Annotated in this window: 49 protein-coding genes and 4 pseudogenes (1 of these 53 only partly in view); 34 read left to right on the forward strand and 19 right to left on the reverse strand. The window is 43.7% G+C overall.

All coding sequences use genetic code 11. The features are described 5' to 3' along the window. Window positions 1-582 precede the first annotated feature (582 nt). Together LYNGBM3L_RS35465 and LYNGBM3L_RS50485 are read left to right on the forward strand one after the other, a co-directional pair. Window positions 583-1,128, forward strand: a pseudogene (locus tag LYNGBM3L_RS35465) (RpnC/YadD family protein); the annotation flags it as partial. Window positions 1,129-1,284: 156 nt separating this feature from the next. After that, window positions 1,285-1,635 (forward strand): annotated as a pseudogene (locus tag LYNGBM3L_RS50485) (DUF4351 domain-containing protein); the annotation flags it as partial. Window positions 1,636-1,878: 243 nt separating this feature from the next. Here the strand turns inward: LYNGBM3L_RS50485 and LYNGBM3L_RS20975 are convergent. Further along, entirely contained in the window at window positions 1,879-2,865 is a 987-nt protein-coding gene (locus LYNGBM3L_RS20975) for a DUF1822 family protein (protein ID WP_008187601.1), read from the reverse strand. Beyond that, a complete protein-coding gene (locus LYNGBM3L_RS20980; RefSeq protein ID WP_008187603.1) occupies window positions 2,862-3,737 on the reverse strand; it encodes a hypothetical protein in 876 nt (291 codons plus the stop codon). Before LYNGBM3L_RS20980 ends, LYNGBM3L_RS20975 begins: the two co-directional genes overlap by 4 nt. A gap of 817 nt (window positions 3,738-4,554) precedes the next feature. On the opposite strand from LYNGBM3L_RS20980, the gene LYNGBM3L_RS20990 reads away from it, so the two are divergent. Further along, complete coding sequence (locus LYNGBM3L_RS20990) at window positions 4,555-4,917, forward strand: response regulator transcription factor (protein ID WP_008187608.1); 363 nt, start codon at window positions 4,555-4,557, stop codon at window positions 4,915-4,917. A gap of 106 nt (window positions 4,918-5,023) precedes the next feature. On the opposite strand, the gene LYNGBM3L_RS20995 is transcribed toward LYNGBM3L_RS20990, so the two are convergent. Beyond that, window positions 5,024-6,367: a response regulator gene (locus tag LYNGBM3L_RS20995; RefSeq protein ID WP_008187610.1), complete on the reverse strand. Its 1,344-nt coding sequence runs from the start codon at window positions 6,365-6,367 to the stop codon at window positions 5,024-5,026. Window positions 6,368-6,507: 140 nt separating this feature from the next. Between LYNGBM3L_RS20995 and LYNGBM3L_RS38695 the strand changes: the two genes are divergently transcribed. The 5 genes from LYNGBM3L_RS38695 to LYNGBM3L_RS21020 all read left to right on the forward strand — a co-directional run bounded on the left by LYNGBM3L_RS38695 (window position 6,508) and on the right by LYNGBM3L_RS21020 (window position 15,954). Further along, complete coding sequence (locus LYNGBM3L_RS38695) at window positions 6,508-7,452, forward strand: chemotaxis protein CheW (RefSeq protein WP_008187613.1); 945 nt, start codon at window positions 6,508-6,510, stop codon at window positions 7,450-7,452. A 23-nt stretch (window positions 7,453-7,475) separates the two neighbouring features. Then, window positions 7,476-10,580 (forward strand): GAF domain-containing protein, encoded by a 3,105-nt coding sequence (locus LYNGBM3L_RS21005; RefSeq protein ID WP_008187615.1) that lies wholly within the window; start codon window positions 7,476-7,478, stop codon window positions 10,578-10,580. Between the two features lie 88 nt (window positions 10,581-10,668). Then, the gene (locus tag LYNGBM3L_RS38700; RefSeq protein WP_048815291.1) at window positions 10,669-14,964 is read left to right on the forward strand and encodes a response regulator; all 4,296 of its coding nucleotides are present in this window, start codon (window positions 10,669-10,671) and stop codon (window positions 14,962-14,964) included. 53 nt (window positions 14,965-15,017) lie between these two features. Further along, the gene (locus LYNGBM3L_RS45980; RefSeq protein WP_081473260.1) at window positions 15,018-15,242 is read left to right on the forward strand and encodes a hypothetical protein; all 225 of its coding nucleotides are present in this window, start codon (window positions 15,018-15,020) and stop codon (window positions 15,240-15,242) included. Between the two features lie 166 nt (window positions 15,243-15,408). Then, window positions 15,409-15,954 (forward strand): hypothetical protein, encoded by a 546-nt coding sequence (locus LYNGBM3L_RS21020; protein WP_154659870.1) that lies wholly within the window; start codon window positions 15,409-15,411, stop codon window positions 15,952-15,954. Window positions 15,955-15,959: 5 nt separating this feature from the next. Here LYNGBM3L_RS21020 and LYNGBM3L_RS44035 read toward each other — a convergent pair whose 3' ends face one another. Continuing rightward, a complete protein-coding gene (locus LYNGBM3L_RS44035) occupies window positions 15,960-16,103 on the reverse strand; it encodes a hypothetical protein (RefSeq protein WP_154659871.1) in 144 nt (47 codons plus the stop codon). A 342-nt stretch (window positions 16,104-16,445) separates the two neighbouring features. On the opposite strand from LYNGBM3L_RS44035, the gene LYNGBM3L_RS49925 reads away from it, so the two are divergent. Further along, window positions 16,446-16,571, forward strand: coding sequence for a Uma2 family endonuclease (locus tag LYNGBM3L_RS49925; RefSeq protein ID WP_353814930.1), 126 nt, complete (start codon window positions 16,446-16,448; stop codon window positions 16,569-16,571). Between the two features lie 609 nt (window positions 16,572-17,180). Here the strand turns inward: LYNGBM3L_RS49925 and LYNGBM3L_RS21025 are convergent. Together LYNGBM3L_RS21025 and LYNGBM3L_RS21030 are read right to left on the reverse strand one after the other, a co-directional pair. Beyond that, entirely contained in the window at window positions 17,181-17,492 is a 312-nt protein-coding gene (locus LYNGBM3L_RS21025; RefSeq protein WP_008187623.1) for a hypothetical protein, read from the reverse strand. Window positions 17,493-17,763: 271 nt separating this feature from the next. After that, on the reverse strand, window positions 17,764-19,506 hold the full coding sequence (locus tag LYNGBM3L_RS21030) for a GMC family oxidoreductase N-terminal domain-containing protein (RefSeq protein WP_044494138.1): 1,743 nt from the start codon (window positions 19,504-19,506) through the stop codon (window positions 17,764-17,766). 169 nt (window positions 19,507-19,675) lie between these two features. Here LYNGBM3L_RS21030 and LYNGBM3L_RS21035 point away from each other — a divergent pair, with 169 nt between their 5' ends. Next, the gene (locus tag LYNGBM3L_RS21035) at window positions 19,676-20,005 is read left to right on the forward strand and encodes a hypothetical protein (RefSeq protein WP_131827052.1); all 330 of its coding nucleotides are present in this window, start codon (window positions 19,676-19,678) and stop codon (window positions 20,003-20,005) included. Here LYNGBM3L_RS21035 and LYNGBM3L_RS50490 read toward each other — a convergent pair. Then, window positions 19,993-20,076 (reverse strand): annotated as a pseudogene (locus LYNGBM3L_RS50490) (Uma2 family endonuclease); the annotation flags it as partial. The gene LYNGBM3L_RS21035 and the pseudogene LYNGBM3L_RS50490 overlap by 13 nt on opposite strands. A 181-nt stretch (window positions 20,077-20,257) precedes the next feature. Continuing rightward, a complete protein-coding gene (locus LYNGBM3L_RS21040; RefSeq protein WP_008187629.1) occupies window positions 20,258-21,514 on the reverse strand; it encodes a glycosyltransferase family 4 protein in 1,257 nt (418 codons plus the stop codon). A gap of 1,592 nt (window positions 21,515-23,106) precedes the next feature. Here LYNGBM3L_RS21040 and LYNGBM3L_RS50495 point away from each other — a divergent pair. The 4 genes and pseudogenes from LYNGBM3L_RS50495 to LYNGBM3L_RS21060 all read left to right on the forward strand — a co-directional run. Continuing rightward, window positions 23,107-23,256, forward strand: a pseudogene (locus LYNGBM3L_RS50495) (IS1 family transposase); the annotation flags it as partial. Between the two features lie 107 nt (window positions 23,257-23,363). Further along, window positions 23,364-23,594 (forward strand): hypothetical protein, encoded by a 231-nt coding sequence (locus LYNGBM3L_RS45985; protein WP_131827051.1) that lies wholly within the window; start codon window positions 23,364-23,366, stop codon window positions 23,592-23,594. Between the two features lie 253 nt (window positions 23,595-23,847). After that, entirely contained in the window at window positions 23,848-24,357 is a 510-nt protein-coding gene (locus LYNGBM3L_RS21055) for a hypothetical protein (RefSeq protein ID WP_008187636.1), read from the forward strand. 217 nt (window positions 24,358-24,574) lie between these two features. Further along, window positions 24,575-25,462: a hypothetical protein gene (locus tag LYNGBM3L_RS21060; protein WP_008187638.1), complete on the forward strand. Its 888-nt coding sequence runs from the start codon at window positions 24,575-24,577 to the stop codon at window positions 25,460-25,462. Here the strand turns inward: LYNGBM3L_RS21060 and LYNGBM3L_RS21065 are convergent. Then, entirely contained in the window at window positions 25,459-25,929 is a 471-nt protein-coding gene (locus tag LYNGBM3L_RS21065; protein WP_324293497.1) for an ATP-binding protein, read from the reverse strand. The genes LYNGBM3L_RS21060 and LYNGBM3L_RS21065 overlap by 4 nt on opposite strands. A 390-nt stretch (window positions 25,930-26,319) precedes the next feature. Then, on the reverse strand, window positions 26,320-27,309 hold the full coding sequence (locus LYNGBM3L_RS21070) for a sugar transferase (protein WP_044494201.1): 990 nt from the start codon (window positions 27,307-27,309) through the stop codon (window positions 26,320-26,322). A gap of 114 nt (window positions 27,310-27,423) precedes the next feature. Here LYNGBM3L_RS21070 and LYNGBM3L_RS21075 point away from each other — a divergent pair, with 114 nt between their 5' ends. Further along, on the forward strand, window positions 27,424-28,203 hold the full coding sequence (locus LYNGBM3L_RS21075) for a 7-carboxy-7-deazaguanine synthase QueE (protein ID WP_008187645.1): 780 nt from the start codon (window positions 27,424-27,426) through the stop codon (window positions 28,201-28,203). On the opposite strand, the gene LYNGBM3L_RS21080 is transcribed toward LYNGBM3L_RS21075, so the two are convergent. Then, window positions 28,187-28,525: a pentapeptide repeat-containing protein gene (locus tag LYNGBM3L_RS21080; RefSeq protein WP_008187649.1), complete on the reverse strand. Its 339-nt coding sequence runs from the start codon at window positions 28,523-28,525 to the stop codon at window positions 28,187-28,189. The genes LYNGBM3L_RS21075 and LYNGBM3L_RS21080 overlap by 17 nt on opposite strands. A 385-nt stretch (window positions 28,526-28,910) precedes the next feature. Continuing rightward, window positions 28,911-29,558 (reverse strand): DUF3318 domain-containing protein, encoded by a 648-nt coding sequence (locus LYNGBM3L_RS21085; protein WP_008187651.1) that lies wholly within the window; start codon window positions 29,556-29,558, stop codon window positions 28,911-28,913. A 592-nt stretch (window positions 29,559-30,150) separates the two neighbouring features. On the opposite strand from LYNGBM3L_RS21085, the gene LYNGBM3L_RS41355 reads away from it, so the two are divergent. Further along, window positions 30,151-30,357, forward strand: a complete 207-nt coding sequence (locus LYNGBM3L_RS41355; RefSeq protein ID WP_131827050.1) for a hypothetical protein — start codon at window positions 30,151-30,153, stop codon at window positions 30,355-30,357. A 236-nt stretch (window positions 30,358-30,593) separates the two neighbouring features. After that, window positions 30,594-37,364: a translocation/assembly module TamB domain-containing protein gene (locus LYNGBM3L_RS21090; RefSeq protein ID WP_008187654.1), complete on the forward strand. Its 6,771-nt coding sequence runs from the start codon at window positions 30,594-30,596 to the stop codon at window positions 37,362-37,364. A 238-nt stretch (window positions 37,365-37,602) separates the two neighbouring features. Here the strand turns inward: LYNGBM3L_RS21090 and LYNGBM3L_RS21095 are convergent, their stop codons facing one another. Next, window positions 37,603-38,058 (reverse strand): hypothetical protein, encoded by a 456-nt coding sequence (locus LYNGBM3L_RS21095; protein ID WP_324293498.1) that lies wholly within the window; start codon window positions 38,056-38,058, stop codon window positions 37,603-37,605. 746 nt (window positions 38,059-38,804) lie between these two features. Beyond that, window positions 38,805-39,059, reverse strand: coding sequence for a hypothetical protein (locus LYNGBM3L_RS21100; RefSeq protein WP_008187661.1), 255 nt, complete (start codon window positions 39,057-39,059; stop codon window positions 38,805-38,807). Window positions 39,060-39,343: 284 nt separating this feature from the next. Here LYNGBM3L_RS21100 and LYNGBM3L_RS21105 point away from each other — a divergent pair, with 284 nt between their 5' ends. The 4 genes from LYNGBM3L_RS21105 to LYNGBM3L_RS21120 all read left to right on the forward strand — a co-directional run bounded on the left by LYNGBM3L_RS21105 (window position 39,344) and on the right by LYNGBM3L_RS21120 (window position 42,099). Then, a complete protein-coding gene (locus LYNGBM3L_RS21105) occupies window positions 39,344-39,730 on the forward strand; it encodes an esterase/lipase family protein (protein WP_008187662.1) in 387 nt (128 codons plus the stop codon). A 50-nt stretch (window positions 39,731-39,780) separates the two neighbouring features. After that, window positions 39,781-41,082, forward strand: a complete 1,302-nt coding sequence (locus tag LYNGBM3L_RS45990) for a tetratricopeptide repeat protein (RefSeq protein WP_008187663.1) — start codon at window positions 39,781-39,783, stop codon at window positions 41,080-41,082. A gap of 250 nt (window positions 41,083-41,332) precedes the next feature. Beyond that, a complete protein-coding gene (locus tag LYNGBM3L_RS21115) occupies window positions 41,333-41,707 on the forward strand; it encodes a DUF433 domain-containing protein (protein ID WP_008187664.1) in 375 nt (124 codons plus the stop codon). After that, window positions 41,704-42,099 carry a DUF5615 family PIN-like protein gene (locus tag LYNGBM3L_RS21120; protein ID WP_008187665.1) on the forward strand — a complete coding sequence of 132 codons (396 nt, stop codon included), beginning with the start codon at window positions 41,704-41,706 and terminating at the stop codon, window positions 42,097-42,099. The genes LYNGBM3L_RS21115 and LYNGBM3L_RS21120 overlap by 4 nt, the downstream gene beginning before the upstream one ends. A 48-nt stretch (window positions 42,100-42,147) precedes the next feature. On the opposite strand, the gene LYNGBM3L_RS44040 is transcribed toward LYNGBM3L_RS21120, so the two are convergent. Beyond that, complete coding sequence (locus LYNGBM3L_RS44040) at window positions 42,148-42,300, reverse strand: hypothetical protein (RefSeq protein ID WP_154659873.1); 153 nt, start codon at window positions 42,298-42,300, stop codon at window positions 42,148-42,150. Window positions 42,301-42,395: 95 nt separating this feature from the next. Between LYNGBM3L_RS44040 and proX the strand changes: the two genes are divergently transcribed. Both proX and LYNGBM3L_RS45995 read left to right on the forward strand, forming a co-directional pair. Next, window positions 42,396-43,436, forward strand: a complete 1,041-nt coding sequence (gene proX, locus LYNGBM3L_RS21125) for a glycine betaine/L-proline ABC transporter substrate-binding protein ProX (protein WP_008187666.1) — start codon at window positions 42,396-42,398, stop codon at window positions 43,434-43,436. Window positions 43,437-43,465: 29 nt separating this feature from the next. Then, window positions 43,466-43,642, forward strand: coding sequence for a hypothetical protein (locus tag LYNGBM3L_RS45995; protein ID WP_154659874.1), 177 nt, complete (start codon window positions 43,466-43,468; stop codon window positions 43,640-43,642). Here LYNGBM3L_RS45995 and proB read toward each other — a convergent pair. Then, on the reverse strand, window positions 43,578-44,693 hold the full coding sequence (gene proB, locus LYNGBM3L_RS21130) for a glutamate 5-kinase (protein ID WP_008187667.1): 1,116 nt from the start codon (window positions 44,691-44,693) through the stop codon (window positions 43,578-43,580). The two genes, LYNGBM3L_RS45995 and proB, sit on opposite strands and share 65 nt — an antisense overlap. A 531-nt stretch (window positions 44,694-45,224) precedes the next feature. Here proB and LYNGBM3L_RS21135 point away from each other — a divergent pair. Beyond that, the gene (locus LYNGBM3L_RS21135; protein ID WP_008187668.1) at window positions 45,225-46,133 is read left to right on the forward strand and encodes an MBL fold metallo-hydrolase; all 909 of its coding nucleotides are present in this window, start codon (window positions 45,225-45,227) and stop codon (window positions 46,131-46,133) included. 34 nt (window positions 46,134-46,167) lie between these two features. Here the strand turns inward: LYNGBM3L_RS21135 and LYNGBM3L_RS48860 are convergent, their stop codons facing one another. Together LYNGBM3L_RS48860 and LYNGBM3L_RS21145 are read right to left on the reverse strand one after the other, a co-directional pair. Further along, complete coding sequence (locus tag LYNGBM3L_RS48860) at window positions 46,168-46,290, reverse strand: hypothetical protein (protein ID WP_267872071.1); 123 nt, start codon at window positions 46,288-46,290, stop codon at window positions 46,168-46,170. A 385-nt stretch (window positions 46,291-46,675) separates the two neighbouring features. Continuing rightward, window positions 46,676-47,506 (reverse strand): hypothetical protein, encoded by an 831-nt coding sequence (locus LYNGBM3L_RS21145; protein ID WP_044494144.1) that lies wholly within the window; start codon window positions 47,504-47,506, stop codon window positions 46,676-46,678. A gap of 384 nt (window positions 47,507-47,890) precedes the next feature. Here LYNGBM3L_RS21145 and LYNGBM3L_RS44050 point away from each other — a divergent pair, with 384 nt between their 5' ends. From LYNGBM3L_RS44050 to LYNGBM3L_RS21160, 4 genes are all read left to right on the forward strand, one after another. Beyond that, window positions 47,891-48,061, forward strand: coding sequence for a hypothetical protein (locus LYNGBM3L_RS44050; RefSeq protein WP_008187672.1), 171 nt, complete (start codon window positions 47,891-47,893; stop codon window positions 48,059-48,061). A 52-nt stretch (window positions 48,062-48,113) separates the two neighbouring features. Beyond that, entirely contained in the window at window positions 48,114-49,379 is a 1,266-nt protein-coding gene (locus LYNGBM3L_RS21150) for an ABC transporter substrate-binding protein (RefSeq protein ID WP_008187673.1), read from the forward strand. A 354-nt stretch (window positions 49,380-49,733) separates the two neighbouring features. Continuing rightward, the gene (locus LYNGBM3L_RS21155) at window positions 49,734-50,615 is read left to right on the forward strand and encodes a carbohydrate ABC transporter permease (protein ID WP_008187674.1); all 882 of its coding nucleotides are present in this window, start codon (window positions 49,734-49,736) and stop codon (window positions 50,613-50,615) included. Window positions 50,616-50,739: 124 nt separating this feature from the next. Continuing rightward, window positions 50,740-51,609, forward strand: coding sequence for a carbohydrate ABC transporter permease (locus LYNGBM3L_RS21160; protein WP_008187675.1), 870 nt, complete (start codon window positions 50,740-50,742; stop codon window positions 51,607-51,609). Here LYNGBM3L_RS21160 and LYNGBM3L_RS48865 read toward each other — a convergent pair. Beyond that, on the reverse strand, window positions 51,583-51,951 hold the full coding sequence (locus LYNGBM3L_RS48865) for a hypothetical protein (RefSeq protein ID WP_165691807.1): 369 nt from the start codon (window positions 51,949-51,951) through the stop codon (window positions 51,583-51,585). The genes LYNGBM3L_RS21160 and LYNGBM3L_RS48865 overlap by 27 nt on opposite strands. 2 nt (window positions 51,952-51,953) lie before the next feature. Here LYNGBM3L_RS48865 and LYNGBM3L_RS21170 point away from each other — a divergent pair, with 2 nt between their 5' ends. The 6 genes from LYNGBM3L_RS21170 to LYNGBM3L_RS21190 form a co-directional block, all read left to right on the forward strand. Beyond that, entirely contained in the window at window positions 51,954-52,304 is a 351-nt protein-coding gene (locus tag LYNGBM3L_RS21170) for a four helix bundle protein (protein ID WP_202799230.1), read from the forward strand. A gap of 142 nt (window positions 52,305-52,446) precedes the next feature. Continuing rightward, the gene (locus LYNGBM3L_RS46005) at window positions 52,447-52,617 is read left to right on the forward strand and encodes a hypothetical protein (RefSeq protein WP_165691841.1); all 171 of its coding nucleotides are present in this window, start codon (window positions 52,447-52,449) and stop codon (window positions 52,615-52,617) included. 43 nt (window positions 52,618-52,660) lie between these two features. Continuing rightward, window positions 52,661-53,743 carry an ABC transporter ATP-binding protein gene (locus tag LYNGBM3L_RS21175; RefSeq protein WP_008187679.1) on the forward strand — a complete coding sequence of 361 codons (1,083 nt, stop codon included), beginning with the start codon at window positions 52,661-52,663 and terminating at the stop codon, window positions 53,741-53,743. A 391-nt stretch (window positions 53,744-54,134) separates the two neighbouring features. Next, window positions 54,135-55,343 carry a hypothetical protein gene (locus tag LYNGBM3L_RS21180; RefSeq protein ID WP_044494152.1) on the forward strand — a complete coding sequence of 403 codons (1,209 nt, stop codon included), beginning with the start codon at window positions 54,135-54,137 and terminating at the stop codon, window positions 55,341-55,343. Between the two features lie 121 nt (window positions 55,344-55,464). After that, window positions 55,465-56,931, forward strand: a complete 1,467-nt coding sequence (locus LYNGBM3L_RS21185) for a Dyp-type peroxidase (RefSeq protein ID WP_008187681.1) — start codon at window positions 55,465-55,467, stop codon at window positions 56,929-56,931. Window positions 56,932-57,133: 202 nt separating this feature from the next. Then, window positions 57,134-57,671: the 5' portion of a hypothetical protein gene (locus LYNGBM3L_RS21190; RefSeq protein WP_008187682.1), read on the forward strand. It continues 242 nt past the right edge of the window; the window shows 538 of its 780 coding nt (coding positions 1-538); its start codon is at window positions 57,134-57,136; the stop codon falls past the right edge of the window.

A 57,671-nucleotide genomic window follows, 5' to 3' on the forward strand; every position in this document is an offset into this window, starting at 1 on the left:
CTCTACTCTACGTACGTACGTACGTTACGTTACGTTACGTTACGTTACGTTACGTTACGTTACGTTACGTTACGTTACGTTACGTTACGTTACGTTACGTACGTACGTACGTACGTACGTACGTACGTTACGTACGTACGTACGTACGTACGTACGTACGTCGTACGTACGTACTACGTACGTACGTACGNCTNTCTCGTCTCGTCCGTCGTCGTTGTACGGTACGTACGAACGTACGTACGACGACGTAGAACGTACGTAACGAGAACGTAGAAGTAAGAGTAACGTAGTAGTATAGTAGTAGTAGTAGTAGTAGTAGTAGTAGTAGTACGTATTACTACTACTTACGTACTACGTACTACGTACTACCTACCGTACGTACGTTACGTTACGGTTACGTTACGTTACGTTACGTTACGGTTACGGTTCGTGAGATATATGTACCTAATTACAAAGTTGACATGCTCCCTCTGAAAAGCCCAGCTCTTCAGTAATCAAATTTTAGTTGAACCCCAGAAATAGCTCTGCAAACTGGGGTGCGTGTAACTCAATAATTAATCTTGATTCGATCAATTGTATTGTATGGCAAAACGTGCAGATATTGGTAGCAAACGCCTCATCAGTCTCGCTCCTAATGCTTGGGTGCAATGGGTAACCGGTAATCCCCAAGTGCGGGCATCTCAGTTACTTGATGCTGAGTTTCAATGGATTAGTCGCGAAAGCGATGTAATTGTAAAAGCGTCTAGTCCTGAACACTCCGAATTTCTGATTCTCAATGAATTACAACTACGCTATGACCAGAACATGCCTCAGCGAATGCGCAATTATGTGGCTTTAGCTGAGGAAAAATACAACCTATCCGCAAATCCTGTATTAATTAATATCTTGCCGCCCCCAGGCACAGTCACCATTGAAAATTGCTACGACAAGGAATTCATGGGATTAAAGGCGCGTCAAGATTATCGGGTAATTAATCTGTGGGAAGTAGAGGCTGAATTAGTATTAGAACAACCTTTACCTCCCCTATTTCCATTTGTCCCGATCTTAAAAGGAGGTGGTAGCGAATCAAAATTGCGGTCAGCAGTGCAGGCGCTACGAGCGGATCAAACCCTAAATCAACTAGAACCGCTCTTAGAGGTTGTCTGAGAAGTCTCATTTGCTACATCCAAGCCCCCGTTGGTCCCCCAATTTTGGGGGACTTTTAGAAGCAAATTGACTCTTGTTCCCCCCAAAGTTGGGGGGCTAGGGGGGCAAAATTCAGTATCAAAAAACTTGGGAGATCTCCTCTTAGCTTTCTTTGCTAGCTTTGTGTTAGAGATACCCTTAATTCAACAAATCATGAGGTGGGATATGACAGTATTACGAGAATCACTTAGGTGCGCTTTCCGCATTAAGAATTAAATTCGCCACGGGTCGCACCTCTGGTATCAAGAGATTTTACAAGAGGGTCTTGCTCAAGGGATTCAACAAGGAATCAAACAAGAACGTCGAGGCAGTTTAGAGCGCATCCTTAAACTGCGATTTTCCGAGATTCCTGTCGAGATATCCGTCAGAAATCAAGCCTTAAATCTTGAACAATTAGAAGAGTTGATGGCCACAGCATTAACGGTTAACTCCCTAGATGAGAAAGCGTGAACATTTGCCGAATTAATTAAATAAGGCCACAGCCCACCTCGACCGTGGGGTGGGTTTTCCTCTTGATTTTACAACTCCGATCAGTGACAGAACAGAGATATTCGCGCATCACCTCAAGTAGCACCATCTGTAGCGCATTAGCTGATAGCTGATAGCTGTTCGCACCTCAAGCAGCGTGGCCTTTGGCCAAGCGTGCGCGTAGCGCATTAGCTGATAGCTGATAGCTGATAGCTGATAGCTTACCTAAATTATAAATTTTTCCGTGATACTTATATCTCCCAATTTTAATCTGACACTGAATCGTTCCTCTGGTTGGCAACTGAAATCAATTTGGATCTTGTCGTTAGTTTTTCCAGCTTGAGCTTTCATACAAGAATTTCCCGATTCATCGAGTAAATTTACCTGCAAATCTGGTGGTAAATACATTGAATCACCCGCAGGATATAGCCGCATAAAAATATCAATATCTTCAGTATCAGGAGGTTGGAAATTCACTTGCAGCAGCAGGACTACCCCTTGACCAGCTAAGTCCATTAGCTTGGCTCGCATTGTTGATCTGTCATTACCTCTTAAAGCCTGTATGCTCGGTTCTTGCTTGGAGCGCCGCTTGATACCTAACTCCGATCCTCTGAAGGCAGTAACCGTTTTGAAACTAGACCTGTACCTATACTCAGGTAAAAGTGATGGTGGTGGTTGCCAATCTGCCTGAAATATTTCTTCAAACCATTGGGTTACCCTCACCGATTTCTTAATCCAATCAATCTTGTCAATTAGTGTATCGAGAGATTCAAGCTTTTCTAGGGGTAAAGGGTCTAGGGATTTAGCGATCGCATGATACGGAGCAAATCCCAATAACTCTACCTGGTCTAATTGCTCACTGAACTGCACTGCCACATAACCAATCCGGTCTTCGGTCACTTCTAGTGGCACGTTCAAGGCTGACTGACCTGGTAGCACTGGACGACATTCCAATTTACCAATGTTGGGCAAAACCAAATCAGCTACATCCAACAATACTCTTAAACCCGGATTCCAACAATCACTTTGAGCAAGATTAGTTGGAATCTTGAGCCATTTAAGATAGTTTTTAACAGCATAAACTGCTAAAGTATTGAGATAGACGTGTTTTCCCTTCCTAGGGGTGGCTTGTTCAGCAGCAAACTGTGCTGCATAACTATGAGCGTATGGGCTAATAGAAACCTTAATGTTAGTTGATTCTGTAATAGTCATGGTTGATATCCAAACGTTTTACCAATATCTTGCAGCTTCGGCAGGCATTTTTTCTTCCAGTGAGAGTAGAGAGTTTGTTGGTTAGCGTTAAATTCTCTAGCAATGTCAGCAATTCTCTGGGGTGGTTCTTGTACTAGCAACCGCATTGCTAATAACTGACAATTACATTTGGGATATTTGCGGGGATGACAACCGATTAGTTTCCCATCTGGATCGTTTTTAATTTCTTCGAGAATCCCTTGACTTAGACGCTGGCGTTCAGCTGTCTGGATTGCTTCAATGTAATCATCCAGTCTACTCAAGGAAGGTCTAGGGTCTGGCAACCGGTCTTCTAGAGTCCTTGAATCCTCGTCACTGTTACCGATCGGTTGATTAGTGCTAATCCTTGGATATTTACTATCTGAGATATATAAATCTCGGATGCGCCAGCGTAAATATCCGTTGATCCAGGTAACTAAGCTTTTTTCAACGGAGGTTGAACTTGGCTCAAACTGGTACAGATTGCGGATGACCCATTCCCAGGTTCGATTTAACGCCTCTAGATAGTCTACGTGGGAAGATTTGTAAATGCCAGGTAGATTTTGAATAACGCTCAGGAGACGATTCAAGGCTTTCTGCCGCTCAGGACTTCGGTCTGGGTAGCGGGATACTGCTTCAATTAGGTTTCTTAGGATTTGATCCACAGGAGTCTTTTTCCCCAGCTGCCCTGCCTTTGGCTGCCATAGTTGAGCAACACCAATGGAGCGGTCGCAAACCAGGATACGAGAGTCTACATGGGTGAATTTTAACTGACTTTTAACTAACCAATTAAACTCCCAGTAGCTGGTATGACTGCTGATAGGCTGGATGCACCCTGATACATTAACCACCATTGTTAATCCTCTCGATTGCTTACCCGTAGTTGTTCTACCAAGCCTAGATAACTCAGAGGCTGGCTTTGGGTCATTGACCAGTGGGGAAGTTGGTAATGGTGGTTCACTATCATGACTAGTACTGTTTTGAACTCTCTATGTACTTATCAGCCCTAGCTGAGCATTTTATGAATCCGATTTTTGGAACCCGAGCCGGTTGACTGAAAAAACTCTCCTGTGTGTTACTGCTATGTAAACAGCCCAAGAAGCCTTCTTGACTCAGCCTTCTCAAGATTAGGCTGAGTTTGTGATAATATTGTGAGGTCTCTACAGTCAAGTCTCTACCGTCTTGTTTCTACTGAGATTTAGGAAGCTAGCTTCACAGAGTATAATTTTTTGTTTTTACCTGAATTCCCCATAAGCAACTCTCCTATGATTGAGTATTTGTATTCTAGGAAATAGTTTAGTAAAAAAATAACACTTTTTTGCTAGATGATATATACCTTGTGGCCAACTTAATTTTTAAGTCTTTAAAATTCTTGATTGCTGACCTTGAAAAATCTTTTAATTTAGTCCTGTCTTCCCGATTCCTTATTTCCTACTCCCTACTCCGAAGCTCCGAAACTCGGAATCTCCCCTGCTTTGGAAGCTCCCCTGCTTTGGAAGCTCCCTTGCTCCCCGTGCTCTAGTCACCAGGGATTTGATATAACCCCCTTGGGTGGAAGAGCTGAGTTCACCCTGATGGGAAAGAATAGCGCTAGATAAAAACCATGATTTTATCAGCAATTTTGCCCTTGCCATTAACAAATTTTCTGTATAAGGTGCTATACTTTAATATATGAAAACTGTTTTGGTGGTAGAAGATAGCGTAACAGAAAGACAGTACCTAACTCGCTGTTTGCAACAAGCGGGTTTGGGGGTTACTGGCGTGGCTAGTGTAGAGGAGGCTCGGGAAAAATTATCTCACCATACACCAGATTTAGTGGTTTTAGATGTAATTTTGCCTGGTCAAAGTGGTTTTGAGTTTTGTCGAGCCCTGAAAGTTAATCCTCACACTAGCCAGATTCCTGTGGTGATTTGCTCCACCAAAGGTACTGAGGTGGACAAAATTTGGGGAAAGATGCTGGGGGCTGATGCCTACTTAGCTAAACCAGTGACTCCAGAAGAACTGCTGTGTACCCTAGAGGAGCTGATTCAATAGTTAGGGTTTGTTGACTGTTAACCGTTGACCGTTAAGTGTTAACCTAGGACAATTCTGGATTCCCCCCACCTCCAGACTCTTCCTTCACTTACGGACTCTTCTCTTTTTAAACTGGATCGGTCTTGCAAGGCGAGGTTGTATGATACTTGCGCACCGTTGCCACTACTTTTTGATTGTCGATTGGTTTGCTAAGGAAATCAGTGGCCCCAACGATTCTGGCTCTTACCCGGTCTACAATACCATCTTTAGCAGTCAGAATAATCACTGGTGTATTGGCAAACATTGACACCCGGCGGATCTGGGCGCACATTTCGTAGCCATTAACAATCGGCATCACCAAATCCAAGAATATTAAATCTGGCTTATGCTTGAGTAGCAAAGGTAGAGCTTGGATAGAGTCTTGGATTCCTAAAAATCGATAACCTGCTGATTGAATCACTTCCTTCATAATTTTACAGGTTTGGGGGTGATCATCAATACAGACTATTAATGCCTGATCAGACTTCTTCTGGGATTTTGGGGTTTGGGATTTTGGGGTTTGGGATTTTGGGGTTTGGGATTTTGGGGTTTGGGATTTTTGGCTACTAATGCCTGCCTTGGCGGGGATATCTACAAATTTGGGAGCGCTCAAGTCAGGCACTTCTACTAGTTCAATCAGTTGTTTCTTAATATAAGGATAAAGCGATCGCATCAGCAGTAACAGATCTCGTTTGAGCAGGGCTGCTATATCTCGCAGGGTGCGCTTACCGTTGATTAACGTTACCAGATTTTTGTAGGTAGCCACTGAGGTTTGCTGTTGCAAAACCGACTTTTGCAACAGCACCGGTGCATAGTCAGGAGAAACACCCTCCCAACCCATTTCTGACCACTGCTGCCAGACCTGTTGAACTTGCTTGATAGTTGGTTCTAGCTCTAACATCCACGTTTGTGGCAAAATCCCCTGCATAGAGGGACGTATTCCCAACTGGGCATTGAGCAAGAAATTGTCAGGCTTCTTTACCCTAGTTTCAATCGCGTTTGAGGACACAGAACCATTACTGGGTTGAATAAGGGTTTGGTCCGGAGAAACTAAGGTTAGGCTCTGGAGGATATCAAACAATATTTCTGCCACAATGCCTTGAATTACAACCACCGTCTGTTGAGGGTTGATCATTCGCTTCCGTGCTAACAGCACCATCAACTGGTAGTCCCAACAGGACCCTGGCTCTATCTTTTTCAGGGCAATCCGATTAGGATTAACCTCAGGACAATGATAGATTATCTGCCGACGCCAACGCCTAGTGGGATGAACACTGCCAGATGCCCATACCAAACGCCCATAGCTCAAGTAGAGGCTCCATTGCTGAGCAGTTGACACCTTCAGATCCAGTCGGCCAGTAAATTTTTCGTGACCGTAGCGTACTAGCTTAGAACTCAAGCTATTAAAGGTAGATTCAACCCTGGTTTTCATTGGCCCATAAATTCACGCAATTCTAAAAACGTGAGCATTCACTCTAACCAAAATTAAAAATTATTACAAATCAAGTGATTAAATACCAAGTAATTGTATTTATCATAAATTTTTGATCATTTCGATAGTAACTTGGTGTGATGAGCAAAGAGCAGATTTCCAAGACAAGCAAAATTTTACAATTAGCTAAACAAGGAAACCCAAAAGTCATCGCTGCCATGCTGAATCATAAACTTCAGCACGAAGGTATTATAGCTAAAGTTAAACTATACGATAGCTGTTTATTGGTTTTACTGGAAGCAGACCCCGCTCCTAAGCCAGGAGCCGTGGTAAGATTTATCTACCACACAATCAGCAAGCTAAAACCAAACTCAATTGATACCGTCAAAATTTTGGGGCGTAGCCTAACCGAGAAACAACCAGCATGGCGCAAACAAATTAAACTAGAAAGCATTCCGGTGGTGCTCGACTTATCTACTTGGCTAGAGTCAGGCTCAACGGTGAGAACTAATCAAGTTCATTATCCTGTCTCCTGGCAGAAAAATGAACATAATTTCCAGGGGAATCAAGCTCAATTACCTCTGGCTACCTCCGTTAAGGTCAGTGTTGATGCCCAACTTCCCCCCCAGGAGAAATTTTTGCGCTTCCAGGTAGGGTCTGGCAATGGGGCTTTGTTACAGGTAAACTACATCCAAGCAATTCTGAATGTGTCGGTTGCTGAAATTTTGCCAATTCCCCATACTGCCGATAGTGTGATTGGGATTTACAACTGGCGTAGTGAAATGCTGTGGTTGTTAGATCTAAACTATCTGCTAGGATTTCCTGCTGTTTGGCAACCCAAGTACATCTCCAGGACAAAAATCATGGTGATTGTACTTCAAGTCAACAGCAAACTGCTGGGACTGGTGGTTTCACAAGTGGAAGAAATAGAACAGCACCATTGGGAAAACTTACAACCCCCTGATCGATTATTGCCCCTCAGATTTGGACACTTTGTCAAAGCCTATCTTCCCGAAGCTAGTAGTATTATCTTAGATGCCCAACGAATTGTCCAAGCAGCAGTTGATATAAAGTATGAAGTATAAGTAAAATTTACGACTCTAGACAGATGTCAGAAGCACAATGGGATGATAATGATTCAGAACTGCTATTAGAAAATCACAATCTCCTCAAGGAGAATACTCCGCAATTTTTTAACTCTGCTCGCCCTAACCTAGAGGGATTTAAGGTTAACCTAGACAGGCTAAAAACTGATCTAGAGCAACGCCGAAGGGTAGATAAGTTAGACCTGAAAAAAAATTTGGAGCAATTTGAATCCTTTGGTCAGGAGGTTGAGCAGTTTACGGCAGGGGTGAATCTGGAAATTCAGCAATTGAAGCTTAGCTACGAAGAGGCACTCCAACAACAGTTCCAAGCCCAGCATGAAAAATTGTTAGAGCTGAGCAGATTAATGAGTGAAGCTGGGGACTGGGAAACCTTACTAAACAATACAGTCAATGGGGTTCAACATCTAAGCCTTGCCGAGCGGGTGTTAATTTATCGCTTCAATTCTGCTCGCACCGGAATAGTTTTGGCAGAAGCCGTAGAACGGGGGTGGACTCCTGCGGTCGGGGAAACCCTAGATGCTACTGCTTTTGGGGCTGACTTGTCCACAGAGTATTTGCAGCAGTCAAGGGTAATTATCGATCACGTCAGCAATGATTCGGTCACTCCCTACCAACTCCAGCTGCTGGATAAATTTCAAGTTCAATCGAGTCTCAGCTTATGCTTGCCCGTATCGGGGAAAGCTTGGGGTTTGTTGGTCCTGCAGCAATGCCTGGTACAGACAAACCAAGACAGGTCGGTTCCATCCTGGACTCCACAACAGATTAATTCCTTTCAAACTATTGCCACAGAACTATCCCTTCACCTAACTACCCACGAGTTACGCACTCAGTTGCAACAGCAGCAGGCGCGGGAGGCAACTGTGGCGAAAGTCATTAACAAAATCCGCCGTTCTCTGGATATCAAGACTATTTTCCAGACCACTACTCAAGAAGTGCGACAGCTGCTCAACACTGACCGAGCCGTTATCTATCGCTTTAATCCCGATTGGAGTGGTGAATTTGTAGCAGAGTCTGTGGCTGGAGGCTGGATTTCTTTGCTTCAGAGCCAGACTCATAGTCCAACCCTAAGGGCTGATATCAGCGCATGCAGCATCCAACAATTGGCTACTCAACCAATTAATCAGGTCGATACTTATCTTCAAGAAACCCAGGGGGGTTCCTATAGTAGGGGGGAAACCTACCGGGTGGTGGAGGATATCTACAATCAGGAGTTCACCCCTTGTTATCTTCAAGTGCTAGAAAGTTATCAGGTCAGAGCTTATGTGATTGTAGCTATTTACCAGAATGAAAAACTCTGGGGATTATTGGCTACCTATCAAAACTCTGATCTCAGGCAATGGCAGGAGTCAGAGGTTAGCTGGATGCTAGAGATTGCAGCTGAGTTAGAAGTAGCATTGCAACACTCTGAGCTACTGGAGGCACAACGGTTAAAGTCTGAGGAATTACATCAAGCAGCAGAACGGGAAAGAGTATTGACTAAGGTCACGGATAAAATTCAACAATCCCAAGACCTACGCACTATTTTTAATGTTACCACCAACGAAGTTCGTAAACTCTTAGGGGTTGACCGTGTTACGATATATCGCTTCAATTCTGATTGGAGTGGCTCCTTTGTTGCTGAGTCGGTGGCTAGTGGCTGGAGCTCTCTAATCCAGGAACAGACTAATAATCCCCTCATCAACAAAAATATTAGTGAATGTATCGTGAAAACGGTGGCTGGAAATACCCCTGAGCAGTTTAGCCAGCAAGCCCCAACCATCCGAGATACCTATCTGCAAACCATCCAAGGCAATCTCTCTAGCCAAGACAAACCCTTCTGGGTGGTTAGTGATATCTACGAAGGGGATTTTTCAAGTTGTTATATCGAGCAGCTAGAGCGATATCAGGCCAGAGCCTATACTATTGTGCCAATTTTCCAAGGGGATAAGCTGTGGGGTTTACTGGCTGCTTATCAAAATTCTGAGCCTAGGGATTGGCAAGGGGAAGAGATTAATTGGATGGTTCAGATTGCGGCTCAGATCAGTATACCCTTGCAGCGAGCTGAGTATTTGGAACAATTGCGGACGCAATCCCAAAAACTAGCAGAATTAGCATCACAGGAAAAGGAGGCTAGGGAATTATTCCAACAGCGTGCTATTGATTTGCTTACAGCTGTCCGACCTGCTCTAGACGGTGACTTGACCGTTAGAGCTCCGATTACCAATGATGAACTTGGGACTATTGCAGATGCTTACAACAACACCATCCAGAGTTTACGGGAAATTGTGATCCAGGTACTCTCAGCTTCTGTCAAAGTCGCTGAAACTGCTACACAGAGTGAAGCAGCAATTACTAAAGTTTCCCAAGAAGCCCAGCATCAGTGTCAGGAGTTGACCCAAGGGATTGATCAAATCCAGAGCATGGTTAACTCTACCCAAGCCGTAACCGCTAGCGCCCAATCCATCGACCGAGCTGTGCAAGAGGCAAACCAAAAAGTAGCATCGGGGGAGACAGCTATGAACCGCACAGTGGAGGGAATTCTAGGAATTCGGGACAGTGTGGAGGAAGCCAGCCACCAAATTAGACAGTTAAGTCAATACTCCCAAAATGTTGACCGGGTATTGAATTTGATTAGTGATTTTGCCACCCAAACCCAGCTACTCTCCCTCAATGCTGCTCTCGAAGCCACCAGGGCTGGGGAGTATGGTAAAGGATTTGCGGTAGTAGCTGATGAGGTGCGCTCCTTAGCTCGACAGTCGGCCAAGGCAACTACGGAAATTTCTAATTTAGTTGCTGAAATCCGCACTCAGACCCGAGAGGTGATTAAAGTGACCGAAGTGGCGATCGCTCAGGTTAATACTGGCACGGAATTGGTAGAAGAAAGCAAGGGCAATCTAAATGCGATCGCATCAGCTACTGGTGAGATTAGCCAGTTAGTTGCAGGCATTACCCAGGCAACCCTAGCCCAACTGGAACAATCACAATCGGTCACCCAAACCATGAAAGAAGTTGCCACCATATCCACCAATACTTCTGAAGACTCTACCGAGCTTTGGGAGTCCTTCAAGGAATCCCTCACCACCATCAAAAATCTACAGGCAGCTGTTGAGCGGTTTACCGTGAACTAGTTATAGTGCTACGGGTGGGGAGTGTCGGGAGTGTGAGGAGTGTGGGGCGGCGGCGCGGGGAGTGTTAAAAGCCTGATCAGCTACTGGCGTGGTTTTCGCCACCAGCAACTATAAGGTAAATTCAAGTTTTTTACCCCGACTCCCGACTCCCGATTCCCGACTCCCGACTCCCGATCCCCTACTCCCTAAAAAAATGTCAACTATTGATCCAGAAACCTATCAATACTTTCTAGGCGAAGCCCAGGACTTGCTGCAAGTTATTGAACAAAATTTGCTGGCTTTGACACCGAACAAGCCAAAAAACCAACTTTATGACTTAATGCGAGCCACTCATACCCTGAAAGGCGCAGCTGCTAATGTCCGGCAAGACACCATAAAGAGTGTAGCACATTATCTCGAAGATGTCTTCCGGGCAATGTTAGCCCCTGAGGCAACCATTGATACAGAGCTAGAAACACTACTGTTTGAAGGATATCAGTGCCTGAGGATGGCACTGACCGCTGAAATGACCGGGGAGTTGAGCAAGAATACTGAGATTATCAACCGAGCTGCAGGGGTGTTTGCTAAACTGCAAGCTAAATTAGGAGATTGCTTTGACTATCAAGCCTCTCTACCCACATCAGCAGAACTTGGGTTTGATATTGTCCAATCTATCTTTGAAGTAGGAGTCAAGCAACGCATTGATCACCTAGCTTCCTTGTTGAAGGTTGGAAGTTCTGAAGGGTTACAGGTTGGCAGGTTGGATGTTGAAAGTTCTGAAGGGTTACAGGTTGGCAGGTTGGATGTTGAAAGTTCTCAAGGGTCACAGGTTGACAGGTTGCATGTTGAAAGTTCTCAAGGGTTACAGGTTGGCAGGTTGCATGTTGAAAGTTCTCAAGGGTTACAGGTTGGCAGGTTGCATGTTGAAAGTTTTCCAGACAACCTTGAACCTTCAACCGAAACTAACCTTGAACCTTCAACCGAAACTAACCTTGAACCTTCAACCGAAACTAACCTTCAACCTTCAACCGAAACTAACCTTCAACCTTCAACCGAAACTAACCTTCAACCTTCAACCCCCGATTATGATAAGGCTACGTTGATAGAGATTGCTGAGACCTTGCGAGAACAAGGTGAAATATTTGTAGGGTTGGGGGAATCCTTGAGCTTACCAGGGTTTAAAGCTATTGCCGAAAACACCCTCAAAGCCCTTGACGCTTACCCTGAACAGGTGATGGAAATTGCCAAGATTGCCTTAACGAATTTCCAGGAAGCTCATACTGCTGTCTTAGGAGGCGATCGCACTCGTGGAGGAAACCCCAGCCGAGGCCTTCAACAATTAGCTGGATCACAAGAAGAGTTACAGGTTGTTCGCGAAGCGTGGCCAAAAGGCCAAGGTTGGAAGGTTGAAGGTTCACAATCGTTGAAGGTTGAAGGTTCACAATCGTTGAAGGTTGAAGGTTCACAATCGTTGAAGGTTGAAGGTTCACAATCGTTAAATGTTGAAGGTTGGAACGTTGAAGGTTTTCCAGACAAACTTCAACCTTCAACCAACACTAACCTTCAACCTTCAACCAACACTAATCTTCAACCTTCAACCAACACTAACCTTCAACCTTCAACCAACACTAACCTTCAACCTTCAACCAACACTAACCTTCAACCTTCAACCAACACTAACCTTCAACCTGCTAACCTTCAACCTGCTAACCTTAAATCGGCAACAGCCCTTGATGAATTACTTGAGGAAACCTTTGGTAATATTCCTCTCGCGCAACAGCAAACTAATCAAGTGTTTCCTGAAGAGGAATCTCTTGAGGGAGATAGTATACTTCCAGATAGTATATTTCCAGATACTATATTTCTGGATGAATCTTCAGAAACCGTAGCAACAGACAATCTTAACCAAGCTCAGACTGACTCTAAGCAAGAGTCGGAGTTAGCGGTTAACTCTGAATCAGGAAAAGAAGTAAACCAAATATCAATGTCTCCTCCCGATCGGGAGTCTGGAGAGGCTGGTGTGCCTTCATTAGCAGAGGGCTCGATCAAGACATCGGCCACAGTGCGCGTTGATTTAGACAGTCTTAAACATCTATCTCACCTAGTTGGGGAACTACTGATTAACCAAAACCAGTTAGGATGGCAGGATGAAAACTGTCAAGGGGTAGTTGAAAAACTCTCCAATTGGCTCAAGCAACACCGCCACACCCTGACTCAACTGCGCACTCAGCTCAAGAAGCATTCCTCTAATCAGCAAATTTCTAAGCTCTGGGATTCGGCATGGGAAGAAACCCTGCAACTGACTCAAGCTACAGAAGACCTGAGCTTGTTAGCCACTACGGCTGCTGCTAGTGTGGAACGAGAACAGCGTCTATCAACTCAGCTGAGGGATACTCTTCAATCGGCTCGGACTATACCTCTGGAACATCTGCTTAAATCCTTTCCCTCCATGGTGCAGCAGTTGTCTAATGTCCATCACAAGTCAGCGGAATTGACCCTCAGTGTTAGTAATGTCCTAGTTGATAAAACCATTGCTGATTATCTCTATGATGCTTTACTGCATCTAGTCCGCAATGGTTTCGACCATGGTATTGAATCTTCCGAGGTTCGCCAACAAAGGGGTAAACCTGCTATCGGTAAGATTGAAATTCGTGCCTTCTATCAAGGAAATCGCACCATCATTGAAGTCACAGATGATGGTCAGGGACTGGACTTGGAAAAGATTTATAATCGTGCCGTGGAAACCAACCTGCTCAGTGTTGAGCACTTGGAAGCCCTGGGCGAATCACCGGAGCCAAATCAGCTATTAGACTTACTTTGTCAGCCAGGATTTTCCACTGTTTCTCAAATTAACGAACTTTCTGGACGAGGTATTGGCCTAGATGTGGTGCGCTCCCAACTGCAACGGATTAACGGTCGGGTAAAGGTTCGCTTCCAGCAGGGTCTTGGCACAACCTTTTGCTTGCAGATCCAAGAGGCCCTCAGAAATGCCAGGGTGCTAGTGGTTCAAGCTAGTCAGGGAGTGTATGGGTTTGTGGGTAATGACATTGAACAGATAGTGTTGCCAGCATCTGAGCACATCCAGATGGTGAATGATCAAAAAATCCTGAATTGGCATCACAGGGGGAATGAGTATAGCACTCCCGTTTACCAACTCTCATGCTTACTGGAATACTCATCCCAACAGGTATCGACACTACCAGCTTGGAATCCCTTGCTCACTAAACCCCAAGAGATTAATCCGATCCTATTGATGGCTAGCGGTGACGGATGGGTAGGACTAGAAGTGGAACAAGTACTCGAAGAGCAAGAACTGGTGATCAAGCAGCTGTCTAATGCGATCGCATATCCTCCCTATGTTTATGGTTGCAGTATTTTGGCCGATGGTCGTTTGACCCTGGTAATTGACGGTACAGGGTTACTTAACTATGTACAGCAGCTCCCTCAATCTCAGCCATCCTTGTTGAAGGTTGGCAGTTATCAAGAGTTGAAAGTTGGGAGGTTGAAGGTTGTTCGCGAAGCGTGGCCTATTGGCCAAGGTTCTGAAGAGTTGAAGGTTAGCAGGTTGAAGGTTGTTCGCGAAGCGTGGCCTATTGGCCAAGGTTCTGAAGAGTTGAAGGTTAGCAGGTTGAAGGTTGTTCGCGAAGCGTGGCCTATTGGCCAAGGTTCTGAAGAGTTGAAGGTTAGCAGGTTGAACGTTGTTCGCGAAGCGTGGCCTTTTGGCCAAGGTTTTCCAGACAAGCTTCAACCTGATCATAGACAACCTGATAACCTTCAACCAGCTAACCTACCCTTCTCGAACGCCAAAGGCGAACAACCTGCCAACCTTCAACCTGCCAACCTTCAACCTGCTAACCTACCCTACTCGAACGCCAAAGGCGAACAACCTGCTAACCTTCAACCTGCTAACCTTCAACCTGCTAACCTTCAACCTGCTAACCTTCAACCTGCTAACCTTCAACCTGCCAACCTTCAACCTGCCAACCTTCAACCTGCCAAGCTTTCTAAAACCTTTTTAGTTGTCGATGATTCCATTACTGAGCGACAAAATTTAAGCCTAATTCTAGAACGAAATGGTAACCATGTGGTGCAAGCTAAAGATGGTTGGGAGGCTATAGAACTATTGCGCAGAAGTAGTGGTATTGATCTGATTATCTGTGATTTAGAAATGCCACGGTTAAACGGTCTTGAGTTTTTGAGTCTTAGTCATCAAGAGCCAGCTTTAGCTGATATTCCTATTATTATGCTCACCTCCCGTAGTCAGGATAAATACAAAAAACTTGCTACCGAACTCGGAGCTATAGCTTATTTGACTAAACCGTATTTAGACGAAGATATTTTAGCAACAATTAATAAAGCCGTCAGCGGTCAGCGGTCAGCGGTCAGTGGTCAGCCTAATGCTTAAAATAAACCTCAGCATTCAGTAGTCAGCGGTCAGCGGTCAGTGGTCAGCGGTCAGTGGTCAGCGGTCAGCGGTCAGTGGTCAGCCTAATGCTTAAAATAAACTTCATTTGGGATAATTTAATAGTAAGCGGTCAGCGGTCAGCCGTCAGGGGTCAGCGGTCAGCTTTCCGTAACTCTGATCAAACGAATGCTTACCTGTTTTATTCAAAATCACCTCAAGTAGCGTGGCACAGGCTTCTAGCCTGTGACCTAACCCATAAGCTGAAAGCTGAAACCTGATAACTGATAGCTGATAACTGATAACTGATAGCTGATAACTGATAAATAATAACTGATAGCTGATAACTGATAAATAATAACTGATAGCTGATAACTGATAACTGATAAATAATAACTGATAGCTGATAACTGATAGCTGATAGCTGATAGCTTACGGAGTAGGGATATGAAAAAAATTAGAGTTATTGTCTTTAAAATCGCTAAGTATTGGTTAGCATTACCAATGACAGTGGTCTTAAACGTTAGGGATTTTCCCAGCAACATTAGGGAGAGTAGCAGGGATAACAGACTAATTCATCTAGACAATCGAACCTTGACGCTGCTGCCTTTAAAACCAATACTGGTCAAACCTACCAAAGCTAAGCTACCGATAAGTCAAGGTTTAGGGGAAACCGCTGCTGTCACAAAATCCCCTATTGATTTATCAAATGTTGGCGAATTTTTGATCATCGTTAAAACTCCCGGGGGAGACGCCTGCGCCATTCCGGTTGAGCGGCTACCCACTATGATCGATTTGCCCTTATCAACGATTCGGAAATTGCCAGACTATTACAGTGAAACCTATCTCCTTGGTATGGCTAATTATGTCGCGGTGTGGCAATACGAAGCAGAAAAGTTAACGATTTTTTTGCTGGATTTAGAACGAGCATTGAGTGTTGCTATAGGTTATAGTTCAGGGAGTAGGGAGCGGTGCGACCCGTGGCGAATTTAATTCGCCTACGGAAAGCGCACCGAGGGAGTAGGGAGCGGTGCGACCCGTGGCGAATTTAATTCGCCTACGGAAAGCGCACCGAGGGAGTCGGGAGCAGGAATAAGGGAGCAGGGAATAGGTAATAAGGAGAAAAAATCTCTGTACATCATAGCTATGATAAACGCTATATATCAATCTCCTAACCTTAATGTATAGTGCTAGTATTCAGAAATAACCATAAAAATCTCCCCATTTCGCCATCGGAGTGTGGGAATTTTAACTGAAATTTTTACCTAATTGTAAACGTGAGATGCACCCCTCCCCATGCTACTGGAATTCGGATCACTTGCCGATTGTTGGATAATCGTTTATGAGAGCAAGGGTTAGCTCAAACACAATTACCAATTCAGTTAAGTAATTACTCCGAACTCCAACCAGATATAGCCGTAGTTATACCAGATGAACTGCAATACCTAGACCATGATCCCACACCATCATAAATTTATTTAATTATTGAAGTTGCCGATACTAACTTGAGGAGGGATTGTGAACTGAAAGCTAACCATTATGCAGAGGCGGAGATTGCTGATTATTGGGTAATTTATTTAACTAATCGTCAATTGCATGTTTTTCGATAACCGACTGAGCAAGGGTATCAAAGTCAGGTAATTATGGCAGAGGATAATATAATTTTACCGTTACAGTTTCCAGATTGTTTATTAACTGTATCTTAAATGTTGCCACCAGTGATTCCGGAGTTTCTTGAGGGTTGAGGGTTTACTGTTTACTGTCAATGGTTATCTAAGCACCTAAACAAAATTAATTTCCTACTACCAATCTCTGTAAGCCTTACAGTGTAAGGCTTTGTTTTTTTAAAATGGGTAATTAATTTTGTGCACCTGCTTATTCAGAAAAACGTGGAATAGTTATTAGGCGATGGGAGTGTTGAATTGCTGACTCCAATGCTAGCTAATTCAAATTTATTTATCTAGATTATGTATTTTTAAGCATCGGATAGGTATAAAATAAGTAACTACCATAGCCCTAATAAAGATGTGAGAACCATAAATTTCGTGGATCTATAATTCCTATGTGAAAACGACTCTTTCGTACCTGTTATGCTAAATTTATTCATACTAAATAATGCCCAAAACCCTTGCTAGGAAAAATTTTGGACATTATTTCTAGTTAAGTTAGTTTATTTGAGGTATGAACTCTAGGTATAGCTATCTTTGAAGTTTTTGTGACTAACAGTTTTGCATTCTAAGTCTAGAAGAAGCTTCTAAACCTGGTGGCATACTCCCTGGATCTGGACCTACCTCATCTATTCCTTCTTTATCAGTGCCAGTCTTTGTTATTTGTTGATTAAATTTGGAAGTTCCAGTGTCAGTTTCTAGATTCTGAGCATTAATTTTTTGATACCCATCACCAAATGACCCAATAGATTTATAATCCTGAGCAGAAACATCACTACCAAGAGCATACCTTACTTCTTTAACTTGTTCTATTGCTGCATTAAGAACTTTAATTAGCATATCTATAAATTGAGAATTATTCATTATTAGTTATTGATTTAAAGGAAACAATGACTTGGCTACTCAGGATTATTAGCAATTTTTATAGACAATAAGAGATTAGCTGGCATCCTCTGAAGTGATGCCAAGTATGGAGCCACCTAACAAAATAGTGTTATAGATATCCCTCGATACCTAGAATTAATCCATCGGTCTTTTCTGGCTTAGCAATTAACTCGCGCCCAATTTCTGGGATTATATCATGTCGATCAGATATTTAATTCCCGACTCCCTCGGTGCGCTTTCCGTAGGCGAATTAAATTCGCCACGGGTCGCACCGCTCCCGACTCCCGACTCCCGATTCCCCATTCCCCACACATATCCTCTTCGCCACATGGAAACCAATCAAATAAGCTGTCATCTGCGTACTAATCCGGGGCAAGGGCACAGCAGAAAGGTCAGCCACATAGACATTAGCTGACCCGTATACTTTACCAGTATCTATTGCATTGTCGAGTCCTTTATCAATCGCCTTACCGAATAGGCATCCCCCCGACAAGTGCTGCTCCGACAGTAAAAACCTGCGACTGTAAACATCAACATACTCCTCAATCTGGTTCTCTTCGTAGGGCATCTTAGTTACCAGTCGCAAGAACCACTTAACTAACCAATGTGGCTGTTCTCCCAAGCCGTTCAACAGTGCCATGTGCTTGGCAATCTCACTGTTAGCTACCACTTTATCCTGATTGAAATGGGATTGTTCCTCTTCTCCAAAGAAATCTAATTCAATCCGAGAGTCGTCCCTTGAATAGCAACCCTCTTTAGCAGCATTAAACTTAATCGCCGCAGTAATCAAGTGGGCTTCATCATGCCATGGTTTGCCTTGAAGTAAGTTATAAAGTCCCCATAACAGGTTAATGATGAAATTGACTGCCTGAAGAAACACCCTAATCACGTTCTTGATGATATTAAACAACCAAGGTAACCTGATCACGAACTTCTTGAGCCAGTTTGGGAACAGGAACGCCAGATAAAGGTGGGCAATCATAAACCACAGCCTCTCAAAATTACCAGAAAAGAAATCGAAGCAGCAAACCGTTTCCTGTCCCGGTTGTTCTGGTTCTGGTTGCCATACCGTTGTAGCAAACACAGAGATGTACACATCCCGAGGGGTAACATCGATACTCTTATCCACCACGTAGAGACCCAGGGGCATGACAATATGGTCATTCACATGCTGCCCGATCAGATCGTTTCCCAATTCCTCGCGGTGAGACCAGAGCAGCCGTGGCGTCGCACCCCCTGCGCACATAATCACCTTTCCACCATCAGGAAGCAAAGACAAGCGTTCCGTCATCCCCGTGTCCAGGTACTTAACATGCACCCCCACACACCGTGGTTTTTGCCCTTGCTCCTTAGAAAACTCAAGTCTCTCAACCCTACACCTAGTCTTGATCTCCACTCCCTGGCCAAACCAATCGACAATCGATACTCCGCTGTGGGTTCGCTGCCCAAATGAGTTGAACTGGGTTGGAAAAAGGTGCAACAGGCCAGTATCCCTCACCTCCAAATTAGGAATATTGTCGATAGCGTCTGTACTGGTCACAAAACCAACCTTCTCAGCCGCCTGGAGTACTTGTTTAGTCACAGGTGACGGATCGGTTACCGGGTTTGGTCTAGCAAACTTCTGATTCAACTCTGCCTTCAGGCTGTCCCAATAGGCTGCCGTTTGACCAATATGTGTCGCCAGCCACTCCGACGACTCATGCATCATGGTATAGTTAATCGAGCCGCCACCACCCATAGTGCAGGCTCGCCCAGATATAATCGGAATTCCCTTGGGAGTCAGGGCATTGTGCAACTTGAATACCTTTTCCTCCGCGTAGGACTTAGTCCAGTTGTTCTGGTGGGTAATGTCGCTGGTAGTAAAGAAATCATCCCCCTCCTCCAGCACTAACACCCGCTCCCGGATAGACCTGTCATTACCAGCTTCTAGGTAATAGCTCAGAAACCCACAGGCTCCGTTACCAGAGCCAACCACGATCGTATCGTACATCATCGGAATGGTTTTTTAAGAAAATTATTTTATTATATCGAATAGCGAACAGGCCAAGAGTGTGGGAAGTATGGGAAGTGTGGGAAGTGTGGGAAGTGTGGAGAGATGGGAAGATGAGGAGATGGGGAGATAGCCAGATGAAATTGATGTGTAACCGTTTGAGTGCTAAGAATTGGATAACCTTAAACCTTGGCCAAAAGGCCACGCAATCGCGAACAACAAACCAACCTTCAACCTTCAACCTTGGCCAAAAGGCCACGCAATCGCGTTCAACAAACCAACCTTCAACCTTCAACCTTCAACCTTGGCCAAAAGGCCACGCAATCGCGTTCAACAAACCAACCTTCAACCTTCAACCTTCAACCTTGGCCAAAAGGCCACGCAATCGCGTTCAACAAACCAACCTTCAACCTTCAACCTTCAACCTTGGCCAAAAGGCCACGCAATCGCGTTCAACAAACCAACCTTCAACCTTCAACCTTCAACGGCCATGGCATCATAGCGACGCTCAAACTCAGCCTGAGTCAGCCTGTCACCGTTTTCCAGGGGAGGAATTGTTGGGTTGAGTGCGATTGGCCGTAGGCCACGCTTCGCGATTGACCGTAGGTCACGCTTCGCGAACGCATTTCGAGTCATGGTTTTTAGCATCCCACTAAAGAACGTTTAATACTTATGAGGTGCATTCAATTTTGTTACCCCTACTCCCTACTCCCTACTCCCTACTCCCTACTCCCTAATCAGTAAAAGGGATTCATCAAGACTTCTGAACCGCTGCCAGTAACCGCTGATTTTGAATGTCAGAAAAGAGTTCTTCGTAACGGTTGAGAGCTTGATCAAATGAATAATATTGAAGAGCATGTTGTCTACTTCTGTTGCCCAGTAATGTAACTCTTGCGGGATCCTTATACAACTCTAAGATTGTTTCTGCTAGAGTTTCTGGATCCTCTGGGGGAACAACAATGCCACCGCCGCTTTTTTTGACAGCTCTGGCAGCGGTTCCATTAGCAGGAACAGAAGCTAGGATGGGGCGACCACTAGCTAGCAGTACTTGGATTTTGGAGGGCATATTGAAAGAAATTACATTCTGCTTTTGTATTACCAACCCCACATCCGCTGCTGCTAGCATTTCCGGTAGTTTTTCCCGAGGTTGAAATGGCAGCAGCTTAACATTATTGGCGTCCCAAGTCTTACAGCACTGCTTTAGTCGGCCTAAAGCTTTCTGTTCTCCAACGATCACAATCACAATATCTCGAACGTGACGCACCCTAGATGCTGCCTTAATCAGAGTTTCTAAACCTTGAGTGAGGGCAATATTACCGGAGTAGAGTATAACGAACTTACCATTAAGGTTATGGGCAGTGCGAAAGGAGTTGTTTTCTTTTGGTAAAGGACGGATGAAGTTAACATCAACCCAATTGGTAATCTTCACAATTTTAGAGCTTGGCACACCCTTGCTGCGCAAGTTATCGGTAAAGCCATCAGCAATCACACTGATTTTGGTGACTGTGCGGTAAGCAAACCTTTCTACAACCTCTAATGCACGGATTAGAGGTTGGTTGCTCAGTAAGCCTACTTTAATAGCAGCTTCTGGCAAAATGTCTTGGAGATTTAGAATTACTGGCGTTCGGTGTATCCACCCCAAAATCACAGCTGGTAGGGAAACTAGCAGTGGTGGACTAGTTAAAATAATGATATCAGGGCGAGGAGAACTCAGAGCCTTGAGGAAGCTGGTAGCAACAAAGCTTGCCTCTAGCAATAATCGGTCGATCAAATTTGGTTTCGGGCGAATCCGCACATAACAGCGATCTACAATCACACCTTTGATGTGTTCGGTAAGATACAATTTTCCTCGATATCCCTCATAAATTTGACGTTGAGGATAGTTGGGCATCGCAGTAATGACCCGAACATCATGGCCTCTTTTGACCAACCCTTCTGCTAGTTCAGTCATCAATGGGGCAATCCCAATTGGCTCTGGATGATAGTTGTAAGAATATATTAGGATTCGCATAATCTCTAGTAGATGTTGCCAGCCGGGTGTAGACTCACCAAATTTGTGTATTGATTTATTGGCTTTAGCACTGAGAACTCACGACCATTGTCAAGTCAGGTTGGTGGTGCAAAATGCCCAATCAGGGATTTTAACCCTATAACTATTTATTCGGCTTCAATTCCATATTTTACGCCTGAATGACAGTTTTTGTAACAAAATTTAACATAAACACCCTTGACCAAAATATCATAATTGTGCATTACTAAAGCCTCTTTAAGAGCTACAGCAAGAATCTTTATGCCAATTCTGATTATGGCTGCAACTAATAAATCCTCCCTTTTGGTAATTGGTAATTGGTAATTGGTAATTGGTAATGAGCGTCTGATTACCGAGCTATAACTAGTTTTTGAAATCAACGGATAATTTCATTTACCAATAATTATATTTATATCGAAAAAAACACTTTTATTCATGGGTGCAATCCCGCATTTTCTGGGAAAATAGATTTTTTTTTCAGAATTTTTACGGATGGCATAGGAATTAAAAATTAATTAACAATTATTCTATAATCTCCAAAGTATTTTTATAAAAAATAAGTAATATCATTTCCAAGCTGCGTCGAATTGTATAGCATTTTTCATATCCAAGCTGCGTCGAATTGTATAGCATTTTTCATAGCTATGAGGTACACATAGGGAGCAGGTCAATTTTGTAAGAACACTTGAACTATAAACGCTTGAACTACAGTGTTTTCGGGGTTTCAGTAGCAGTTATGAGTTATTTGAGTACATTTGGCGAATTTGACATGCTCCCTACACATAATTTTTTGGCGTTGCATGATTCTGGGATAATTTTTAATTAATAAAAAAGTTAAACTTTAGCACTCTCATGAAATAACTGAGTATAAATTGCCCTAATTTTCAGTCTAATAGTATTGAAAAAATGGTCACATAAGGGGGGAGAAAATTATCAATGTAAGAGCTGTGCTCGCCAATTTATTTAGTCTTATTCAAAATTATGTTATTCTCAAAAAGTTGGCTCTCCTATACTGATTATAGTAAATGAGTAGGTTAAATGAGCTTAACCCCTTAAATAGCAAGGGATTCAATCAAATAAAAATACATTGTATTGATGCAGTCGCTCATGGGGTAAACCCCCAAGACCGCTTAGGTGCGCTTTTATTAAAATTGCATTTTTAAATTACTCAAAACCTTAATTAGTAAGGGCTATGGCGATTATTTTATTATACTAATTTATCCTAGCCACCCTAGGAGAGCAAAAAAGTTAAATAATACTGTTTAACTATGTACCTAAAGGGGAAGGGTTTTAGGGCTATTGAAAGAATTCATAAAGTCAATCATAATACAGGAATTAGTTGGGTGAAGCAGATTGGTAATCAGCTACCTGATTATCATAAAAATTACAAAACACCACAAGTGGGTAAACTAGATTAACTGCAAACATTTATAGCAAAAAAAACTAAAATTTTGGTATGGACATCTTTAAACAAGGATTCCGATGATATTTGATAATATTTAATAGGATAATAAAGGGCAAACCCTTTTTAAAAAAATCATAAAACAATCAATAATTTTTATTGCTATTTGATTACATATGGATATAAAGTTTACCATCAATTTAGTCCAAATGGAGACCAGAGCGTTAGTAAAAAATCAATGACAATGGTCGAAGGATAGAATAGTCATTTGCGTCATTATCTAGCGCGATCACATCGTAAAAACTTTTGTTATTATAAGTCAATATAGATGTTATAGTTGTCAATAAATTCATGATTGAATATCTCAAAAACAAAAGGATTACTAAATTAATTTCAGTATTAATTTCAGTTTAACATTTGGGAGGGATTATGAAGCGATCGCTATCGAAAAAAACTCTAAATCATCCCACAGTAATGCAACGCCAATTTTTTAACTATTCCCTGTTCCCTATTCCCTGTTCCCTATTCCCTGTTCCCTATTCCCTGTTCCCTATTCCCTGTTCCCTATTCCCTGTTCCCTGCTCCCTATTCCCTACTCCCTGCTCCCTATTCCCTACTCCCTGCTCCCCATTTTGCCAAGTATTGACTACAATTTTCTAGGATGGCTTTGGCAGGTGTTTTAGCTTTGGACTTCGTCTACTAAGCAGGGAGTACACCTTGGCATAACGTTGTGACCAGTTGCTCAATACCAGAAGGGGGTAGTGGTTTTATGCCTAGAGTAGGATAGTGTTACTGGTCACTTATTTGACCAAGCCATGGGGCACTTGGGAAATCTTTGTTTATATAGCTCTGGTAAGGTTTCCCCGAGATAGTCTTGCTAAGTAAGCAGCATAAATCATTCCAGGAGAAAACGATGACCATTTCTCGTGTAAAAACAATTTTAGCGACCGTGTTACTCAGCACAGTATTGCTGGTAACATCCTGCGCTCAAAAAGCCCCCTCTCGTTTTGACCAGGCACAACAGGCCAGCAGCCAGGCTAGAAGTGGTCAGGCTGTTACCAAGAATGCCACTCAAGGGTCTCAATTCAACAAGTTTTTCCCACCATCAGGGGGTGGTTATCAACGAGTATATACCCAGGAGAAAAAAGGTTTTGCTCAAGCCAAGTTGAAGAAAAATGGCACTGAGGTGGCAGTTCTCTCAATTTCCGATACCAGCAGCATTCCTACCACTGCTGCCAAATATCAGCAAAGTGGTCAAACCATTGCTGGTTATCCAGCCCGGGAAATTGGTTCCACTCAAACCGCTATTTTGGTCGGTAAGCGCTACCAGGTAAAGATCCAATCCCGAGATCCGTCGTTTACCGCTAGCGATCGCAAAGCCTGGTTAGCAAAATTTAACCTCAGTGGTCTTGCCCGACTTTAGTAAATAAATGCTACAAGGAAAAAGGTGAATGGGGAATAAGCATCCTCAATCACACGAATCACGGGTGAGTAGGTCATTAGTCATCAGTCATTAGTTATCAGTAACTACGATCAGTAACTACGATCAGACTCGGTGTTGGTCACTCAGGACTAATAACCAAGGACTAATGACCAAGGACTAATGACTCGAAGGTATCAGATTGTAAAGGAGTCTGAGTGTGAGCAAAGCAATTTTTGAAATCGTTGATGATCTGCCAACGAAGAACCTGACCATCTCGGCGCTGAAGTCTCTAGACTTTGTTGTGCCTGGAGAGTGGGAAAATTTAGTGGGATTTGAAAATACCATTCGTGCGATCACTGGTGAAGAAGACGAAGAGGTAATTCAGGAAATTGGCGATCGCGCCGTCTATCTGTTCAATGACCGCTCCCAGGGCTACCAACGAGCGCTGTGGATTTACCAAACCATTGATAGCACTGGTACGGCTTTGGGTACAGCAGCTTTAGCGAACAAGGTTGGTGAAAAAATTCCCTTGTTGGGTTTCTTGAACAGGTTGACTCCGAAAGCTGACAAAGCCCAAACTATCGATCTGTCCATCAAAGTGGTAGGGGAATTGATCGGCTTTTGCCAAATTAATGGTCTGCCTGGGGATAGCATTGGTGACTTTGTGGGTGCCTTAGCTGACTATAGTGGCGCATCTATAATGCGTATGGCAGCACTGGTTTGTTTTGATGGTCTGATTCCCCTTGGTCCTGACTTTATCATGGGAGTACAGTCAACTCTAGAGCGTCTAACTCCCAACGAGTTGGAAGAAAGTGGGAGTTTCAAAGGGATCCAGGATGCGATTCCTGGGGATGATTCCGAAGGCAAGCTCAACTTTATTGGTCAAAGCTTTGAATCGGTGAAGGGATGGATGAGTGATTTCGTTACTGACCGAGGTGTGACCCCAGAACAAATCGCTAATAACTTGCAAAGTTTTATTGAGTTTTCTGATGACAAGTTAGACTATCTCGCCGCTTTTCTGGATATGTCTACTAACTATTATGAACACACTGGCATTCAAAGTCTGGCGCGTAGCTTAATTGAACGCGCCGCAGCGGAAATCTAGCACCATTTACGCATTAGTAGACAATTACGTTCGTCAGACAGACGTTGGTAGGAAACTTCGTCTGTCAGCTGATTCATAAACATCAACCCTCTGCCTCCTTCTTTTTCTAAAGGGTCATAGTCCTCTTGGCAGAGGGATTCCAGCTTGGATTGGAAATCAAAAGGCTGTCCATAGTCCCAAAGCCGCATTTCTAATCCATCAGTAAATAACTTTAACTCCAGCTCTATTACTGTAGTTTTAGGTAAATGTCGATGAGCATGGCGTACTACATTAGTAAATCCTTCCACCAAAGCAATTTGACACTGCTGCCAAAATTGCTGAGGCAGTAGGTCAGAAGTGAATTCCTCAAACCACTGTAATACATCTTTGACTTCACTCAAGTCTGTTTGGACCATTAGACGAGATTCTCGAAGCGGTTTTCCATTGCACATTAACCGACTGAGTTTCCAGGTTTTATTAATAAGCACCACTATTTTGTAAGATAAAAACAACAATGACTCTTCTGCAACACGGAGGTTCCGATCATCATGTCGATGCAGATCGGTCTAGTGGGAACCACTATATTAGCCTAAATTGATCGAATTTGATGGTACTTTTAAAAATTCTGGTGTTTACACGGTCTATGGCATTAGACTTCGCGGCAGTTGTCGGGAACTTCGGACAAGGGAACTTTGGATCAGCGGACAATAATTGAGAAAGACAGGATCACAAAAATACTTTGACAAGAGGTCTATTCTAATCTACTATTAAAAAATAGTTTTCGGTTCCAAGGTAAGCTAGGCTGGCATTTCATAAATTACCATCACCTTCCCCAGTAGGGGCGAAGGTGATGGGTCCAAACTCATCTAACCATAAAACTACATTCCATCTTTACGAACCACCACCAGGATAGTTTTGAAGATAATTCTGATATCATGGGCTAAGCTCCAGTGATGTTGGTATTTTAAGTCCATTTGAATGATATCTTCAAAACTACGGATTTTTGAGCGTCCATTCACCTGCCACTCACCAGTGATACCCGGTTTTACGTTTAAACGTTGCCACTCGGGAACCTCATATATTTCTACTTCATTGACTGTTGGTGGTCTTGTACCTACTAAACTCATCTCCCCTTTCAGAACATTCCAGAACTGAGGCAGTTCATCCAAGCTGGTTTTCCGTAAAAAATGACCTACTCTGGTGATTCTGGGGTCATTCTCATTCTTAAAAACTTTGCCATCAGCTTGATTTTTAACTTTCTCTTTTAGCTGTTCAGCGTTAGCACACATGGAGCGAAATTTCCAGATCCGAAACCGCTTTCCCATCCAACCACAACGGATTTGACCAAAAAAAATCGGACCAGGGCTATCTAGCTTAATAGCAAGGGCAATGGGAAGAAATAAAATACCAGTAATTCCCAAACCCACGATTGCACCCAGAATATCGATTAATCGCTTCACCGGAGATCTAACGGAGGGATGGGTTGTTGGTAAGTGATTTACTGATTTGTTGGTGCTTAGTGTGGTACTATTATCTGATGGTTGTATGGTTAACCTTTGGTCTAGTCCTGTAATGACCAATACAGACATGACTTGGGGAGTGACATTTTTAAGCAACGTTTTAACCCCTTGTTCTAGGGCGCTTTTGTGATTACTCACTAATGCACCGATACCACTGCTATCGATAAAATTAGTCTGGTGAAAATCAAATATGATTGTTTCAGGCAGAGGAATTTTTTGGAGAAGCTGCTGGAATAGTTGCTTAAACTCCACAGCTTCTAGTACACTGACACGACTGGGTAATTCCACCACGGGAGTATCTTGTGAGAACACTACCAGGAAATTGTCGCTCTTGACTGAATCAACCATCATAGAAGAAAAAGGGCTAGATTTTAACCTATAGTCTTGACCATTATTTTGTCCTAGAACGCTAGGATTCGCCAAAAAATAGTCAAATATTATGAAATCTTTGAAAATCTGAACATGCTCTGTGGGACTCAAGCAACTGCCCGCCTGATCGAAGTTTTTTCTGCTATTCAAGGAGAAGGGCTAAATGTTGGCACTCGTCAGATCTTTATCCGGTTTGCCCTATGTGATCTAAGATGTCATTTCTGTGACAGTTTCCATACCTGGGCTGTCCCTCCTCAATGCCAGGTGGAACAGACTCCCGGTAAGCGTGATTTTGAAACTTATCCAAATCCAGTCCCCCTGCGATCGCTACTGAAATGGGTTGACAGACAAAATCAACATCGATTGCACGATAGCATTAGCCTCACTGGTGGTGAACCTTTACTTCATACTCCGTTTCTGGTGGAATGTCTGCCTGAGCTACGACAGTTAACTGGATTGCCCATTTACCTAGAAACTGGCGGTCATCGTCCTGAAGAGATGGCAAGGCTTTTGCCCTATTTGGACTCAGTGGGTATGGATATTAAGTTGCCCAGTGTGAGTGGAGAAAACAGATGGGCTGCTCACAGGGAATTTCTCAAGCTGTGCCACAACTCATCAGTGGAGGTATTTGTCAAGTTAATTATTGATTGCCACACTGACCCCACGGAGTTAGAACAATCTGCTGATTTGGTAGCAGCGGTTAGCGCGGAAATTCCAGTATTTCTGCAACCAGTGACTCCGTTGGAGGGGTCTGGGCAACCAATAGTTGCTCCTACTCCGGAGCAGGTTTTGGCTTGGCAGGCTTTAATGAAGCATTCTCTTAAGCAGGTAAGGGTGGTGCCTCAGACCCATAAAATTATCGGTCAGCTTTAGGGGTCTGTTGAAAGTTAGCTGGTTGAAAGTTAGCTGGTTGAAAGTTAGCTGGTTGAAAGTTAGCTGGTTGAAAGTTAGCTGGTTGAAAGTTAGCTGGTTGAAAGTTAGCTGGTTGAAAGTTAGCTGGTTGAAAGTTAGCTGGTTGAAAGTTAGCTGGTTGAAAGTTAGCTGGTTGAAAGTTAGCTGGTTGAAAGTTAGCTGGTTGAAAGTTAGCTGGTTGAAAGTTAGCTGGTTGAAAGTTAGCTGGTTGAAAGTTAGCTGGTTGAAAGTTAGCTGGTTGAAAGTTAGCTGGTTGAACGCGATTGCGTGGCCTTTTGGCCAAGGTTGAACGCGATTGCGTGGCCTTTTGGCCAAGGTTGAACGCGATTGCGTGGGCTTTTGGCCAAGGTTGTTCGCCTTTGGCGTTCGGTGAAGGGTAGGTTGTTTGCGTAGCGTGGCCTTTAGGCCAAGGTTATTTTAGTTGAACGCGATTGCGTGGCCTTTTGGCCAAGGTCAACAAACAACAGTCAGCAAACAACAGTCAACAAACATACAGTTAACAAACATAAAGTTAACAAACATAAAGTCAACAAACATACAGTTAACAAATAACCATCAACAAATAACCGTCAACAAACATACAGTCAACAAACATACAGTTAACAAATAACCGTCAACAAATAACCGTCAACAAATAACCAACAGTTAAGTCTTGCCTAGACATCACACTACATGGTTGTGCCTTCTCCCTTGGCTTTGGCTTGGGCTTTGGCTTTAGCGGCACTGCGTTTGAGAGCAGAGAGCCGGTCTTCGTATCTGCGCCGTAGACGACGACTAGGGGTGATTTCAATTAAGGTTTTCAAGGCACTGCCTAGACTCTTGTAGGCATTGGGTAGGGTATAACCAAAGCGAGTAGCTAGTGCGATCGCTTTTTCGTCAGCTTCGATAGCATATTTGAGGTTTTTCTCCCCATTGTTTTTTTGATAAAGTCGCCAACCTGAGACTCCGCATAGGGCTAATGCTAACAGCAGCAGTAAGCCATCTTGTACCCAGAGTTCCCCGACAGCACCCCCTAAACCAATGGCTAGGGCTGCCATTTCCCAGCCTTCTTTAGGAATTGTGTCATTTTGAATCCGGGCAACTTCATGCCAAAACAGGAGGTTACGCTGGTCAAGGGCGAGCTGCTCCCATTTAGTTAGGTCAATTTGAATTTCCACCTCGTCTGAACCTAGTTCTTCACAACGAACCAAGGGGGGATTGACTTCTGTTGACCCTTCCACCATCACCCAGCTTTGTAGCTCTGGTGGTAGTAAGGTTTTTAGTCGTCGGAGTTCACTCATTTCTGCTCTAGCAGAAGACGCTGCATAGGATGTCATTCATATCCTCCTACAAAAAACTTTTTCAAATTGAGCTGTTTGTGACCGGACAGTATCGACGAATTCGATTTACCCAAGTTTAAGATGTTGTGTACTCGACGAGAGTGAACTTCGAGGAAGCTAACTATCAGTAGTACGTCAAACTAATCCCTAAGGGTACTACTAGGCACTAAGCGCTTCGCCCATGGTCTTCTCTTTCTGTATTTAAATTTATAGTAGCGTTTCAGGGCTGACAGCTCAAAAACCAGATTAACCCATTACCAATTATCCCCATTACCCGATCACCCTATCTTCAGAATTTTCACCAGTAAATTAAGATTGCTTTGACACTCCCCGGTCATTAGACGCGGGGATTCTTAGATCAACGAGCCGCCGTAAACCGCCGAGTTCCAATCTTTGACGCCGCCAAAAATAGGACAATGCTTAACCAAAAACCCGTGAAAACACCAAGTCCCCAGTCAATTCACGACAGACCTAGAGGGCAGTTCTCCTTAAGCGTTGGAGTACTTCCTGGAAGTGCCTTAAAAGTCCGTTTCCCTTCCTTTTCCTCAAGTTCCGGTGTGCCCCACCGTACTTTGCGGTGCGCTTGACCTTGGCGAATTTAATTCGCCAAGGTCAAGCGCACCGTTTTTATCTCAAAGGTGATTCTTCTAGGTTCACACGCCAACTTTTAATTGACGGTTGGGTTTTTAAGGAGGAGTTTCCCTACCCTCCGAGCATTACTACTTTATGGTCAATCAAATTGCGGGTCTCTTTCCCGGTTGAGCCAACGGTTTTGCAGCCTGTACTCTATATTTAAGTCTACATTGGCTTTGACGATATTGGCTTTAACGATGATTCCGGAATTCCTCAAGATATTTTTCCACGGCGACTAAAGTCGCTACGAGCCTATATCCGGTGGTTTAAAAACACGGGGTTTTGGCTTGGGGAATTCCATAAAATTTTAGCGACCCTGTATCAGTCAATTTCCGGAATATATTGCAGCCGATCTGGAATAATTTTCAGCAAATCCTCTAATCATCCTGATATTCGGATATGACCAAGTCTTCCCAAAATCCTCCCCCTGAACCAGAGGCAAATCAAAGCCGGAGTGCTGTAGCCAGTATACTCCAATGGGGAAAACGTCCCTCTACTATTACCTTTGCCATGATCTCCCTGACCATTGGTCTGGTGGGATATTTTGGGGTCAGGATGTGGCTATACCAAAACTTACCTGGCTGGATTGAAACTGAACTGAGTAATGTCATCAAGCGAGATGTACGGGTTGGACAACTGAAAGCCTTATACCTGACTAGCCTGGAGTTGGGACCATCCTCTATCCCAGCTACCACCACTGACCCTGACCATGTGGCTATCAAAGCGATCAAAGTAGGTTTTAATCCCTTGCCTTTACTTGTCAAACGCTCTTTGCCTGTGACCATTAACTTGGTAAATGTGGATGTGTATGCCCAACAGGAAGCGAATGGGGAATGGATTAACTTAAAAGACTTGAATTTCGATAATTCCTTCTCTCCTCCGATTGATTTGGATGCTAAGGTGCGGGTGTGGAATGGTAAAATTGCCCTTTTACCCTATGGTCAGACTAATCCATTCAAGCTCAAACTTGATGCTACTGCTGGCTTATCCAACAACAATAAGCGTCTCAAGTATAGTATCACAACTGCTATTGCTGAGGGTAAGACCAAACTGGAGGGCAAGACATGGCTGACAACTGGGCAAAGTCAAGCTAGGGTCAACGTCCAAAACTTGGCATTGGCGGAGCTGATGCCGTTAATCAGAGCGGTTATTCCCAATATCCCAGCTAATCTCCAATCTGGTGAATTAGATGCCAAACTGAATATTTCCCTGCCTTCGGTTAAGGAAATCCCTGATGTTAAGGGTAAGGCTGAATTTAAAGGGATTCAGGTGCAAGTAAACCCGTTGAAGGCACCGGTGAAGGCTAACGCTAGACTGCGCTTCCAGGGAGACCAGGTGCGCTTGGAAAAAACTCAGGGGAGTTATGGAGCAATTGAAGCGTTGGTATCTGGTCAAGTCGGTTGGACAAAAGGGTTTGACCTGAATGTTGAGGTCACGCCCTTTAGCTTGGCGAAACTGCTGAAAACTGTTCCGCTGAAATCCCCAGTGCCAGTAGATGGGGAAATGGCAGCGGACTTATCGATTACCGGTCCGATTAACCAGCCAGAGGTGACTGGCACACTACGGAATACTAAAGTGACCACCATCGACAAGGTTAAGTTGGCTCAGATTCGGGCTGACTTGGCTGGGAATTTTTCCCAAGTGGTCTTGACGGATTTCTTAGTAAAACCTGAGGCAGGTGGGAAAATTACTGGGCGTGGTCAAGTAAGACTGGCTAGTGACCAGCAAGGGGGAACTAAACCTCAGGGAATGCCCCTAGCGTTCGATTTTATCGCTGCCCTTCCGGTGGATGCCATTGCATCTCCCTATAAGCTGCCATCTCAGATTACCCTGGGCAACCTCGACGCCCAAGCTACCATCAGAGGAAACACTCAAAACCCCCAAGGGAGTCTAATTTGGCAAGCACCAGCGGTATCCACTTCATCTTCAAAGAATATCGGGGTTTCTGGTGCTGGAGAACTCCTGTTGCTCAATCAGAATATTTTACTGCGTAACACCCAGGTCAAGGTCGGTAAAGGGAGAATCACTGCTACGGGTACAGGAAACCTTAAAACCAGTAAGTGGGAAGCTACTGTAGTGGCTAACGCTGTGCCTCTAGACCCCTTCTTACCCCTGTCGGGACAGTTAACCCAAGGAAAAATCAACCTCTCTGGTAGTTTCAAATCCTTTTCTCCTAAATCTATTGAGGCAACAGGAGATATGCAGGTGGGGGTAGAAGGGGGTAAGGTGAAGGCTACAGGTCAGGTAAATCGGGGCATGGTGGAGTTGGACGCCAGAGCCTCTAAAATTAAACTGAATAAGGTAGTGCCCAAGTTGGGTTTACCGATTGGTTTAGATTCTGGCAAAATCAACCTTTCTGCTTCCCTGGAGTCTCTGCTATCTTCTAGCTCAACTCCCAACCTCAATAGCCTGATGAATACTATCGATGGCAATTTTAATGGGTTGCTCGGGGTGGGTGGGGGTAAGGTTAATGCTACAGGTCAGCTAAATTCAGGGAATCTGGATGTTAATGCATTAGCTGGTCAAATTCAGCTCAATCCCCTAGTTCCCAATTTGGCCATACCAGTAGCACTACGGTCGGGTCAGCTTAATCTTTCGGGAACCCTAGCATCTCTTATCGCCTCTGGCTTGAATCGGGACTTCAATAGCCTCAATACTATCAAGGCCAATTTTGAGGGAAACTTAGGGGTCGCTGATGGTCAAGTTAATGCCAAAGGTCAGTTAAATTCAGGGAATCTGGATGTTAATGCATTAGCTGGTCAAATTCAGCTCAATCCCCTAGTGCCAGATGTAACCATACCAGTAGCGCTACGGTCGGGTCAGCTTAATCTTTCCGGAACGATAGCATCTCTGCTTGCCTCTGCCTTGAATCGGGACTTCAACAGCCTAAATACTATCAAAGCCAATTTTGAGGGAAACTTAGGGGTGGCTGATGGTCAAGTTAACGCTACAGGTCAATTAAATTCAGGAAATCTGGATGTTAATGCATTAGCTGGTCAAATTCAGCTCAATCCCCTAGTGCCAGATGTAACGATACCAGTAGCGCTACGGTCAGGTCAGCTTAATCTTTCCGGAAGCCTGGCATCTCTGCTCGCCTCTGCCTTGAATCGGGACTTGAATAGCCTCAATACTATCAACGCCAATTTTGAGGGAAACTTAGGGGTGGCTGATGGTCAAGTTAATGCCAAAGGTCAGTTAAAGTCAGGGAATCTGGATGTTAATGCATTAGCTGGTCAAATTAGCTTGAGTAATAGTATTCCTAATCTAGCGCTACCGATAGCTCTCAAGTCAGGTAAAGCTAACCTTTCTAGTTCTTTAGAGTCTCTACTGGCTTTCGGCTCATCATTTAACCTTGACCTACTCAAGGCAATTCAGGCTAGCTTTGATGGAAACCTAGGTGTAGGTGGTGGTAACGTTAATGCTATCGGTCAGTTAAGCTCTGGGGTGCTGACTGCGGATGCGATCGCAAACAGCCTGGATGTAGGGGAAATCGCATCCCAAATGGCCTTAGCTAACTTCCCAACTATCGATACAGAAATCGGGGGAAAAGTCAAGTTAAAGAGCCGACTTAACACCCTAGACCCCCCAACTCTACTGAATCAGACTGACCTACAAGCAGACCTTAACGGAGTACTAGCCCAAGGGAAACTTAACCTAAATAGCACCCTTAGCAAGGGTCTATGGCAAGCGGCAATTAATACCACTAATCTTGATTCCTCCTTACTGGTTAGTCAGTTATTACCGGAGCTGGGTAACCAAAAACTAGAGCTAGGACCGCTGAACAGTCAACTGAATTTATCCGGAAACCTCAATCCTCTGCTCAATCCTGGTGCTATTGCTACCATTAAAGCAAATACCCTATCGCTAGAGTTGCCAAAACATTCCTTTAATGCTAAGGGAGTAATCCTACTGTCCCATCTCACCAAAACTAACCCTAGTCAGATGCCATGGGAGATTGGAACTGATCTAAACCTAGAGGTTGGTTCTGATCTCAGTAAATTGCCCTATAACCTGCTATTGAGTCGGTTACCTTTGGAGCAAATTTCCCCAGGGTATCAAATTCAGGTCAAGGGTCAAGCTGACTTGAACGGTCGCATCCAAGGGAAAAATTTACTCTCAGCCCCTTTCCTACCTGGGAATTTGAATATGACCGGGAATCTACAGCTATCGAATTTGAAGGTTAACGACTTAACCTTTGAGCCAGTGTTAGCTGGGCCAGTAACCGTTGCGCCAGGACAAGAATTAGCCATAGATTTACGAGGAAAGAAAGATGCGATCGCAACTCGCCTCCAACCCTGTACTAGAGGAGACCAATGTCTTGCTCCCTATCTGCCCGCATCCTTTACACTCAAACAGGGACAAGGGTCACAATTCCCGATTCTGATCACAGGAGTACGCCGGGGAGATAACTTAAGGGCTCAGATCAAGAATTTTTCCCTAGCTATCCTTAATCTGACCCCTGGTTTGATCTACGGTATTCCCGGTAGATTGGAAGGCGAGGTAACAGGGCAAGCTAACCTGAATCTTTTCACCCTAGAAACCTCTGGTCGTAATACTATCGAAATTAAGGAACTTGCTATAGGAGAAATAAACGCTAAACAAGTTAGTGCTAACTTCTCCTATCAAGATCATATTGCCCAGATCGCATCAGCTGCTTTAATCTTAGGCAACAGTCGATATTTATTCAAAAATGGTCGATTTAATCTCAAGTCTCAACAAATAAATGGCAAGCTGACTATTCCAGAAGCTTATATTGAAGACATCCTGACTATTGTCAAAGGTGTTGATATTATCGACATCGCTCAAGGATTCCAAACTACTAATTCCTCTACTACTAATTCCTCTAGTGATAAAATTGGTAACAAGAAATTTGGCAACGCTGACCAATTACGACCATTCCCTAGTATTATACATGGCTCCCTAGCTACTCTCCTACGACGGTTTGCCAAAATAAATGCCCAAGACGACGCTGTTGCTAACCCGTTTAATCCCACTACACTCCTGACTAATTTAGATATTCGAGGTAAGTATACTGGAGAAATTGCTGTTGCTGGAATCTTGACTAATCCTAAAGTCGATTTTAATGTTGAAGGCAACAATTGGCAGTGGTATGCTAATTCTCCCAATCAAGTAATTGTGCTCAACCAATTGGTTGGTAAAGGCAGTTACGACCAAGGTGTAATTACTGTGCAGCCAGCCCGAATGGAATTGGGGGAAACAGTCTTAGCATTTCAAGGACAGCTTGGCCAAGAAAGCAACTCAGGAAACTTCCTCCTCCAGAATCTATCTCTAGAGACCGTTAGCAATTTAGCCAGCAATTTTGTCACTATTCCCTTTGACATTGCAGGTAACTTGAATGCCAAAGGCGAGCTGGGTGGTAGTCTCACCAATCCCCAAGTCACCAATGGGCAAGTCGCTGTTGTAGATGGCTCCGTCAATAATACCTCCCTCGATGATATTGAAGTCAATTTCGACTATGTTGATTCTCGTCTTGACTTTGACACCAACAAACCAGATTATCTACAAGTCTCTGGTAAAGTCCCCTTTCCCCCCAAACCAGATAGCGATCGCATCGATATCAACCTCAAGTTGGCAACTCCAGCCATGGCACTCCTTAGTGTAGTGACTCAACAACAAGTGGAATGGGTGAATGGAGAGGATAGAACCGCTGATATAGACCTGGATGTTAGTGGAAGTTTGGAGTTAGCAGATAGTATCAAAATTAAAGACTTATCAGGAACATCTGAGGTTAATATCCAGAATGGTACTATCAAAACCAAGCTCCTAGAAGATGACTTTACTCTCAATGTTGTAGGCAAGTTTAAGTTAGATGATCAACGCCTGCAAGTAGTAAACTCTCCAGATACAGAAGGTCAAAAAACTCTCGAAGGTAACCTAGCAGGGATTGGATTTTCCCTGTCTGGGGAATTGCCGATAGTGTCAAATAGGATAGCGTCAAATACGACAAACTCCTCCAATCCCCTAACCCTGACAATTCCTAAAGATAACCTAAAGTTAGCAGGGCTCTATGAAGGGGGAGTAGCAAGTAATATCGTGATTACTGGTTCAGCATTGCGTCCAGTTATTGGAGGAAACATTAACTTAGAAAATGGGCAAGCCTTTATACCGAAGATACAGGAAACCAAGACCCAAGCAAGTGACGAAAAACCCGTTAATAATACGTCTAATCAGACTCCCTCAGTAGTCCGTAGTAGAATAAATAATCTGTTTGTGCCTAGGTTAAGGAATTTTCAGATAAATTTGGTAAATGAGTTAAGAGTGCAACAGTTTCCCATATATGATATTCGAATAGCTGGTGATTTAACCCTCAACGGTCCTATCAATGGCAATCTCCAAAACTTACAAGGATTGGGAACAATTACGCTACGACGTTGGGAAGTTGATGTATTAGAAACCGAATTTGTTTCAGACAGGCGGCACAATAACACCATTGTATTTGTACCAGAACAGGGATTACTCAATCCCAATTTAGATCTTAAGTTTATCACCATAGCCTTTGAGCCTTCTGGTGCCTTACGTCAAAGACGGGTTGATAACGAAATCCTTGAGAATGTCGTGCAGTCTTCTCGACCCGACCAAGTGAAGATAACCCTCGCCATCAAAGGTCAAACTAGTCAAATCCTTGCCCTAGGAGGAGAGAAAGATTATTGTGCTGATCAGCAAATTGCTACTAGTGGACAAGATAGTGGACTAGCTAAACTTGGTTCAAAAACCACCATCTTGTCTCGCCAACAATTCCAACAGCTCTCTGAGTGTGTTTATGGCGAAGCTATTGCTAATAGTGAAGACAAGGAGTTTCTATTTTCCCCCATTGTTAGTTTAAGCAGTACTCCTCCCCGCAGTGAAAGTGGAATTATCGCTCTGCTCGGTAACAGTTTTATTACCCAAGTTGAGACTATCGCTAACAGCAATGAACGAGAAATAGCTGAGTTAGTGATTACTCAGTATGTTGTGCGACCAATTATCAAAGATATTTTATTTACTGTTGAAGAACAAGTCAGCAATGTCGGGAGATCCATCGGTTTAGCTGATTTACAGGTTTACCCAACCTTCGATGCCATTTATGATTTGGGACAAACTTCCTCAGTTGAATTGAGTTACGACTACGTGTTTAATGAGGTACAAGTTAGATATAAATGGCAATTTTGATGTCAGCAGTCAGCAGTCAGCAGTCAGCAGTCAGCAGTCAGCCGTCAGCCGTCAGTGATCAGTGGTCAGTGGTCAGCCGTCAACTAATGTAACTTAGATTAAACTAATGCTTACCTGTTTTATCCAAAAGCTGATAGCTGATAGCTGAAAACTGATAGCTGATAGCACCTCAAGTAGCACCTCAAGTAGCGCTAATCGCTGTTCGCTGATACGCGACACGCTGATAGCTTACATTATACTATTTTTTCAAAATACTACAGATAAGTTCCCCTGGACCATTGTCTTGAAATGGCACAACAGTTCTGTATTTCTTAACTCTAATGCGATTGCGACAATTATATATTTCTATAGGAGTAGCAACGCCATTAACACTAACTGCTGCTCGATATTCCCATAGATACTTAGCACTCCGCTTAATGCTAAGGATGCAAATCCGGTTGTTATTTTTAGTGCGGCAGTAGGAGAAAGCAAGAGCGGGAGGTGCAAAGGCAAAGGATAATGTTAGCAACAGCAATAAAGTAGTTAGGTATTTTTTCATTTTTAAATTTGTTATTGGAGGGAATCGGGAATCGGGAATCGGGAGTCGGGAATCGGGAGTCGGGAGTCGGGAGTCGGGGAGATGGGGAGATGGGGAGAATTTTATTAAGTAGATGTAGGGTGGGCAGTGCAACAGACAGATTAATGTGCTTGCCATCGGGTTGCTAGGCACTGCCCACCAAGGAGAATTTTATTAAGTAGATGTAGGGTGGGCAGTGCAACAGACAGATTAATGTGCTTGCCATCGGGTTGCTAGGCACTGCCCACCAAGGAGAATTTTATTAAGTAGATGTAGGGTGGGCAGTGCAACAGACAGATTAATGTGCTTGCCATCGGGTTGCTAGGCACTGCCCACCAAGGAGAATTTTATTAAGTAGATGTAGGGTGGGCAGTGCAACAGACAGATTAATGTGCTTGCCATCGGGTTGCTAGGCACTGCCCACCAAGGATTAATCACAATAGAACACTTGTTGATCACCTCAAGAGGTCTTGTGTTGATCAGCTGAGCCTGTTAATAACCTACAACATCATAACCTTAAACCTACCCTACTCGAACGCCAAAGGCGAACAACCATCTAACCTTGGCCAAAAGGCCACGCTTCGCGAACAACCAAATAACCTTGGCCAAAAGGCCACGCTTCGCGAACAACCTGCTAACCAAAAAAAAGTAGCCGCAGAACTATGTTCCACGGCTAGGAATTGTTACTTATGTCTCAACTTTGTAAACCTAATCAAACATAATCCGATCAGACCGTAAGCTATCAGCGTGTCGCGTATCAGCTATTAGCTATTAGCTATCCGTTTTCAGCTATCAGCTAAACACTGACCACTGACGGCTGACCGCTGACCGCTGACATCAGACCTGATGCTTTGGGGGGGCAAAGCCCCCCAAAATTTAAGCCCTTAACCCAGCATTAAGTACTTCGTCATTACCGTCATGAATTCGCCAGGAATGTCAGTCGGCTGAAGGGGGCTCCACTCGTCAACTTGGGCGTAACCCCGTGCATAAAGGGTATAAATGGTGTTGTTTATTGCCTGGCGGGAGCCTTTCAAAATGTGCTTAATGGGGTATTTTTTTTGGGAAGGTTCCTGAGGCGTATTACTAGGAGTAATTTCCTCAGGATTGTTTTCTGGGTTAGGGCGAAAATTGTCGGACATAGTTAACAATTCGTTGTTAAGTTACAAATATAATCATAACGATAACATTTTAATTTGTCAAGGGGTTTTATAATTTTTTTTCGGAGGGATAATTGAAAGAAATTGTACGGTTATGGAATTTAGAATTTAGAATTTAGAATTTAGAATTTAGAATTTAGAATTTAGAATTTAGAATTTAGAATTTAGAATTTCCGACTCCCTATATTTTCCTGTGTTAAAATAATTCGAGATTGGGTTTCAGGCATCTACTAGTTAATGCTATATAATTAACTTGAGGGTAACCGTTGAGGGATTTAACCGGCTTAATCGAAATCTCAAGCTATCAGGACTTATTGCCCAGTGCGGATGTGGTGTTTGTTCACGGGCTGGGAGGGGATGCTATCAGCACCTGGCATCCCCAGGGAAAACGGGATGATGATGACTGCTGGCTAGGTTGGTTAGGAAAAGATAATTTATGCGTTAACATCTGGTCTTTTGGGTATGACGCTGAAGCGACAAACTGGACAAGCCACAGCAGTATGCCCCTTTTCGATCAAGCCAGTAATTTATTAGAGTGGCTAGATATCAACGATTTCGGCCAACGTCCATTAATCTTTATTGCTCACAGTATGGGCGGGCTTTTAGTCAAAAAGATGGGGAGCATCCCAATTTGGCACGTTAGCTCTTTTTAGGGGGCTGAAACCCTTGAAATATCGTTGCTTTGGGTAATATTGTTTCCAAAATGGGATGCTCCCAAAAGATGCTCAACAGTGCCTTGACCTTTCAAAAGCAAGCTATTCTTGAGCAGACGAAAGGGATTGTATTTCTGGCTACTCCCCACACTGGGTCTCATCTAGCTAATTTAATTGATAATATTAACTTTCTGACACGAACTACAATAAGTGTAAAAGAACTAAAAGCTCATTCCCCTCAGTTACGGGAATTAAATGAATGGTATCGAGAACATGTTCGGAGTCTAGGAATTGCCACAAAAGTCTATTACGAAACCCAGGCTGTAAACGGGATTTTGGTTGTAGACGAGGATAGTGCCAACCCAGGCATTGAAAAAGTGAAGCCGGTTGCGATACCAAAGAATCACATTGACCTATGCAAACCAGAATCTCAAGATAGTCAGGTCTATCTTGGTGTCAAGAGATTTATCAAGGAATGCCTCAAAAAAAAAGAGATAAGCTTAAATCACCCCAGTAACATTATTAATCATGCTAGGGCCTACTCTGTAGAAGCGTTTGAGTTATCTTGGAACAGTTTGCCACCAGAAGCCCAACAGTTAGGATGTCTTCTGAGTTTGTTTGCTCCTGCTCCTTTTCAGTGGTCACTGGTAGAGACTTGTGTTATCGATGAAAATCAGGAACAATGGTATCAACAACAAGAAGTATTGGAAGAGTTACGCGTTCGCGTAGCGTGGCCTACGGCCAATCGCTTTCTGGTAAATCGTAATTTGTTGCAACTGACCGAACAGCAAACCTATCGGCTTCATCAACTAATGCGAGAATTTTTCCAGACCAAGCTGGCTCAATTACCAGAGGCCGATTGCTACAAGCAACGCTTTTGTCAAGGAATGGTGGCTGTGGCCAAAAAAATTCCCAAGACACCAACTCGCGATCAGATTGCAGCAGTTACCCCCGCCATCCCTCATTTAGCCGAAGCTGCCACAGTCCTAACTGACTGGCTCAGGGATGAAGATTTAATCTGGCCCTTTGTTGGCTTAGGAAGATTCTATTACGGTCAAGGTAGCTATGACCAGGCTGAACCCTTGTATCAGCAATGTTTAGAGATAACTAGAAGCCGCTTGGGTGAGAACCATCCCGATGTGGCTACCATTCTCAACAACCTGGGTTTACTCTACTACTCAATCGGGCGCTATGATGAGGCTAAACCCCTTTATCAACAGGCATTGGAGATTGCCGAACAGAAGTTAGGGCCAAATGATCCTGATACTCGAATCTATCGTCAAAATCTGCAAATTTTGCGCTCTCCTTTATGGACGGGTATATATCGAGCGTGTCTTGCGTTAAAACCCTAGTTTTGTGACTAGACCTTGCAGCATTAGGAACAGATGTGCCATTGCTGAGGGGCGGGATGAATATCAGCAGAGTGGGCATCCTGCCCGCCCGGAAATGAAACAGGCAAGATGCCTGTTCCACCAACATGCCCATTCTAAAAAACTCTTAAAATCATTCTATTATTAAACAACGCCTGATTTTAAGCTGACCACTGACCGCTGAATACTTAAATACTTCGTAAAATAGAGATACATTAAGAAAGCGATAGATATGGCTCCAGTTTCTAATAGCAATACAGCTATAATTCGCACAGAATGGGGATTAACCATTGCCGGAACACGCATCACCCTCTACGATGTGATGGATTATGTCACAGCTCAGTATCCACCAAAATTAATTGGGGATGTTCTTAACCTAACTAAGGAACAAGTAAGCGCAGCCCTATCATACATCGAAGACAATCGTACCCAAGTCGAAGCCGAGTATCAAACTATTTTGCAGGAGGAACAGGAAAACCGACAGTACTGGGAACAGCGGAATCGAGAACACTTTGCTCGCATTGCAAAAATGCCCCCTAAACCCGGTCGAGAAGCGTTGTGGGCAAAACTCCAGGAACAGAAAGCAAGACACGCACAGAAAGCATGATTTTCTTGATTGATCACAATCTTGAGAGACATGCAGTAGTTTTGTTAGGCAACATTGCTAATCAAGGTTGGCTTGAGACTCTCCCCATCCGTTTCGTCTCCTTTCAAGAAGTTGAGCTACCAATCGATAGCAATGATCGAATTGTTTGGCGCTTTGCTCAAGCCAATCAGATGATTCTATTGACAGCCAATCGAAAGATGAAAGGTAAGGATGCATTAGAGAAGGTTTTGCGTGAAGAAAACAAGTCCAATTCCCTTCCTGTCATCACAATTGGCAATGCTGATCGGGTCTTGGATGAACGAGCCTATCGGGATAAATGTGTAGATAGGCTACTTGAAATTGTGATTGAAATTGACAATTATATGGGAGTCGGTCGGCTCTTCATTCCGTAAGATAGCATTGGAAACCAGTGTTTAAGCAAGAAATTGGGCGTTGCTGAATCAACGAATCAATAGGAGTAGAGTGGGCATCCTGCCCGCTGCGCGAAATAGCAGTAGAGTAGGCATCCTGCCCGCCCGACCAGTAGAGTGGGCATCCTGCCTGCCCGGAAATGAAACAGGCAACATGCCCATGCCACCAACAGCCCATTCCACCCTATGATCCGTAGTCGGGATTGCGCCTTACCAGGATTTCAGGCAAAATCTAGCTGTAACATCCCGATAGCACCTGATCAAATAGAATCCAAGAAATGACCATCAGGAAAATCAATCAATTTATTTGTATTATCCTAGCAGCAGCTCTATGCCTCAGTTTAATCGCCTGTGAAGCACAGACCCCAAATGGGAGTCAATCCACAGCAGGTAAAGGAGTCAAGGTCAGTTCTGCATCCTCGGTTTCCACCTATGCCTTATTTGTTTCCGAAATCATCAATATTGGTTTGGAAAAGGTTGGTTATAAACCTGCAGCAATAAAACAACTTAGTATTCCCCTGGCACACATTTCTGTCAGGAATGGCGACGTAGATTTCTACAGTGTTCATTGGCAAAATATACACAAAAAATTCTTTTTAGAAAACGGTGGTGACCAAAAATTAGAAAAGGTGGGAGTAATTATTGCTGATGGTTTGCAAAGCTATCAGATAGATAAAAAAACTGCTGAACAATACAAAATTACTAATTTCGGACAACTAAAAGACCCCAAAATTGCCAAGCTTTTTGACTCTGATGGAGATGGCAAAGCTAACTTAACTGGTTGTAATCCAGGTTGGGGGTGTGAGTTGGTAATTGAACATCAGCTGGATGCTTACAAGTTGCGCGATACCGTTGAACATGACCAAGGCAACTATGATGTTCTCTTGGCCGCCACATTGGGTCGCTATAAACAAGGACAACCTATTTTATTTTATAGCTATAGTCCCCACTGGTCAGTGACAGTATTAAAGCCAGGAGAAGATACCATTAGATTAGAGGTTCCTTTTATTTCACTACCTAAAGAACAGGAAAATATAACCGAAAAAGATACTACTATTAACGGAAAAAATGTGGGTTTTGCTGTGGATAAAGTTCGGGTGATGGCAAACAAGAAATTTTTAGCAGCAAATCCAGCTGCCAAACGCCTGTTTGAGTTGATGACAGTTCCAATTGACGATGTGAATGCTCAACAAAAACTGGTACAAGATGGTGAAAGTAGCCCAAAAGATATTCGCCGCCATGCCGAAGAATGGATAAAGAAAAATCAGCAACTCTTTGATAGTTGGGTAGAATCAGCAAAAAAGGCAGCCACGAATTAAAAATATCCTCAAAACACCGTTATCTAGCGTTGATCAGAGCTATCAGGTATACAGGATTTTTTCCCGATTCCCGATTCCCGATTCCCTACTCCCTACTCCCTACTCCCTACTCCCTACTCCCTACTCCCTACTCCCTACTCCCTAATTCATCAGTACCAAGTTATCCCGATGAACCACAGTTTCTGCCCCCTTGTAACCCAAAATAGTCAGGATTTGTTCGGATTTATGCCCTCGAATCTTATGTAATTCATTACTGTTGTAGTTCACCAGTCCCCTAGCAATTTCCATGCCATTGCTGTCACATAGCTCTACGGCATCTGATGAGCGAAAATCCCCCTCTATGGCAGTAATACCAGCTGCTAATAGAGATTTGCCCCCATCACAAACTGCCTTTAGCGCTCCATTATCAAGATAAAGTTTCCCGGCTGGCACTAAACTGTAAGCAATCCAGTGCTTGCGGGCTTTATTGGTTTGAGCTTGGGGGGCAAACTGGGTGCCCAGGGATTCTCCCTGTAAAATTCTTTCTATGTTATTCGGACGTCGTCCTTCAGTGATTACAGTTCTAACCCCAGCATTGGTAGCAATTCGGGCAGCAGCTACTTTAGTTACCATCCCACCAGTGCCCCAACCAGAGCCTGAGTCATCAGCTTGTACCTCTAGTTCAGTTAACTCCTCAATGCTATTGACTGAAATAATTGGTTCAGCATCCGGTACCTTACGGGGGTCTGCTGAGTAAAGTCTATCCACATCAGTTAGTAAAAACAACCAATCCGATTCAATCAAACTAGCGACTAGGGCGCTAAGGGTATCGTTATCCCCAAATTTAAGTTCATCTACGGCTACCGTATCATTTTCATTCACCACAGGGATCACCCCCAGCTGGAGTAGCTCCCGAAAGGTAGCATAGGCATTGACATAGCAACTACGCTGTACAAAATCTCGGCGGCTGAGGAGAATCTGAGCAATAGGTTGGTTGAGGTTACTAAATAAGTCATCATATATCCGCATCAGCCGTCCTTGACCAACTGCTGCGATCGCTTGTTTGAGAGGGAGTGTATTCGGTCGTGATGTTAAGCCCAGTCGCCCACAGCCAATCCCCACAGCGCCAGATGTAACCAGTACCACTTGATGACCTTCAGAACGGAGCCGACTCAGGGTTTCCACTAGGGCAGCAATAGTGGATAGGGCCAACTGACCTGTTGCTGGTTGGGTTAAACTAGATGTGCCGACTTTGACAACTATCTTTTGATTGGTCATTGGTCATTAATCTGGTTTCTGTTGATCATACCTTCGAGGGGGAATCTATGTCAGGTGTAGTTTTCCTCTGGTACCACTGCCAAGTATGTGATCAAAATCACATACTTGGGTTGTGTAACTTACAAGACATTCAGGTGAATATTGCTAAGCTTTTGGGAATCATAGGAATAAGAAGTACTTGCTATGAGCCATCATAGTTCCAGATTGATGAACTATACTGGTAAACTTGAGCTACTTTGTATAATCGACACACCCTACAACAACAGGGGAATTCAGTCCGCTAATCACCTCTAACCAGTAACATCCAGGTGAGATCGTTGCTAATTATTAGTGTGACTCTTGTGCTAAGGCGTGCTGTGCAATGTGCTTGAATTCTAGCTAGAAAAGCTAAGGGTAAATAGGAATTGGGCCAAGGGTACTTGACTATTCTAGCTTTACCTTTGCCCCTTCCTGGATTACCATACACTGACACCCTCTTCGTCAGAAAACCCTCACTGATGAACTAACTGCAAAAGCCTGCAAGGAAAAATTATGTCTAATACCCACAACTTATTCACTATTCGTTTTTGGGGCGTCAGAGGTAGTATTGCCTGTCCAGGACCAGAAACAGTTCGGTATGGAGGCAACACACCTTGTATAGAGATCCGAGTTGGTCGTGAGCGTCTGATTTTTGATGGTGGCACAGGGTTGCGAGTTTTGGGACAGTCTCTCCTGAAAGAGATGCCCGTAGAAGCTCATCTATTTTTTACCCACTCCCATTGGGACCATATTCAGGGTTTCCCTTTCTTTACCCCTGCCTTTATTAAAAGGAATTGTTTCCATATTTATGGCACCCGCGCCCCTAATGGTGCCACCATCGAGAAACGTCTAACTGATCAGATGACCCACCCAAATTTTCCGGTGCCCTTGCAAATTATGCAATCGAAAAAGAAGTTCTATGACCTTGAGATTGGAGAAACAGTCAATATTGGTGAGATTACGGTAGAAAATGCACCCTTGAACCATCCAGGTGAAGCCGTTGGCTATCGAGTTAACTGGCGAGGCTATTCAGCTGCCTACATCACTGACACAGAACACCTCGAAGAAGGTTTCGATAAAAATGTCCTGCGGCTGGCCCGTAATGCAGACCTGATGATTTATGATGCTGCCTACACTGATCAAGAATACTACTCTGAGATATCGAGCAAAATTGGTTGGGGACATTCCACCTGGCAGGAAGCTATCAAAGTTGCTCGAGCTGCTAATGCTAAAAAATTAGTCATCTTCCATCATGACCCCCTCCATAACGATGATTTCTTGGATCAGCTTGGAGAACAGGCTGTTAAGGAGTTTTCTAATACGATTATGGCGCGGGAAGGTCTGGAAATTGACCTAGTGGAATCCTCTAGGTCACATCTGCTTGAGGTTAAGGATGGGAAAATGCCTCTGAGCAAAGTTTAATCTAGCAATTTTCAAGGTCGTGAGGTACAAAATGCTAGGTTTTAGGGAGCAGGGAGTAGGTTTTAGGGAGCAGGGAACAGGGAACAGGGAACAGGGAACAGGGAACAGGGAACAGAACAGGGAACAGGGAACAGGGAAAAAATCCTGTGTACCTCATAGTTATGAAAAACGCTGTAAGTATGATCAAATTATGATCAACGCTATATCATTCCTAAAAATAAAATTAATTGTTAATTAAAAATTAAAAATTAAAAATTAACAATTAAAACTTAACAATTAACTTTCAGAGGATAACCGATTTTAAAAGTGATTAACTGTACTTAATAATATAACATGCTTCTTATAGTCATAGGCGGTCTTTTTAAAGTAAAGACCGCCTATAAAGTGCTGCTGATAGTTTGTCAGCATTCAGCGGTCAGCGGTCAGCGGTCAGCTTCTTTTATTAAAAAGCTGTTTCCGTAGCTTGGCCAATAGCTGAATGCTGATAGCTGAATGCTGATAGCTGAATGCTGATAGCTGAATGCTGATAGCTTACTTATTATCTAAGCTGCAACTTGAGCTTGATCAGATACTTGGGGTGCTGCTTTTAAAGATGTTTGGAGAGATTCTAGCTGAACCGATAGGTTTTGGATTTGACTTTGGAGTGCTTCAACTAGCACAATTTTTTTCGCCAGAACTTGAGGATTTCTGATGCTTGTGGATTGTTCAGATGCAGAAGAAGTATTCTTGATGCCGTCGCGAATGGGGGAAACTCCCTTTGGCCGACTGCATCCCTTGGTGTAGCCTAAGAACGTTTGAGCAGAGGCAAACTGATAGATTCCAGCTTTTACCTTACTCTGTTGCCATGACATCCCTAGGTTTTCAAGCACTGGTTCCTGGGTAACTATTAACGGTTCCATAACTGTTATCGGTTTCTCCATGACCACGGTCCGAGAAACCTTCTTTGCCATCGGTACGCTGGCAGCAGCAAATTTTACTTCTTCATAAGCAACCACATTATCTAGCTTCTGTTGCTTCTCTGTGTTCAGCTCGGATGTTGAAACTTGTAGTTGTTGAATTAACTTTTCCTTCTCCTGAAGAGCTTGCTCGATAGTGTCTAACTCAGACTCAATGGTAGCTGACTTCCGGGAAGAGTCCTGCCACCCAGCTAAAGTAGCATTAGAGATACCTACTCCCAAACTGATTAACATCGCTAGTCCCAAGTAAGGAGCCGCCGAATCCCTGACTTTACCATGAAAAAATAGTTCATCTTGCATGCGGATGGTGAGGGACTCTTCACCAAATAGGGCTACGGGTAAGGTGAAGACACAAAAGAGTGTAGTTGAAATGAAGACTGGTGCCAAGATTAATTTTTGGATTGTAGATCCGTTCACAATTACTCCCTTAGGATAGCTACTTAAAACTCAATGACTAGTACCGCTTTGTGGCACTTAAAAACGCTGATCATGTCAGCTTTTCGTTTGTTTTGAACGGTAGCTTTATTTCCAGCGTTTTGTCCTAGTTTGAACCTCAGGGGTTTGCGATCGCATTTGCGTTATGTTAGCGATTGGGTATACCTCATGTTTGATTTAAGTCCAATCCTAGGGCAACTCCATAACTTTCCTTAACTTTTAGTTATCGACTGCTCTTGGTGAGATCGGTAGATTATTTGTGTACGGAGCAAAAACAGGAACAATACCGGCTACGGAGCCTGTAACGTTACCTAGCCATTGAGTTCACCACCAGTACTAGAACTTGTTTAAGGTAAGCATTTAATCATGAACCAATCTACAATCGATAAATCTTTCCTGAGACCAATCGTGTTATCTACAATTATCTTTGCTCTTCTGAGCTTGCCCATAGTTATGCTCGGGGCAAAGCCGATCTGTATGAAGTTCCTAGAGAGTCGGATAGTTGATGCTAAACTGATGAATGCTGCGACGCGCTGATTAAGGTTTCACTAAACTGCTTAGACCTTTCGTAATCCTGATTCTTTTGGGAATGCTGGTTGCCAGTGTGCTCCTGTCCCAGTTTTGGGCACTACCAGCACTGACCCAGCCCCCTGTTCAACTCACCCTATTGATGGGAGCGGGGGAATTTGCTTATTGGCAGGAACTACTGGTCAAGAATTTTGAGCTAGAGAATCCAGATATTCAAATCGAACTGATCGAAGGACCATTAAACTCTGACTTAACAGAAGACCTCTATACCTCTGCTTTCATTTTAGGAGACTCACCCTATGACCTGATTAACATGGACGTGATTTGGGCTCCTAAATTTGCGGCTGCAGGGTGGTTACTAGATTTATCGGACCGAGTTAGTAAGGAGTATTTAAACGAATTTCTGGATAAAGCAGTTGATTCAGGACGCTACCAGGGGAAACTATACCGCATACCATTCCGTTCCGATGGTGGTATCCTCTACTATCGTCAGGATTTGCTAGAGCAAGCTGGATTCCAAGAGCCAAAAACCTTTGAGCAGTTGGTCAACATTTCCCAACAATTGCAGGAAAACCATGATCCCAAATGGGGCTATCTTTGGCAAGGTCGTCAATATGAAGGGTTATCAGCCATGTTTGTGGAGATACTTGCAGGCTTTGGTGGTTTCTGGGTTGACCCGGAAACCTTGGAAGTGGGTTTGGATAAACCGGAAGCGATTAAAGCTGTAGAATTTCTGCGCAGCACCATCAAACAAGGGATTTCACCCCCTGGCGTCACTACCTATCAGGAAGAAGAAACACGACTGTTGTTTCAAAATGGGGATGCAGTATTTCTGAGGAATTGGCCCTATGTTTGGTCATTGGCAAATCAAGAGGGTTCAAAGGTCAAAGGCAAGATTGGCATTAGCCCTATGGTTCATGGTCCTGGTGGCAAAGCTGGTGCTTGCTTAGGAGGTTGGGGTTTGGGAATTGCTAAATCTTCCAAACATCCTGAGGAAGCCTGGAGAGCTATTGAGTATTTCACCAGTGACAAAGCCCAGCGTCGGTATACTCTGGAAACTGGCTATCTGCCAACCCGACGGAAGCTGTTTGCAGACCCAGATATTGTTGCTAAGTATCCCCACTATCCAAAATTGCTAGAGGTGTTAGAGGGGGCTGTCTTGCGTCCACCAGTTCCCCAATATTCTCAGGTATCTGATATTTTACAACGGTACCTCAATGCTGTGCTAACTAATCCCAAACTCAGTGCTGAAAAAATGATGAAAGCAGCAGCTGATCAAACCCGTAGGCTGTTGTCGGTAGAATTTAGAATGAAGAATGAAGAATGAAGAATGAAGAATGAAGAATGAAGAATGAAGAAGGAAGAATGAAGAATGTAGAATGTAGAATGTAGAAGGAAGAATGTAGAAGGAAGAATGTAGAAGGAAGAATGTAGAATGTAGAATGTAGAATGTAGAATGTAGAAGGCAGAAGGCAGAAGGCAGAAGGCAGAAGGCAGAAGGCAGAAGGCAGAAGGCAGAAGGCAGAAGGCAGAAGGCAGAAGGCAGAAGGCAGAATGTATAATTCTAAATTCTAAATTCTAAATTCTAAATTCTAAATTCTAAATTCTAAATTCTAAATTCTAAATTCTAAATTCTAAATTCTAAATTCTAAATTCTAAATTCTAAATTCTAAATTGTTGAATGAAAACTGATCCGATAGCAGCACAGGAGCAAAGGACAGGGTGGTTGTTGGTAACACCAGCATTGTTACTACTGCTGCTAGTCTATGGCTATCCTATTTTGCGTTCGTTCTGGTTAAGTTTGTTCACTAAGAACCTAGGGACACAGCTACAACCGGTCTTTTCTGGTCTCAATAATTATGGGCGAATGATGGGGGATGGTCGCTTCTGGCAGAGTCTCTGGAATACTGTGATTTTTACCTCAGTATCTGTTGCTCTGGAACTGGTGTTAGGAATTGCGATCGCATTAATTTTAAATCAAACCTTTAAAGGAAGGGGTATTGTGCGCACCATCGCTATCCTGCCTTGGGCCTTGCCAACTGCTTTGATCGGTCTAGTATGGGCTTGGATGTTTAATGACCAGTTTGGGGTTTGGAATGATATCTTACTGCGTCTAGGTATTATTCAAGACGGAATCAACTGGCTAGGATACCCTACAACAGCGATGATGGCAGTGATTGCCGCAGACGTTTGGAAAACTACACCCTTCATCAGCATTTTGCTCCTAGCTGGCTTGCAGTCTATTCCCCAAGACCTATACGAAGCCCATGCCCTAGACGGTGCTACCCCCTGGCAAAGTTTCAAGCAAATTACTCTACCGCTATTGACGCCCCAAATCCTAATTTCCCTACTGTTCCGCTTTGCCCAAGCTTTCGGAGTCTTCGACCTGATCAAAGTGATGACTGGAGGTGGTCCGGGAGGAGCTACAGAAGTTGTATCTCTCTACATCTATACCACTGTCATGGATTATCTAGACTTTGGTTATGGTGCTGCCCTTGTGGTAGTAACCTTTTTGATACTGGTAACCACGGTGGTAATTATAGCCCTAGGCTCACGCAACTAATGACTATTCTGCCTCAGGAGTTACGCAAAGCCCCCTAAATCCCCCAATTCTGGGGGACTTTGACATCATTCCCCCCCAAATTGGGTGGTTAGGGGGGCAAAACCAACTCAACTTCGTAAGTCCTATGCCTAACTCATCATCCCCTCAACCGAAAACAAAACAAATTAACATTATCAAACTAATTATCCTGCCCCTAGGAATCATCTTATTGATAATTTTCTGCCTAGCACCACTCCTTTGGCAATTCCTCACTTCCATCAAAGTCAACCAAGATATCTCTTCCCTTCCCAATATTTATTTCCCTAAGCGGTATACACTTGACCACTATATAAACTTATTTACCCTGCGCCCCCTAGTCCACTATATTTTCAACAGCACCTTTGTATCAATTACTTCCACACTATTGTGTTTAGGGATAGGAACTCCCGCTGCTTACGCCTTAGCACGGTTAACCCTAAGGGGAGAAAAAATCATCATTGCTGGGATTATCATTATCACATTATTTCCCTTTATTTTGATATTCCTAGGACTCCTGGAACTTATCAAAATTATTAAACTAGGGAATAATTATCTAAGCCTGATTATTTCCTATACAGCTATCAACCTTCCTCTCACCCTATTAGTGATGCGCAGCTTTTTTCAACAGCTACCGCCAGAGCTAGAAGATGCTGCTAAAGTCGATGGCTATAGCACCTGGCAAATGCTAATCGAAATTCTATTACCTCTAACCGTTCCAGCTTTAGTAACAACAGGAATACTTACCTTTATTTTTGCTTGGAATGAATTTATTTTAGCCCTCACTTTCATTAGCCAAGAATCTATGAAAACCCTGCCCGTTGCTGCGGCTCAGTTAAGTGGTTCTCTGGGAAAAGAGATTCCCTACGGTTCCATTGCGGCTATGACAGTTATAGGAACATTTCCCCTAGTGGTATTAGTAATGTTTTTCCAAGGTAAAATTGTCCAAGGTTTAACATCGGGAGCAGTTAAGGGTTGACTCTTTGGGGGTTGAAGGTTTGGAGGGTTGAAGGTTGGAGGTTGGAGGTTGGAGGTTTGGAGGGTTGGAGGGTTGGAGGGTTGGAGGGTTGAAGGTTGAAGGTTGAAGGTTGAAGGTTGGAGGTTGGAGGGTTGGAGGTTGGAGGGTTGGAGGGTTGGAGGGTTGGAGGGTTGGAGGGTTGGAGGGTTGGAGGGTTGGAGGTTGTTCGGCCTTGGCGTTCTTTGTAGGGAAGGTTTTAAGATTGAATTTTTTAAGATTGAATCTTTTGAGTTTGGAAGAGTATGGGAACGATAAAACGATTTGAAGAAATTCAGGGATGGCAGACAGCACGGGAGTTGACAAGGTTGGTTTACGCACTTTCAAAGGAGGGAGCGTTTTCCCGTGATTTTGGTTTGTGCAACCAGATGCGTCGTGCAGCGGTTTCTATCATGTCAAATATTGCTGAGGGCTTTGAGAGTCGGACACAACGTCTTTTTATTGAGTTTTTAGGTCGAGCTAGAGGCTCTGCGGGTGAATTACGTTCTCAAGCCTATGTTGCTCTTGATGCTGGTTACATTCATCAATCTCAGTTTACACAACTATTTGATCTATGCCAGAAGTGCAGCCGACAAATTACAGGATTCATGGCATATCTGAAAACCTACCCTGATCAAAACCGACTCCGCGAGGATGAAGGAGATTATCGTATTGATTGACAGTTTTGAAACTTGACTTCCCTCAGATCGTTTCTGTTTGCATCTGAATTGTAAACATTGATGGGTAGATGGAAGGAGAGTATAATTTTCCCGCGAATTTTGCCTAATTGCAAAAGCCATCTAGCGCGGTCTTGGGGAGGCAGTGCCCTATTGGGGAAGTAATGCGATCGCGTTCGCACACAGCTCCAAAATCATCAGCGACTGTATCAAGACAGTGATATCCACGCTCAACTTTTCACCTAAAAACCTTCAACCAAATAACCTTCAACCAAATAACCTTCAACCAAATAACCTTCAACCTTCAACCAAATAACCTTCAACCAAATAACCTCCAAACCTCCAAACCTCCAGATAGTATGCCTAAACTAGAACTACATAATATTAATAAAATCTACAAGACTAACAAGGGTAACGTCATCCCAGTTAACGACATTAGCTTAGAAGTGGATGAAGGAGAATTTCTGACCCTACTTGGGCCATCGGGATGTGGTAAATCTACGATGCTGCGACTAATTGCTGGGTTAGAGCAACCCACCCATGGCAAAGTAGTTATCAATGGACGGGATGTTACTCATGTTAGACCAGGCGATCGCAATATCGCTATGGTTTTCCAAAGCTATGCTCTCTATCCTCATATGACCGTATATGACAATATGGCCGCTAGTCTGAAACTCCATAAAGTCCCTTCTGACCAAATTCGGAGCCTGGTGCAGGAAGTAGCTGGTAAACTGGGACTGGAAAATTTGATGGAGCGTAAGCCTAGTCAGCTATCTGGTGGTCAGCGCCAGCGGGTTGCTCTGGGCAGGGCATTGGTGCGGCAACCGGCTGTGTTTTTGTTAGACGAACCTCTGAGTAACTTGGATGCTTTGCTGCGAGAGCAAGTTAGGGCGGATTTGAAGCAGCTATTTGTTGCTCAAAAGGCACCAGTGGTTTATGTTACTCATGACCAAACCGAAGCGATGACCCTCTCAACCAAGATTGCGGTGTTATCTGAGGGTAAGCTGCAACAGCTAGATACACCCCAGGGCATTTACAAGCAGCCAGCAAATCAGTTTGTGGCTAGTTTTGTCGGTTCTCCCCAAATGAACTTACTGACACTTCACTGTCAGGGGAATTATGCCATCTTGGGTGAGGTCAAAATTCCTTTGCCAAATTTGCCTAAAGTGCCGCCACAGATTGTCCTAGGTATCCGCCCAGAAGATGTGGCCTTAGCTCAACCAGAGGATAAATATAGGATTGAGGGTCGCATCTACCTCGTGGAAAATCTAGGCATGCATAATTTAATTAGTGTTCGGGTGAAGGGGTCAGACTCTCTCAGTATCCGAGGGTTATTACCTAATAATTTAACTTGGGAAACCGAAGAAGTGACCCTGGCTATATCACCCCAGTTGATTCACTGGTTTGATAGTGAAACATGCGTTCGCTTAGGGTCTCTTTAGAGCATCCAGTAGCGGCTCTTTGAGAGCATTGGATTTTCCACAAACTTTACCCACTATAGCAGAAACAATCAACTAAACATATTAAGAAATATGTAGAAAATGGAGCCCTAGCAAGGAGAGGGCAGGGACCAGAGCACAGTAATGTAAACAATAATGTAAACAATGTTTATATTTTGACAGTGAAAACTAATTTTGATAAAATAAATAGGGTATAATTAATGATGATTGTCATCAAGTTACAGTCACACCAACCCGTCAATGCTCTATAGTCTAAAGCTACATAGGGTTAAACGCGATCGCTAAACCGTAAACTAAACCGTAAACTAAACCGTAAACTAAACCATAAACTTAGTTTCGCCAAAACCCCATTATTAATTAAATGGAGGGCAAAATGTCCCCAAACCCCCTGACTGTTATTGTCAAGATAAAGCCTGGAGAAGAGGCAGAACTAAAATCAATTCTCGAAGCAATTGACTCGGATCCAGAAAATAATCCCTATGTTCGCTTTCCTGAGAGCCGTAACACCCACTTGGCGCGTTTTGCCATCCTCAATGATCCTGATAATGGACCGCGCTTGCTCTTTTCGAGCAATTATGATGGTGACTTAGATAGCTACCTAAATGAAATAATTCAGATATCACCAGGAATGGATAGCCTATGGGAAAAATGCCAAGGCTATACCGGCAAGCCACAATTCTCTGAATTTATTAACGAACACTCCTATCAGCCCGAAGCCTTCTACATCGCCTTCCGTAACGAAACAGTCGAAAGCCTCAAGAACTACATCGCAATTCGGAAACATATTGAAAATTTCTTAGATCTTAAGGATGTCGCTAACTACCTAGATTGTTCAGGAGTAAAGCCATTTTTAGATAAAGTTGCCCAGGTTTCTCAAACTAATACCTGGTGGGAAGTTGTGGGATTGAATGGATTAAAGATATTGAGAGGATTGGTAGCTCTGGTTCAAGGGATATTGAACCTAATTCGCGAAATCCTCTTGGTTATAATAAATTTTCTGGCTAGCATACTGGGCAAACCGGAAAATAGAAGTGAAATTGGACAATATACTAGTGTAAAAGCTGATCTCGCTCAAAGTCAGCTTCTGGCCAACGCAGAAGATCGTTTTGTCCAGAACTCAATGAATCACCTTGTAGACATTAAGCCTGAGCGAATCAAGCGTCTGAAGATAGTATTGTTTCTTGTTAATTGGGCTGGACAATATCTATTTCCCCCGGCATCCCTAGCTAATATCACTACAATTCATTTTGCCCGTTGGCTGATTATTGATGAAGGGAAACGTTTACTATTTTTAAGTAATTATGATGGCTCCTGGGATAATTATCTGAATGATTTTGTTGATCGAGCCAGCGACGGATTAAACTCCATTTGGAACAACACAATGACTTATCCAGAGGGAGGCGCTCAGGATATCGGGGCGTTCAAACAATATTTCCGAGATTACCAAACCCCATCCCTATTCTACTACAGTGCCTATCCTGAGCAAACTGTCCAAACTAGTTTGAGAGACCAACAAATTAGCAAAATGATCGGGACAAATTTTGATCGAGCTGCGATTGAGGAATGGTTAAAACTGCTCTAACGGTTTGTTGATAACGGTTTCTTGAAACAGCTACTGAATAGAATAATTAATCGTCAGCTGGATGCAGCGATAACTCAGAGATAACTCTGTAACTCTAAACCCAGAAACGAGGGAAGTGACCATGTCAGAATTAACGCCAGAAGCACGGGAAGATATTCAGGGAATTATATTGAGTGGTTATGGGCATCTGCGCTATGCCTTATATTTATTTGTTCAAATCAAGAACCCTAAACAAGCTCAGGCATGGTTAAACACTATTATCCCGGAAATCACCACAGGTAAATTGTGGCCAAAACGACCAGATGGAACCACGGAAAAACCTGAATCTACCTTGAACATTGCCTTTACCCACAAAGGATTGCAGGCTCTTAACCTACCACAGCACACTCTCGAAACCTTTTCCAGGGAATTAATAGAAGGGATAGCCACTTCAAAACGTTCTCGTATATTAGGAGATACGGCAGAAAGTGCTCCAGATAAATGGGATGTCGGTGGCTCAAATAATGAAGAGATTCATATGCTGTTGGTCCTTTATGGATTAGACCCCGAAAGCCTCGCCCAGCGGCGCAACCAATTGCTTCAAGATCAAGAAGATAATCTAGTGGTTGTGGCAGAAGAGCCTGGGTTTAGAGGTACTAGTAATAAGGAGCATTTTGGCTTTAACGACAGTATTTCCCAGCCGATCATTGAGGGGACTCGAAACAACCAAAACCCTAATCAAGATGTGGTTAGGACTGGGGAGTTTATCCTGGGCTATCCCAATCAATACGATTTCTTGCCTGCTACCCCATCTGTGCCAGTAGACCAGGATAGTGATAATATCTTGCCCAGTTTTCCAGGTACAGAGCTGTCAGAGTTCAAAGATTTCGGGCGTCATGGAACTTACCTGGTATACCGGAAGCTAGCTCAGGATGTAGCTGGCTTTTGGCAATATATTGCCCAACAAGGACATGATGGCGAGGGTTGTCCCCATGCTCCAACTATGAGCTTGCTTGCAGCTAAGTTAGTAGGACGTTGGCCCAGTGGTACGCCCCTAGTGCTTGCCCCAGACCAGGATAACCCAGAGATTCAGGACAAGAATCAGTTCAAGTACTTACCAGAAGATAAGGAGGGTTATCGTTGTCCTATCGGTGCTCACATCCGTCGTAGCAACCCCAGAGATTCCTTTCTAGATGCCACCCCAGAGAATTCCTTCAAACTATCCAATCGGCATCGGATTATTCGACGGGGAGCCCTTTACGGAGAACCTCTATTCCCCATCGATGATATCGAAAACGGTCAGTTGCCTGTGGATATCGAGGATGATGGCAAGCCCCGAGGACTGCATTTCTTCAGTATTAATGCTAATATTAGGCGTCAATTTGAGTTTCTTCAGGAAACTTGGTGTAACAATCCTCGATTTAACCGTTTATATGGTAACAAAGACCCGATCATCGGAGATAATGACGGTTCTGGTCATATGACCATTCAGCGTTCACTGATTCGTAAACGAATTAATAACCTACCTCGATTTGTAACCGTCAAGGGGGGTGGATACTTTTTTATGCCAAGTATCACCGCCATGCAATTTATGGTTAATTTTGCCTGAGTTGTCAAATTCCAGACCTGTTAAAAACGCTATATAGTGCTTTCTAGCGTAATCAGGTACATAGGATTTTTTACCTATTGCCTATTGCTAGCATGCCTATTGCCTCTTTCCCCTTGCCTATTCTCTGTTCCCTGTTCCCTGTTCCCTGTTCCCTGTTCCCTAAAATCACAAAATTGAAAACCACTATAGTGCATCACAAGTTATGATTCCATTTGCTCTAACCTTTGCAGCAGTTTTTTCTCTGGGAGCTGGGTTGATCTCCCTGTTAACCGTAATGCCTCAGCTCGGTAAGCTAGGCAAGACTATCTCTGAGTCCTTTACCCAAGCCCCTGGGCTGGATTTGATCTTATCAGTGATCGTGTGGATTCCCTGGCTGATCAGTGGACTACTTGTAGGCTGGGTGGGGGTTTTGGCTGCCCTAGTGGGTCAAATATTAGCGCTACAGTTGTGGATTGTTGCTCATGAATTAGTCCATTCTGAGGCAGTACAAGGACCGAGAATTGTTAGCTACCTCAATCAGCGGTTTGGCTGGTGGCGAAACCACTTGGCATTATGGGTGACAGCTGTCGTTCTGCCAGTGTTTTTTTTGATTCGCCTTGCTCAAATAGTCTTGTATCCATTCCTAATCTGGTTACTCGGCTTCCCAACTTACAAGCACAGTGAATGGGTCAATGTCAGTCGCCAGAAGTTTGAAGGCTTAGTTGGTCATGATCTAATTTGGTGCCTGTACTGTGACTGGA

Source organism: Moorena producens 3L, from assembly GCF_000211815.1.
GTDB classification, from domain to species: domain Bacteria; phylum Cyanobacteriota; class Cyanobacteriia; order Cyanobacteriales; family Coleofasciculaceae; genus Moorena; species Moorena producens.

What these genes read in the sequence shown, in the direction of transcription:
- LYNGBM3L_RS48860 (WP_267872071.1), bottom strand. Translation starts at nt 46,290, where the DNA reads ATGAGGTACACAGGATTTTTTCCCTGTTCCCTGTTCCCTGTTCTGTTC.
- LYNGBM3L_RS21115 (WP_008187664.1), top strand. Translation starts at nt 41,333, where the DNA reads ATGGCTCCAGTTTCTAATAGCAATACAGCTATAATTCGCACAGAATGG.
- LYNGBM3L_RS21120 (WP_008187665.1), top strand. Translation starts at nt 41,704, where the DNA reads ATGATTTTCTTGATTGATCACAATCTTGAGAGACATGCAGTAGTTTTG.
- LYNGBM3L_RS20995 (WP_008187610.1), bottom strand. Translation starts at nt 6,367, where the DNA reads ATGAAAACCAGGGTTGAATCTACCTTTAATAGCTTGAGTTCTAAGCTA.
- LYNGBM3L_RS20990 (WP_008187608.1), top strand. Translation starts at nt 4,555, where the DNA reads ATGAAAACTGTTTTGGTGGTAGAAGATAGCGTAACAGAAAGACAGTAC.
- LYNGBM3L_RS20980 (WP_008187603.1), bottom strand. Translation starts at nt 3,737, where the DNA reads ATGGTGGTTAATGTATCAGGGTGCATCCAGCCTATCAGCAGTCATACC.
- LYNGBM3L_RS38695 (WP_008187613.1), top strand. Translation starts at nt 6,508, where the DNA reads ATGAGCAAAGAGCAGATTTCCAAGACAAGCAAAATTTTACAATTAGCT.
- LYNGBM3L_RS44050 (WP_008187672.1), top strand. Translation starts at nt 47,891, where the DNA reads ATGAACCAATCTACAATCGATAAATCTTTCCTGAGACCAATCGTGTTA.
- proB (WP_008187667.1), bottom strand. Translation starts at nt 44,693, where the DNA reads ATGACCAATCAAAAGATAGTTGTCAAAGTCGGCACATCTAGTTTAACC.
- LYNGBM3L_RS21005 (WP_008187615.1), top strand. Translation starts at nt 7,476, where the DNA reads ATGTCAGAAGCACAATGGGATGATAATGATTCAGAACTGCTATTAGAA.
- LYNGBM3L_RS21040 (WP_008187629.1), bottom strand. Translation starts at nt 21,514, where the DNA reads ATGCGAATCCTAATATATTCTTACAACTATCATCCAGAGCCAATTGGG.
- LYNGBM3L_RS21135 (WP_008187668.1), top strand. Translation starts at nt 45,225, where the DNA reads ATGTCTAATACCCACAACTTATTCACTATTCGTTTTTGGGGCGTCAGA.
- LYNGBM3L_RS21070 (WP_044494201.1), bottom strand. Translation starts at nt 27,309, where the DNA reads ATGGTTGATTCAGTCAAGAGCGACAATTTCCTGGTAGTGTTCTCACAA.
- LYNGBM3L_RS21095 (WP_324293498.1), bottom strand. Translation starts at nt 38,058, where the DNA reads ATGGCAAGCACATTAATCTGTCTGTTGCACTGCCCACCCTACATCTAC.
- LYNGBM3L_RS45990 (WP_008187663.1), top strand. Translation starts at nt 39,781, where the DNA reads ATGGGATGCTCCCAAAAGATGCTCAACAGTGCCTTGACCTTTCAAAAG.
- LYNGBM3L_RS44035 (WP_154659871.1), bottom strand. Translation starts at nt 16,103, where the DNA reads ATGATGTACAGAGATTTTTTCTCCTTATTACCTATTCCCTGCTCCCTT.
- LYNGBM3L_RS21100 (WP_008187661.1), bottom strand. Translation starts at nt 39,059, where the DNA reads ATGTCCGACAATTTTCGCCCTAACCCAGAAAACAATCCTGAGGAAATT.
- LYNGBM3L_RS21055 (WP_008187636.1), top strand. Translation starts at nt 23,848, where the DNA reads ATGACCATTTCTCGTGTAAAAACAATTTTAGCGACCGTGTTACTCAGC.
- LYNGBM3L_RS21160 (WP_008187675.1), top strand. Translation starts at nt 50,740, where the DNA reads ATGCCTAACTCATCATCCCCTCAACCGAAAACAAAACAAATTAACATT.
- LYNGBM3L_RS21030 (WP_044494138.1), bottom strand. Translation starts at nt 19,506, where the DNA reads ATGATGTACGATACGATCGTGGTTGGCTCTGGTAACGGAGCCTGTGGG.
- LYNGBM3L_RS21025 (WP_008187623.1), bottom strand. Translation starts at nt 17,492, where the DNA reads ATGAATAATTCTCAATTTATAGATATGCTAATTAAAGTTCTTAATGCA.
- LYNGBM3L_RS21155 (WP_008187674.1), top strand. Translation starts at nt 49,734, where the DNA reads ATGAAAACTGATCCGATAGCAGCACAGGAGCAAAGGACAGGGTGGTTG.
- LYNGBM3L_RS20975 (WP_008187601.1), bottom strand. Translation starts at nt 2,865, where the DNA reads ATGACTATTACAGAATCAACTAACATTAAGGTTTCTATTAGCCCATAC.
- LYNGBM3L_RS21085 (WP_008187651.1), bottom strand. Translation starts at nt 29,558, where the DNA reads ATGACATCCTATGCAGCGTCTTCTGCTAGAGCAGAAATGAGTGAACTC.
- LYNGBM3L_RS21075 (WP_008187645.1), top strand. Translation starts at nt 27,424, where the DNA reads ATGCTCTGTGGGACTCAAGCAACTGCCCGCCTGATCGAAGTTTTTTCT.
- LYNGBM3L_RS45985 (WP_131827051.1), top strand. Translation starts at nt 23,364, where the DNA reads ATGAAGCGATCGCTATCGAAAAAAACTCTAAATCATCCCACAGTAATG.
- proX (WP_008187666.1), top strand. Translation starts at nt 42,396, where the DNA reads ATGACCATCAGGAAAATCAATCAATTTATTTGTATTATCCTAGCAGCA.
- LYNGBM3L_RS21185 (WP_008187681.1), top strand. Translation starts at nt 55,465, where the DNA reads ATGTCAGAATTAACGCCAGAAGCACGGGAAGATATTCAGGGAATTATA.
- LYNGBM3L_RS21180 (WP_044494152.1), top strand. Translation starts at nt 54,135, where the DNA reads ATGTCCCCAAACCCCCTGACTGTTATTGTCAAGATAAAGCCTGGAGAA.
- LYNGBM3L_RS21150 (WP_008187673.1), top strand. Translation starts at nt 48,114, where the DNA reads ATGCTGGTTGCCAGTGTGCTCCTGTCCCAGTTTTGGGCACTACCAGCA.
- LYNGBM3L_RS21090 (WP_008187654.1), top strand. Translation starts at nt 30,594, where the DNA reads ATGACCAAGTCTTCCCAAAATCCTCCCCCTGAACCAGAGGCAAATCAA.
- LYNGBM3L_RS21020 (WP_154659870.1), top strand. Translation starts at nt 15,409, where the DNA reads ATGAAAAAAATTAGAGTTATTGTCTTTAAAATCGCTAAGTATTGGTTA.
- LYNGBM3L_RS21175 (WP_008187679.1), top strand. Translation starts at nt 52,661, where the DNA reads ATGCCTAAACTAGAACTACATAATATTAATAAAATCTACAAGACTAAC.